Raw genomic sequence first — 57,671 nt, forward strand, 5'->3', positions numbered from 1 at the left:
CAGATCGAGAACGCGGTCGTATTCCTCCTGAGTAATCTTACGGCTCAGATGGAGATCCTCATAGGCTCGATGAAGCGGCGCATATTGGGCCAAGAGAGACACGGTAACAGACCGAGGAAGACTGTCTCGTATCCAGGTCAAAGTTTCTCTTGTTCCGGAAATGTCTCCAGGCAGGATGAGGTGTCTCAGAATCATTCCTCGGATCGCCCGACCGTCCGAATCCAATTGCAAATCGCCTACCTGAGCGTACATCTTGAGTATCGCTTCGCGAGCAACACGAGGATATTCCGATGCATCGGAATACCTTCCGGCCAATTTCTCGGAAGCATACTTCAGGTCGGGCAGGTACACGTCGATGACTCCTTCGAGCAAGTCGAGAATATCCGGGGCTTCATACCCGTTGGTATTGTACACAATGGGCAGGTCAAGGCCTCGGTCGAATGCTATGGACAGTGCTTCCAGCAGTCCGGGCAGGTGATGGTTCGGTGAGACGAATTCAATATTCGCACAGCCCTGTTCCTGTAAATGGAGCATTGCGGTCGCAAGCGCTTCAGGATGGATCGGCGATCCGATATTACCCTGGCTGATTTGAAAATTCTGACAATACATGCATCTGAGATTGCATCTGGAGAAAAAGACCGTTCCCGCTCCACCGTTGACAACGAGCGGCGGCTCCTCGCCGAAATGCGGGACAATGGAAGCCACTTCGGGTATCGGGCCTGCACCGCAATACCCGCGCTGCCCCCCGACACGATCCACTCCGCACGCGCGCGGACACAATCGGCAGGGGGACAATAATCGGTATACCTCCGGAACGCGAGTTCGACAGAGATTTCCTTTATGTTGGGTCATGTGATCGATCTATTCAGGGTGAAATATCAGAACAGTGTAGCGCACGACCTGACATTTGCAATCTCTTCGAACGAACGCCAGATTTTGTGCGAGATCAACACCAAGCCCTTCAAAGCTAACATACAATAAAGTCCTGCTGTTATTGCTCGAGAGATACCAAAATAACGAGTTCCCATCGTTAAAGCCGCCTCTATTCCTCAAAATGCTTCGGCTTCTTGACTCTTCCTGTTCCCTCAAGCACAGATGTAGTATAAACCTTACTTATGGAGATCAAATCGAACAGTGCTCCATGCAAGAGCATCGAACAATAGAGGTGAAATCGTTTATGAGAATGTCACAGCTTTTTGTGCCGACCCTGAAAGAAGATCCCGCGGACGCGGAGGTCATCAGCCATCGTTTGATGCTCAGGGCGGGCATGATACGGAAACTTACTGCCGGTATATATTCATACCTCCCTCTGGGATATCGTTCGCTGAGGAAGCTCGAACAGATCGTACGGGAAGAAATGGACGCTGCGGGTGCTCAGGAGGTCTTCCTTCCCATGGTGCAGCCGGCGGAACTCTGGATCGAATCAGGCAGATGGAACCTGTACGGAACCGAGCTCCTGAGATTCAGTGACAGACATAAGCGGGAATTTTGCCTCGGGCCCACACACGAAGAAGTGATAACAGACCTCGTGAGACGCGATGTTCGCTCCTATCGCGATCTCCCCCTGAATCTTTATCAGATCCAGACCAAGTTTCGAGATGAGATCCGTCCGCGCTTCGGCCTAATGCGAGGCCGCGAATTCATGATGAAAGACGGGTACTCCTTTGATGCCACAGAGCAAGGGGCTGAAGAATCATATAGACGCATGCAGGAAGCGTATTCCCGGATCTTCTCACGATGCGGACTCCGTTTCAGAGCCGTAGAAGCTGACAGTGGCCCTATCGGCGGCAGTTTTTCCCATGAATTCATGGTGCTGGCTGATACCGGTGAGGATACCGTGGTTTCTTGCGATTCCTGTCAATATGCGGCAAATATGGAAAAAGCGGAAGTGCGACCCTGCGAACCCGTGACACCTGCAGTAAAGGGATCTTTGACGAAAGTATCGACTCCCGGCATGAGGACGATAGAGGAAGTGTCGCAATTTCTCAAAGTGCGCCCGGAAGAGTTGATCAAAACACTCATTCTGAAGACCGAGAAAAGCGTGGTAGCAGTTCTGATCCGAGGCGATCACGAACTGAATGATGTGAAAGTGAAGAATTTTCTGAATGTGGCGGAACTGGAGCTTGCTGACGAGCGGACAATTCAGGAGGTTACAGGCGGTCCACTGGGATTTTCCGGTCCGGTGAATCTGCGAGGAATCACTATTCTTGCGGACAACGATATCCGTTGCATGGGCTCGGCAGTTGTTGGAGCAAACGAAAAAGATGCTCACCTCATCAACGTGAATCCGCAAGCTGATTTTCATGTGGACAATTTCGGTGATTTTCGCGCTGCCCAGGCAGGAGATGCGTGTCCCCGATGTGACGGCACGTTGGTTTTGTCACGAGGAATCGAAGTCGGTCACGTTTTCAAGCTTGGAACCAAGTATTCAGATGCAATGGCAGCGACATTTCTGGATGCCGACGGCAAAGAGCGGCCTATGATCATGGGATGCTACGGTATCGGCGTGAGCAGGACAGTTGCAGCAGCAATCGAACAGAACCATGACGAGAACGGTATTATCTTTCCTCCCCCTATTGCTCCTTTTACCGTTCTTATTACTCCTGTGGGCGCAAAGAGCTCTGACATCGAATCCGCCGCAGAACAAGTTTATCAGGCACTCTGGGAAAACGGCATAGATGTGCTCCTGGACGATCGCGACGAGCGGCCCGGAGTCAAATTCAAAGATGCAGACCTTATGGGCATTCCCTTCAGGGTTACCATCGGGAAAAAAGCGCTTGGCGAGAGGAAGGTCGAGCTGAAAAACAGACGCACCGGAGATGTCACACTCGTCGCACTGGAAGAAATTGTGGACGCGGTAAAACGCGGACTCATGAGCTGGTCTGAAGAGAACTGAGAAATTCTCAATATCCGTAATAACCGTGATACGGATTTCCCGAAAATCCCTGGTAACCTGACGGATACTGTCCCCATGTTCCATAACCGTATCCATATCCCGCAGGGTACTGGTATCCGTACGGATTCTGCTGAGGAGGCGGTGCCGTGGGATACCATTGCGTGGGGTATTCGTTCATAGGCGCTGACCACCTGATGGGGTCGGCATTCGAAACGACTACGGATGACAGCAGCACCAGCAGGATGACTGTATAACGAACGACTCTATCCATGGCTTCTCCTCAAGAATGCAGTACTGAGTATCCCCGCAGCCGGAGGCAACTCGTCTGCGAATTCGTTCTTGTATCAATTTGCATTCAAAATCCCCCCATTCCCCCCTTTAATAAAGGGGGGGTAGAGGGGATTTACGTCTGACTTTGAAAGCAAATTGGTATTGCACAACATTATTGTCCTAATAGCGTCCTATTATTACTGAATCCAAACAAAAATTCAAGATTATGGTGAAGCTGAAATCCCCGGAGGAAACGTGGCGGTAAAGTAATTCTTTGAAGCTGAAAGGCAGCATCACCCAAAAACTTCTGAAAAGTTTCTCCTCGATTTTCTTTCTCTGATTTTGAAAATTGTATTACAACGGATATTAGTTGATCGGGGAGTCGCTCCTATGGAAAATAAACAGAAAATCAATGCAAAGAAGTTTGTAGCGGACGTACGAGCGGGAAAAACCGATGTGGAGCTCATGCATCTCCATGATTTAAGCCCCAAAACGTTGAAGAAAGTCTTCAGTGTTCTCGTGCAAAAAAAGATTCTTGAACAATCTGAGCTGGACCTGCGCTCCAGTCCGTCCGATCCTGAGCCTGGTCCGCAACCGCCTCTTGAAACTTCTCATTTCGAGAAACTTAATGCGTGGGGAAATGCCCAGATAACCCAATCCCTTTGTGCGCAATGCGGAGCGCAGGTATCCAAGAACATGCTTACCTGTCCTGAGTGCGGTCATGCCCTTGCAGGTGAGGAGCGCTGGGAAAAAGCCGAACCTGAAAGAGGAATCCTGGATCGTCTGTCTCCGAAGACCATCGGATGCATCCTCGCAATACCTGTCGCAATTGCCTTATACCTTTTCTTTACCCACATCATAATTCCCATGGCTGACGTAACGGGGAAGAAACGAGCCGATGCAGTCCGGAAGGAGCTACCTCGAGGCAAAACTCCAATGGAAGCTGCAAAAGACCTGCGGAAAGAACTCCAAAATCGAACTATCAATGCAGAAGTCAATCGCTTTGTAGGCGAAGAAGTATTGTCTGGAGTCAAAGCCGATTATTCCACATTCACTGTAGGTCCGCGCTGGGAGATGCTTTCCCTGGAGGATAAACAGATCTGTATTCAGGAGTTGTCGCTGGCCCTGGAAGGATCGGGTTTGCCCAGGAGCTTTCGTCTTGCCAATTCCGCGGGTCAAACCCTGGCCAAGGTCGTCGATGGCTCAGTCATTTGGCACGAACGGTCCGGCGTCAGTGTTCCTTTCGTGCCACCACCGCCCAGAGAAGAAGCTTCGGACGTAGAACGATCGGTAGCTCCGAACCAGATTGAACGCGCTTTAGAAGGATTGCCCGGCGGCCGGGACATCATGAGGAATCTTCCTCGTTAACGGCTTATGGAGAAAAGGGATTTTTTAGAGCGATTGCCAAAAACTCTGACGTTTATCTCATGCTCCAATACAAGATACTGGTGGGGACCGGCGTCCCTGCCGGTCCATTCCATCGATATCATTGATCATATTGAAGATGTGCCGGCACGGAGGCATGGCACCCACCAATATTCCTATTTTGAATCGGACACTAATGTTGACAATTGTCAGAGATCTGATGGTCAGCCAAGACAAAATCGGTCTACTGTTCGGACCTGAACTGTTCGAAGGGTTCCAGTCTTACATCGGGAGAATCGGAGAGTCCCCGTACTCGAAATGTGGTGGTAAGGATCTTTCCATTCTTCGTGATTAAATTGCCAAATAATCCTGAAACGATTGTGTCAAATCCCACGAGAGGGGAAACATCCACTTTGAAGTCAACTCGGCCCTGATCGCCGAAATACATGCCGGAAGACTCGATGCGAGCCGCGTCCGATCGCAGCTTGAGGTCCTTTATTTTCCACTTGCTGTCGAAGACTTCCATGTTCCAGGTCATACGCTGAAACGGCAATCCCTCAGAGATCAAGTCCGGAAAACGGCCCCTCACGAGAGAACCCAAATTGATGAGGGAGAAGATTTTTGAGAGCACCTGAAATCTGTGAATTGTTCCGTCCAGGACACGAACTTCCGTGCTTCCGGTCTTGTAAACACCGCCGTTTTCCCGTTTCGGCCCCAATGTCCAGGCCAATTTTCCTTCCAGGCTTGTTTCTCCTTCGATCCGAAGCCCCTCACCCTCTGCCGGCATGAGTCGTTCAGCTCTGAGTCGGTCTCCCTGAAACTCCAGACGAAAAGGAACCTGTGCCGATTCCCGTAAATCAAAAATCGCGGTTCCTCTGAGAGTACCCTCTCCGAAATTGGTCGACCAACTCGTTGCCCGGATAATCGCCCCATTTCCTTCCAGGGAAGCGCTAAAATCTGAAAAAACTTGGCTCGACGTTTTTCCTTTCGCGATCTTAACTACTGCAGAGCCTCTGCTGCGCGCCAGAAAGCGTATGAAACGGTTTGTTTTCAGCCATTCACCCCACGTACTCCGGACTATGTATCCGGGTGGAGCAGTGAAATCAGTTGTATCAAAAAACGAGCTTTCGAGGTTTACATCGAGCTTGGGAGTATCCAAGTCATTTATGGCGAAAGTACCTGAAATGGCAGAATTGCCGATCTTCACGCGTTCTATAGCAAAACTGGTACTTTTCCCTTTTCGTCGAATAGTAGCTGTCAACCCCTCAGTGCGTTTATAGAAGAAAGGCAGGTGCAAAGAAACATGATTTAAAACCAGATTGCCTTCAACAGCATAGTCCTTTGCCCTATCCGGGCTCCGGACGGTCAAATCGCCTTCTATCCTGCCACCGGGTTGGAGTTCCAATGAAGGATGGACCACCGTCATCAAAGCATTCGTGGGAACCCCTTTTGGCGGGAGATTCAGAGATGCTGAAAAACTTCCGTCTTCGCGAAAAAAGCCTTTGCCTGAAATACGGCAATTTTCCAGGATGAGATAGAACTCTTCAGCACTGATTCCCTCTGAATTCCAAACACCGGAAGCTTCAAGATTCATGGGTATGCCGGAGCGCTTCTTGATCTGTGTGCCTATGACGACAACATTCTGTTTGAGATCTACCTGGCCGGAATAGTTGATCGCTGCGGCCTTTCCCTTTAGGGACATGCTCAGGGGAACGGTTCCGCTCACCGACCATTCCGAAGGTAGAAGATTGAGTTTTTTCAGGTCTGATTGAGCAAGTTTGCAATCGCCGTTGACCGCCATACCTTCCGGAGAGAGGTTGCCAGTGAGATCGACAGGACTGTCGCCGATGGAACCCTTGAGAGACGTGAAGCTCGCTCCCGTGCTCCTGAAACGTACTGCCCCCGTCACTTTGCGAACAGGCAGGTTGAATCCGGGAACACGGAACTGGAAATCATCAAGATTGAGCCTTCCCTGTAATTCAGGTTTACTGAGTTTTCCCTTCACATCCAAATCGATCTTGATGCCGCCCCGAATATCGGAAACACGGGAAAGCCACTGAGGTAGGCGGGAAACCACCGGTCTGCATTCCAGGAGGGGCTTGAGATCGTCTCCTTGAGCAATCATGGACAAAAAGAGATCGCTTCTGGGAGACCCGCGCAAATCGGTCACAAATCCGTTGAGCACAATAGGCGAAGCGCCGAGGGTCAGGCTGATTCCTTCAAATCGCATTTCATCATTGCTGATCTTGACACGACCCGTTGCGTCGGAGAGAGGGAGACTCAGCCCTGGAACAAAACCCGAAATGTTATCCATGTATGCATCCAGGAGAAGTCCGCTTTCGATTGCGCGCCAATCGCGTAAATCAGAGAGTCGACCCGACCATGCTCCGCTGAGGACAGCGAGATGACCCGAGAGTCCTGCTTCCTTAAGACGATCCCGATCTTCCTCCTGTAACAGGCCCTGAGGAAGAAACGGAAACAACTTCTGAAGGTCCAAGTCAGCTTTTTTCAAGGAAATGCTGATGGACGGCTTCTCTGAAGAGAGATCGCCGATTTTGATCTCTATTCCGACATTCATCCCAGGAATACTGATGTCAGAGAGATCCACTGTCAGGTTTTCACCTTCTCTTATAGCCGTTAACTTTGCTGAAGCTTTCATAATGGGGGCGGGTTGTCTGTAGAGATGACCAGGTAGAATCATCCCATTCAAAAGGACCACTTCCCCGTTCGCATAAAAATCCGTCGTCCTACCGTTTATCTCAACAGATAAGTTTATGCTCCCTTCGGCTATCGGGAGATCCAGTTGGAGATCTGACAGTACGCCGACCACGGCCGAAACAGGCAGGTCTCTTATGTCGGCATTTACTTTTCCTTTGAATTCACCACCAAATGCGGGTGTTTCATCCACCTGTCCGGATACGGTAAACGTACCGGTCTTGTTCTGGGCAGGAATTTTACCTACCGCGGCAAAAGTCTTCACTCCACGAGGAGAGGCATCCAATGCGGAGATCTGTATGTCCGATAAGACAGTTCTCTCCGAGCCGGCCATGTCCGCACGTGCATCTTTAATTTCCAGCCGTTTTACTACGGGATAAAGCATTGGTGCGTGAAGCTCGGCCGGAGTCTGTTTTTGCTCCGGCTGCGGAGAAGGGGGTGTCGATTTGTCTTTGCCACCGAACAACCTCGGGGGCTCGATCATAATGACCGGTTTATCTACGAGAATTTCATCGAAATAAAGCCTGCCCGACAGGACCGGTAAGAGCGACACGGACACATGAAGATCGCCGACATGCCCCAGAGGTTTGTTTTCGACCTTGTCTCGAATATCCAGGTTTGAAACGCGAATCCGTGCGGAATCCCATGAAGTCCATACCAAATCTGCGGAAGAGAAGGTGATGTGCTTTCCCGTAGCAATTTCTATCCTGTGATTGACAAATGCTACGAGTTGGCTCCCTTCGAGGCCGAATCGTACAAAAAGCAGGATCCCCGTAACAGCCAGTACAAGAAGCACTACAAGAGAAATTACTGCTATTACAACCCGCCTCGGCAGCCTTGATTTGTTTGCAGGGGATCGAGCGATATGATTATCCATGAAGAAGCCAAAATAAAGAACGGTCGCGCGGCAGCGACCGGCCTGTATTATTCAGTGGATGTCTGGTTGATACGTGATGAGATCTTTTGCTTAATTCAGCAATCGATACACCCGCGAATAACGTATTTAGCTTGTCCTCGTCTGTCTTTTTACTTTCGCTATTTTCTTTCTCAACACGTTAAGCCTGGATCTCGATGCGCCCTCTTCCCGTTCCTGATCCCGCTTGCTTCTCATTTCTTGAACTTTAGCTTTCAACTCCCGAATGCCTTCTGATTTCTTGGTTTCCGGTTCGGGAATTCCCTTTATCTCTCGAACTGCACTCAAGAGTTCCTCTTTGTTCATTCCGTGAGCGCCTCGGATTTCACCGCTCTTGAGTGCTTCCTCTCGGAGCTCTTTGACTGTCCATGTTTCCAAGGGACGATCTTTTTTTTCTTTTTGTTCTTTCTTTCCAGCCATTTTTCCTCCTGCTGGAGCATCGTATTTCTATTCGAGGATTATCGCCAAAATAAGCCTAAACTTCAACCCGTTTTTGGCGGGAGGTGACATCGGTCTATTCATCTGAGATGGTATCGGAAGTCATCTCTGCCAACATCTGCAGATCGAAGCCCTCTTTCCGATTTCTCACGTCATAATAGAATACAACCATGCAAACAGCAGCGAACACTGTGGCAATCAGACTACCGATAGTGCCGAGCAGTTGTGTGAGCACAGTTTTCGCAAACTCAGGCAGAGGTAGGAATGCCGTGAGCAAGGCGGCTGGAGTTTGAAATACCCAACTGATAGTTGCAGCTATCAACATGAATAAAAGAGTAAGCAGAAAAAGTCGCAGAGCGTACCCTCGCGGCCATGAACCGGCAGCTTTTCCGGAGAGCAAATTCCAGCTACGTGAAAGAGCACCCATGTAAGCAACGTTTTCAACAATGACGATCTTGTCGAACAGCAATAATTTCAGAATCACATAGAACGGAATTATCATAAGTGGCAGCCAGCTAAATGCAGACCACCAACCGGAGGATGTGAATGCTTGAAATACGAAAAACAAAACGATGCCAATCGTTACCGCTAAGGCCAATGAGAGGAGGATCATTATTGTGAATAGTAAAGACGTTAGGATAAATTTAGCCAATCTCGCGAAAACGAAATTGTACGATTCTCGCACGCTGATTTGCTTTCCAAGATAACTGACGGAGACTGCGAAAATTAAGGCGCCTTGAGACGAATAAAACAGAGCGATAAAAAGCACCAGAGCAGTGGGAATCAGGAAAATCCCGGCTATCAGGAGAGCAGGCGTGAAATCGTCAATGAAGCTCATATCCGTTAATCCAAAGATCAAAGCTATAATTCCCGCAAGAATAATCAGAGCTATCATAATGCAATATGGTATCGCCGCAATTGCAAGGAGCTTCCAAAAACGATTTCTGCAGATCTGAAACGTTTGATCCAGTATTCCGGCGAGAGAAAGCGGTTCCAGGACAGTGGTCGGTTTTTCGTCCTGTTTTGGCGGTTCCGTAGGCGGAGGTGGAGGAGGAGTCTCCTCGGAAGTGGCTTCAGCTCGTTCTGTTTGTTCCGGTACGGGTACGAACTGAGTCGAGGAGATCACCTGACTCTCGGTCAACAGGGACGTCTGGGGTAATATCTGCGTCTCGCCCACGTCATCTGAGATGGGAATTTCGAGAGGGGGAACTACTTGTACATCACATCCGATCTTCTGAAGATACTTCGAGAGTCTTTCGGCATTTTTCCGAGAGGCTTTTCGCGTCATTGTCCAGGGTAAGGCATCCAGTTTCCTGAGCACTCTCGCCGCGTCCATATTCTTCACGATGCGAGCAATTCCGTCTGCAATGGACGCTTTGTTTGCACCCGATCTCAATCCGGTTATGATGACCGTGTACAGGGTTGGGGAACTTTCAGAATTCATAGAATCTCCTTATGAAACACACAATCATGCTAGAGCTCTCTCGTACGTTCTCTGTACATCACTTCGATTTTTTCGAGAAAAGCTTCATGATCGAAATCCTCTCCAAAAGCCATGGTTCGCTTGAGAATTCTTCTGGAAATATTCATTGCCAATTGGGTTCTGTGCCGAACATCCAATTCATCCCTTCGGGAAAGGAATCTCGCAACAAGAACGTAGTCTTCAGCGTTCATACGTGCAACAAGAGAATTCACTTCAAAGATTTCCAAGGTCTCCGCGGGTATTTTCGACACGGGCAGAGCAGATGTTCCGTCATCGTCTATAACGAGAGTCCCTGCCGCCAAATCACCCAACCGCCTGTTTCGGAAATCGCAAAACATCACAATGAGACCTACCGGATACAGTTCACCAATAATATCAACTATTCTTAGGGCATTCCTTACTACAGAATCTCCAAAGGACATCGGGCGTCCGTCTTTTCGAATGACTCTGGTCTTCTGAAACTTTTTCCCGGGGGTGGCACCGTTCCAGAAATACTCGAAGAACAAGAAATATCCGATCGTCACCATCTCGTAGAAGAGAATTGCTATCGCGATCGACCATAAGCCCAAGGATTGTCCCGCCTCAGAAAGAAGTTCGACAAACCGGTCCATTTGTCCGACCAAAAATAGCACTATGGCCAGAATCAAGACGATTCCCAGGAGGGCACCGATTTGGATAAACTTATCTACGAGATACGCGATCATTCGCGTACCGATGCCTGCCAACTGAAATCGAAGCTCCCCACGATCGGGAGTATCGATCACTACTGTTTTGACCTTTTCTTTCACAGCCGATTCCGAGCGTGATATGATTGTTTGAACATGTTGCGCAGACCCGGCTGCTGACCGCAATTGATCGGATGACGTCTCAGGGAGACTTGATTGACTATAAATGAGTTCGTAAACGAACGCAAAACGGAATAGGAAAATCCTGCTGAATTGAAGGCGCAAACACTCATTTCCAGATCGACTATAACCGATTATAACCTTGACCCCGGGAATTACGGGTATGAAATTCCTGCCGAACGATGCAGGGAAGCAGGTGACCCAATCGTAAAGCGTATCCTATTCTCATTTCTCAACGGAATCATCATATTTTTGTTATTGTTTCTACAGCTATGCAGTCGAGTTGTAGACGCTGTTCTCAGCAATTGTCTTATCTTCTTGCGCCATACATTAATGGTAGGAGCCAAAGCAACCGGCTTCCGAAGATGTGTCGAGGACGGGTATGAATTATGGAAAACCGATGTGACTATTCAGTGCTGACTATTCCCAACGAGCTTCCGTACGTAACTGTTGCCGCAACATATGTGGACGCTGTAGCCCGAAAAATGGGGTATGGGAAAAAATACAGAGACGACATCGGTACTGCAGTGCGCGAGACCGTGTCAAACGTGATCAATTACGCATTCGATCCGGACGAGCGGGCCACCTTCACAATAAGCTGCGAACGGGTACCTCTTGGGTTGAAAATCACTGTCAACGATCGAGGCATTCCTTTCTTCCCGAAAACCGATGAGCGGGGAGTGGGAACGCCGCTCATGCGAGAATTGATGGATGAGGTAGCATTTCACAATTTGGGCCGGAAAGGAAAAGAGACCGTTCTTATCAAGTATGCTCCGGAAAACGCGATTACCGATTTTTCGGAAGCCTGCAATCTCGAACCGTACAGTCATCCGAAAAGTCCCAAAACCGCGCCTTCAAGACATATCGGATATACCGTTCGGAAAATGAAGCCGGAAGAGGCCATCGAAATATCCCGGACAGTGTACCGGGCGTATGGCTATTCGTATCCGGTCCCTCACGTGTACTATCCGGAAAGAATGGCAAAACTCATAACCAGTGGCGTCATGTACTCCGCGGTAGCAGAGACTGACACGGGCGATCTGGCCGGACACTGCGCTCTATTCAGGTGGGAGCGAGATTTGCCGTTGGGAGAACTCGGATTGGGGGTAGTGAAACCCGAATACCGGGGTCAAGGAATGTTTCTTGACCTTACGTCTCATCTTATCGAGGTTGCGAAATCCGAAAAGCTCATGGGTATATTCGGTCAAGCCGTGACGAATCATACGTTTTCTCAACAGGTCGGCCATAAATGTGGATTAAAAGATTGTGGCATCATTCTGGGACTGCTTCCTGAAACAGAACAATTCCGAGGAATCACCGAACGATTACCCCAGCGTGAGAGCCTGGTGATCCATTTCTCATATCTGAACAAACCTGATGAAGGAGAAATTTACCCACCCTTGCATCATCACGATGTTATCAGGAAATTGTATCGTAACATAGGAGCAGAACCCTCGTTCGGACCGCTACCAGTACTGTCGCACCTGACGGAAGAAGCCGTTGTCCGAATGGAGTCAATCGGACCGAAAGGAGCCGCTCGAATAAGCATCGATCGATACGGAAAGAACGTTGTGGCAGAAGTAAAGAAACGATTGAAGGACCTGTGCTTGAACCACTTCAGCGCAATCCAATTGTACCTGGACCTCAGTGACCCATTGACAGGTGTCTACACCGAACTGTTCGAGAGACTCGGATTCTTCTTTGCAGGAATACTCCCGGGAGCATGCCGCGGTGACGGACTCATCCTCCAATATCTGAATAACGTCCCCCTCGACTACGACAAAATTAAAGTCGAATCCAATATCGCCAAAGAATTACTCCAATACATTCGACACCACGATCCTTCTGAAACCATTTCGCAATGAAGAGAGGAGAATCGGGGAGGAACTTCTTGTAAGAAGTTCCTCCCCGAACCCCACCTCAAGAACTTCTAACACTCGCCGGAAACTGCAATTTCTCACAGGAAATTGCAGTTTCCGGCGAATACTAAAAGTTTCTTGGAGGGGGCTTGGGGGGACATTCTTTACAAAGAAGGTCCCCCAATGCTCATCTGCACTAACTCAAAGTATTTTTTGGCTTGTTGTTCCAGAGGAACAACTGGAAATAGACCGGCGATTCATCGCCGGTTAAGGAAAGATGTAATGATTCTCGAGTCCCGGAGGGACGGCTGATGCATATACTCCCGGCAATGAATTACCGGGCTATTTTCTTTAGTCCCTTTGGGACAAAGAATTGGAACAAAGTTAGCGCCTATGCCCCCCAATGCTACTCTCTCGCTTGCGAAATGGTTCCAGAAGGGGGGGGCGATATAGGTGGAATCGCTCAGTGTTTCTGGAGTGGAGCTTGTATTGTCACCAGGTATTTTCTTGTCTTGGCAGGATTCTTCTCCCATCTTCTGGCATATTGGAGTTCTATCATTGTTCTACCTGCTTTGACGGGACGGAACACATATGTCTGCTTGCCTCCCCTGCCGGGGATTTGTTGCTCCGGCCTGGTATACGCGGACTTTTCGAGCTTTAACATCTTCTTGTCAAAAACAGGTTGCCACGTGTAGCCAGTGGAAGGATTCGAGTCTAATACAATCTTGAAGGTTTCGTTAAGTCGGGCTTCGATCTTCTCTTCGACAGTATCCCGAGGTACCTGAGTATCCTCGGCGAATGCAATTGGAACGGTGAACAGGATCCAAATCAGAAAGATGAGTCCCTTTCTCATAGACGTAAGGAATCCCATTCCCGTTCTCTCCTGTGACTGCAGGAACAAGAGGATCGAACAAATTTTCCCGGTCGCCAGGTTTTCGACCCTCTCATTGAAGTATATTTTGTCGGATCGTCACATCCGTGATGCTTTTAGAGTTAAAAAATACTCATGTATTCGAGCGGTTATCTCGACTAGCGTCTCAGAATCAGGCTTCATCGGCAATAGCCACGAGACTGTCACAAATCTTTCCAAGATATTCATTTGTTCCTGTGAGTGAGTCCAGAATATCAAGATAAAGCGACGAGGCTTGAGGAGCGCAAAAACCTGCTTCGAGGCGCTCCCAGTGTGCAAAGCGAGCTTCCAGGAGCATGTGCGAAAGTTTATCTCTCTGACTTTTTACATGTCCCAGAAGGGTCTTATTCCGGATCATAAGAGCATCTCGCACATTCGTCAGCATTTCCAGAACGATGGCAAAGATTGCCGACAGCTCTTCCAGGCCTTTGTCACTAAAGGGAATGCCGTCTCTGGCTTTCAGCCTTGCACAGGTCAGGATATTCTGAAACATATCTCCGATTCGTTCGAGTCTGACCGGAAAACGCACTACAAGTCTGAAAAGGTTTTGGCCGATCGTGGATTGGGCAGCCATAAGATTCTTTGTGACCGCACCTTCCCATTTGTGGACCTCTTCAGCTAGACGGTCGCATTGAGCGAGCTTTTCCTCGTCCGGAGCAGCAAAACTGGGGGATAATATCTTGCACATTTCCACCAGCTTGCTGATCATGATCAGCATTCCTTCCTCAGGTGTATGGTCTTCCGAAACCGAAACTTCATGAAGATCCTTGAAGCGATCCGCTTCAGCATCCAATCTTGGGCTCATCATCCGAAATGGGCTCGCGAAAATGCGTTGATCTTTCATTGTGTATCACCTCCAACTATTTGTTCTCTTGAGGAGCAAAACATGTGCCAGTCACTGATGCTCTGACGGTGCTTCGCAAAGTACCAGTGGCCGGTACGAAATTGCTCCCGATACTCGCTCTGAATATGAAACAAAAACAAGCATTCTGCAATCTTGGTTATTGCCGGGGAGGACCTTCCTGCCTATAAGAGTTAATTGTCAGCATTTTTGACAGAATGTAAAGGAAGAAACGCAGGCCGCTCGTCTATTTCAGTGTAAGGAGAAGTTTAACTCACCGTGAAGATTGTCCCCGCACAAAGTGCCACATGATTCTTCAGTTATTCAGGGGTAAACAGCCATCAGTCTGATACCGATCCGTTTTTCTTCTCATGATCTGGGGGCTAGCGGGTAACCTTCGTTCCGGACGACGCAAAGCCGTCTGGTCACTCCGCTCATACCGATTTGCTTTCAAAGTTAGACGAAAATCCCCTCTTACCCCCCTTTATTAAAGGGGGGAATGGGGGGATTTTGATGCACATTCCCATGAAAGTCCCGAGCGCGGAGTGACCAGACGGCTTTGCGTCGTCCGGAACGAAGGTTACCCGCTAGCAAACAGATCATGAGAAGAAAAACGGCTCGGTATCAGCTTGAAGGCTGTCCAACACTGTGTTGTGGCAGACTGCTGTTGGTCATGTTGGTATTCGAGCTCACGGCTTCAGTTTGCGTTTCGACTTTGATGCGCTTCTAAGTGAATATAGGTGCTTGGGCTGTTGCTGCCGGTTGATCCAGGGGTACGAGTTCGTACCCAATGAGAGACGCTTGCCAGGTAAGGTATTTTATCTTGGCCTCTCGGTTTCTTTCGAGCAGGTAAGTCTCTCCGAGATCTTTGAAATGTACTCCGTATTTGAGTACATGGTAAATGGTTTTAAGGATTTTGTGGGCTACTGCGATTATGGCCTTTTTGGCCCCCAAGCGCGCTTTCAGGGCGTAATATTTGGCCCGGTAGTAGGATCCTCGTGCCTTGATTGCCGGCCAGGCTACTTCAACCATGATGGTTTTTAGGTGGTTCTTTTTGACAGGGCTCTTGCCACTGAATCGCTTGCCACCGCTTTGGTTGTTTCCGGGAGAGAGGCCACACCAGGAAGCGAGGGCATGGGCGGTGGGGAACTCAGTCAGGGTTGGGCCTATCTCGGCCAATATGGCATGGGAGGAAACCGCGCCTACACCGGGAATCTCTTCGAGCCGCCGGATCGCTTCCTGAGCGTCTCTCATTACTTCCTTGATACGGGATTCAAGGATAGAGATTTGGGTCTCTAGGTTTTCGATCGTGTTGAGCAAAAGAGACAACAGGAACCGGTGATGGGCCTCGAAGAAGCCTTGGACAGAGCGATGGAGCTCCGCTGCCTTGTCTTGCAGCGATCCTCTCAGACAATTTTCAACCTCGGAAATCGTAGGGGAATTGTCGCCTGAGATTAAGAGTTTCATGAGGTTGCGGCCCGTTGCGCCGAACAGGTCGGATACCACGGAATCGATTTTAATGTTTGACTGTTGAAAGAGCTTGTGAACGCGGCGTTGGAAATCCCCGAGGTCTTCTTTGTAGTTTCTTCTCATTCGGGTCAAATCACGCCACTGTCTTTGATGTTTCGGAGGAATAAAGGCGGCCTTGAGCAGGCCGTGACGCAAGAGTCCGGCTAGCCATCTGCTGTCGCTGATGTCGGTCTTATGGCCTGGAACATTTCTCATGTGTCGGGCATTCACCAAGATAACCTTGACGGAATCTTCAAGGACGTTATGAACAGGAGTCCAATATGGTCCTGTACTCTCCATCGCAATTACAGGACACTCTCGTTCCAGGAGCCATTCCTTGAGTTTGATAAGGTCATCTGTGAATGTTTGGAACTCACGCATTTCGGATTGCTCTGTACCGGAACTGTCTGAATACAACAGACACGCTGACACGGAATTTTTGTGGACGTCCAATCCGCACGATATCTCGTGCACGACTGATATGGTAGTGTTATTCTGGTTTCTTGAGGGCATGACACGCCTCCTAGTGTTGTTTGATTTCATCTCATACTAGGCAGGTAGCCATGCTCTCATCTCAGTTCAAGGGACTTTCATCCTTCGTTGTGGCGCTCTTCGCCATGGGAGTTGGTATAATGACTCCGCTCAGAACACCTCAGTCTTCGCCATCTTATATGCACAATTGCGAAATGGTATAAGTTGGGAAATACGTAAACCTCCTTGCCTTGGGCTGAAAAAACTGAGATATTTTGCCGTGCCTAACTGATTCCTTTCTTCTTATATCCCTTGAATTTCTAGGAGCGTTAGATATGACCGAACAGCAGAGCAGTAACCTCGTCATCTATGAACGAGACGGATACGTTGGGATGATTACTCTCAGTAGACCCGAACGACGAAATGCATTAAACCTGCAACTCTGGAACGATCTCGGCCGTGCTGTTGCCGCTGCCGAGGAAGATACCGAGGTTAGAGTCATCCTGCTGCGCGGGGCAGGCAAATCGTTCTGCGCGGGGCTCGATTTGAGTCCCGATAACGAGATTATTTCCATCATCACAGGCGTGCCCAATGCTGCGCAAAAAACGAGGTTCTACAAGACTGTAAGGCGCATCCAGCAAATCCATAACCGGTTTGAAAATATTCCCGTTCCGGTCATTGGAGTCCTTCACGGACACTGCCTTGGAGCCGGTCTTGAATTGGCCCTGTGCTGTGATTTTCGGCTCTGTTCCGCTGATACCGTGTTTTCCCTTCCTGAAGCCACACTGGCGATCATCACCGACGTGGGGGGGTTGCAGCGTTTGCCGCGAGTTGTGGGGCAGGGGCCTGCGCGCGAAATAGCGTACAGGGGCAATCGATTCGGGGCAGATTATGCGCTGCGTATCAATCTCGTAAACGAATCATACCCCGATCAGGAAACCCTGAACCGCAAAGCTATGGAGATTGCACTGGAAATAGCCGGAAATCCACCGCTCGCAGTTCAGGGAGCGAAAAATGTGCTGCTCTATTCGGATACTCTTCCCGTTGATTGTGCTCAGGACTACACAGCCGCACGATCTGCCATGCTCATGCCGTCTGACGATCTCATGGAAGCAATGGCAGCGTACATGCAGAAACGAAAGGGTGAGTTTAAGGGAGCTTAGACGAATCGTCTGAAGCTCTCCAAATTGTTTGTACGCAATACATATTTATCTGGAAATTTGGGCTCGAAATAGTTAGCATACTAACTACGTCGGGAAGTGACGCCATATTGTTCCTGACCTGATTTCGCCTTCACTGGAGTAATGTCATGGATCAACAGGAAAGACAAAGAGCTGCGGAATTCCTTAGCAACGATCTCCGTTTAAGGACCCAACCGGTGGAGGTCAAATTTCTCGCTGAAGCTGTATTTCCGGATAAAACCAGGAGGCCGTCCGAAGTACTCGGAAAAAAAGTGACGATCTGCCAGGGAGTTACCATGGCTCGTTCTTATGGGTGGACCGTGGGGCTCACCAAACAGGATTTGACTTGTGTTCCGGGCATGATTTCCTTCGGAATGACGGGAACCTCACATCCAGCGAAAGTCATAGGCAAGCTCTTCTGTGAAGTAACCCTGGCAAAGGACGCAGATTCGGTTCAGAAGGAAACGGATTCCATGTCCTTCCTGGGGAAAGACGAATATCCAGGCATACTGCTTGCGCCCTTGGGTAAGCTTGCCTCCGATCCGGATACCGTGGCAGTTTACGGGAATCCGGCTCAGGTCATGCGCATGATCCAGGGATGGACGTATATTCACGGAGAACGGGTTACAGGTAATTTCGGCGGTAAGGTCGAATGTACCGAATACTTGATCGCTCCCTTCAATTCCGGTACTGCTCGAGTAGCCATTCCGGGTAATGGAGACAGGATCTTCTCCATGACTCAGGATGATGAAATGGTATTTTCGCTTCCAGCCGGAGGCCTCGCCGATCTGGTGGAAGGACTGAAACAGGCAGGCAAGAAATTGGGAGCACGGTACCCAATAACATTCTATCAGAACTTTCAACCTGAATTTCCGAAGTACTATAAAGTGCTCGGCAAAGAAGTGGGCATCAGTAACGAGTGATTCCAAAGCGATAAGGGTTTCCCCGGCAAAAAACAGTACGACATGCCTCAATGGCGGTCATAAACGGGAGGTGGCTGTGATAACGAAATTGTTTGAACCTATTACCATCAATACCATGCATTTGGCTAACCGCGTGGTCATGACTGCCATGCACCTCAACTACACCCCGGGAGGCGTGATTAACGATCGGTTCATAGATTTTTACGTCGCGAGAGCGCGGGGTGGGGCAGGACTCATCATCATCGGTGGGGCGGAAATTGACGACCAGGCGTGCGGAATAGATTTCATGGTATCCATCAAGGATGACAAGTACATACCCGGGCTGAAACGATATACTGACGCCATTCACGCCGTGGGTGGAAAAACCGCAGTCCAGTTGTACATGGCAGGGGCATACTCGTTCTGCGGATTGAAGGGATTGCCGATTTTGGCACCCTCCGAGATTAAGAGCTATTTTACCCGCCAGACCACGGTGGCCATGACCGTCGAAGATATTCAACGCGTTCAACAGGATTACGTAAGTGCCACCCGGCGAGCAAAAGAAGCCGGGTTCGATGCTGTTGAAGTGATTGCATCTGCCGGATATCTCATATCTCAATTTCTCTCACCCAAGACGAACAAGAGAACTGACGAATACGGAGGTTCCCTGGAAAATCGTATGCGTTTCGGTGTGGAGACGATCCGTCTCGTACGTCGGGAAGCTGGTTCCGATATGGCGCTAATCGTTCGAGTTGCCGGCAATGACTTTGTACCAGGCAGTCACACGAACGTGGAAGCTCGCCAATTTGCGGCTGAAGTCGAAAAAGCCGGGGCGGATCTCATAAATGTCACCGGTGGATGGCACGAGAGCCGAGTGCCCCAGATTACCATGGATTTGCCCCAGGCAGGATTCGTGTATCTTGCCAAAGGCATCAAGGAGGCTGTTTCGGTTCCGGTAGTCGGATGTAACCGCATCAACGACCCGTTCATTGCGGAAGAGGTCCTCAGAGAAGGCGTTGCAGATCTCGTGGGAGTCGCACGGGGACTCATTACAGATCCTGAATTCGTGAATAAGGCCAAGCAGGGGAGATCCTCGGAAATCCGACGATGTGTAGCCTGTAATCAGCGATGCTTCGATCACGTGTTTGCGCTCAAACCGGTGGGATGCATGGTGAATCCTCGGGCCGGTCGAGAGGCTCAGACGGAAATCTCTCCCACGACAAATCCCAAGAACATCATGGTCATCGGAGCCGGTCCTGCCGGGTGCGAATTCGCGTTGATCGCTGCTCAACGGGGTCACAAAGTAACCGTATATGAGAAAGAGAACGAAATCGGCGGTCAGGTGCGTTGGGCTGCAGATCCGACCCACAAGCACGATTTCCACTACATTTTTGATTACTACAGAGTTGCACTTCCTAAAGCCGGAGTCGATGTGAAGCTCGGCATCGAAGTAACTAAAGATCTGGCCGCAAAAGAAAAACCCGATCTGATCGTTGCCGCAACAGGAGCTGCTCCTTTCAAACCACCCATTGATGCGCTCAACGCACCTCACGTCTGCCAGGCATGGGATGTGCTCCAGGGGAAAGTCACCACCGGGGCAAACGTAGTCGTAGTGGGAGGGGGGTCCGTGGGACTCGAGACCGCAATCTTGCTCGCCTCGAAAGGAACCATTTCTCCGCAGCAGCTCTATTTTCTTACATTACATAATGCTGAAGATCCCGCGGTACTGAGGCAGTTAATGGTAAAAGGCGTTAAGAAAGTCACAGTAATCGAAATGATGCCCCGCATTGCACAGGACGTCGGGCCTTCTACACGCTGGGTGCTCCTGAAGGAAATAGAACTGCGCGGCATAGACGTAATTACCGAAGCAAAAATGGAGGACCTGACCCCGGGGAAGATCGTGTACAGCAATGCCAATGGTGATAACGTGACTATTCCGGCGGATACTGTGGTGCTTGCCATGGGTGCACGGCCGGAAAATTCTCTCGCGATTGCGTTGGAGCAAGCGGGATTCAATGTGAAAACTCTTGGCGATGCGAACAAAGTGGGCCGCATCGGGAATGCGATAGAAGACGCTTTTATGTTGGCAAGGGAAATCTAACAATCCAGTTTTTGGTTTTGGTATAGTCTTCACCAACAGCACTGGCCCGTAAAACGGGTCAGTGCGACAGATCATAGCCCCCTTTCTCCCAACTCTATTGTCTTGACATGACCTAAAACTTCGGTCAAAGAAGGGGTAAATGTGTGAAAATTCGCAAAATTTGTTTGACTACAGTTCTGATGTTAAGTAAGCTGTAAGTTAGTAAAATAGACCTAACTGGTTCAGTAAAGCAATCACAGGTTTTCAACGTTATCTTAACTCATGTGAGGAGGCCACATTGAGGCATTTCGGGAACAAGGGGGAGTTGCCCGGCAAAAGTGCCGTCAGCCCCGAAAATGGCAAGATCTCACCATAATTCAGGAAGATAGCGTTTCGTAGAAGCATAAGCTGAATTCTGTTGACGGGGAGGCGAGGTTTTCATACAAGGCTGAAAACAGAGAGCCTGTTGTTGTCACCTGAGGCATTGCGCGGGGAGACTCCTTGTCAGGATCGGAAGCGGGGGTGAAGCCGGCAACGAGCAGATCGCGAACAATCTGAAAGCCTTGTAATCTGTTTTAATCCGTCTTGACAATACAAGTCCAGGGGAGGCAGAGAAATGTATTGCCGCGAATTCGCTTTAGAGCAATTAGAGGAGAGGATCGTTCTGGACGCTGCAGTAGTTGACACTCATGATGTTCAGGACAATGCATCTGATGGCACTCAAGTGGACAGTCTAGGCTGGGTTTATGTAAGTAACGGGTGGTGGTACAACAACGATGGAGGAGGCTGGTGGTACAACCAGTATAGCACTTGGTGGTGGAACGAATATACCGACTGGTGGTATATGAACGCGAGCGGATTCGATTGGTGGTATCACGGGACATACGAATATTTTGCAAACGAGCATAGCACCGGAGCGTGGTTTTGGTACGACGCCGCCGATGACTATACATGGGAGCCGGTAGGAAGGTGGTTTTATTCCTCCGACGGTTACTGGGAGTGGAGTGATTTCAGTAATCACGTCTATTTATCCTATTATGATTACACTTATTTGTCCGACGACTACTACCTGTACAATGAACTCACCTATTCCAACCTGGCAACATGGTACATGTATCCGGGAAGCGACAACTGGTGGAGCGGTGGCGCATTGTGCGTGGCCGTTGCAGATAATTCGGACGACTGGATGGTGCAAGCGCTGGACTATGCCAACCTGGACGTCGTATGCATGGAATTCGATTTTGAATATGACTCTTTTAGTGAGATTGTGAGCTCTATCGGTTGGGTCTCCTGGTTCTACGGGACTACGATTGATTATTTGGCCATTCTGGGCCATGGGTATACTTCAGGAGACGGAATGTGCATAGGAGATTGGATTACTACCGATAATTATTGGTATTTCTATTCCGATTTCGTGGAGTTGAGCTCGTATATGGACTATTACGGGCAAATTCAGCTCTATCACTGTTATGTCGGACAAGCATGGGACATGCTCGATGATATTGCCGATTGGACCGATACTTACATCTTCGCCAATACCGATAGCACCGTATATCACTATCCCACCGGTTCATTCTGGATATCAGATGGAGATGACAGCACATTAACATTTGAGTACAAAAGCTATTATTACGCTAACTACGTCAACCTTTTCACATGGGATTATTACTAATCACTCACATTCTTCAACGCGATGGGGCTGCTGAAAAGCAGCCCCAGGTTTGAAGAATGGTACTTGCTTGTATTAATCGGCATAATGTTCGGTTTTCTGCACGCCCTCGGCTTTGACACGTTCCAACGTTTCTCGCAAAACCGTGAATACATTCTCCCGGATGTCTCCGGCTACGACAATGTAAAGCAGATCGTCACCCACGCGTAACTCACCTTCCATAGCCTGTATTGCCACAGCCACAATCCCCGGCTGCGACTCTGCCCATTTTCGGATATTTTCGATAGAGGTATAATTCGGCGCGACTTCCATGCCGGTCACGGTTCGCCCATCGGAACGGGCAAATTCCCGTACAATTCCATTATGGCATAGGATCATGCCCGCACGACCGATATGAGGATGCGCTTTCACTTCAGCGATCAAATGCTCCAGGGATTTACGATCAGGCACAATTCCACCTCTCTTGTTGGTTCTTGGTTGAGGATTTGCAGCGCGTATTCAGGGCGTAACCGTGTCCAGGGTTTTCATGAGGAGCCGTCCATTGTCCGATAGCACCCCCATGTTCTCGTAAAAGACATCCTGGACCGAGACGCCGGCTCCATGATACGTCTCGTTTGCCTGCTTGTCAGGCACCAGTGATGCGCCATTCAGCGACAGACCGGCAAAAAGTCCTTTGGATTGCGAATAAGAGAGGATTCCCGATTCGAAGCGCACGTTCGTTTCCGCGGACGCTTCCCTTCCAACAGGACCTGCAGCAACGGAGATATCCGCACCGAGGATGAACCCTTCTTCCAGGAGTCGCTGCACGCTCGCTTCCGTCATGAGCAGAAGGATCAGGTCCGTTGATTGTGCACCAAGCTGAAAACCGAGACTGCCTCCCTTGATGTAGAAGAAAGCAGGTCTGCTCCAAAGGCCGGTGTTTTCATCGCGTCGCAGGACTACACCTTGGCCGTAACTTGCGCCGACCAACAGTCCTACCTTGATGAGTCCGGGAAAGACCGCAATTCCTCTGCTTCGCTGCAGGAGATCTCGCGGGATCCCCCGATCGGGCATCTCCAGCGCATTCTTGAGCGCCAGATTGCATACTGCAATGCGCTCATCCAATTCCTGGAAAGAAGCAGCCGACGTTTCGGTGCCCAGGAAGAGCAACAGCGTACCTGCAAGTATCCAATTCCCGATGGTCTTCATGAATAATCCCAAATCTCTGACTTTAATGCTTGAAAGCCCTCTGATTGGTAAACATCATCGTAACCTTGGGGTTTGCCTGATTGCATGCCTCGATGGATTCAAAGTCACGGTCCGATCCTCCGGGATGCACAATTGCGGAAACACCCTGTCTGATTCCCACGTCTACGCCATCTCTGAACGGGAAGAACGCGTCGGAAACCATGACCGAACCCGTAAGCCCGGCCTTGTGTTCGTTCGTTTCAGCATCCAATTCAGCTCGAATGTTCGCATCTGCCATTTCATTGTACGGTACTCCGTGCCGCTCGAAACAGAGTCGATCACGGTATTTGACATAGGCTTTGAAGACCGCTATTTCAGCAACTCCGACACGGTCCTGTTCGCCGGTTCCAATGCCCACCGTACAGCCGTCCTTTACGTATAATACTGAATTGGAAGTTACTCCCTGTTCCACTGCCCAGCCGAATACCATGTCATCGAGCTCGCGTTGTGTGGGGGGGCGCTCTATGGTGTAGTCCGTGCCTTTGTATGTGGTCCTGGCAGGAATCAGGTCTTTTGACGAGCGAATCGCGTTTACGGCAGACTGCTGAACAATTATGCCGCCGTCCATGAGCGATTTGAATTCCACGAAACGTCGTGAGACATAATCGTGCAGTCTGTCCATGCGAGGAACTGTCATGATGCGGAGGTTCTTTCGTTTGGCTAGAATCTCCACAATTCCTTCTTCATAATCCGGAGCCGCCACCACTTCGAGATAATTTGCTGCCACAAGCTGTGCAGTTTCTTTATCAACAGGACGGTTGAAGACCGCGGCCCCTCCGAATGCTGCGATCCTGTCAGCAACATCAGCTTTGTGATACGCAGCGGCCAAACGCGTATCAATGGCAACTCCTGATGGATTGTTGTGCTTCATTATGGAGCAGGCCGGAGTGGCCATCAAGAATTTCAGGATATTCAGAGCATTGTCCACATCGGTGAGATTAGTTTTGCCCGGATGTTTTCCAGCCTGGAGCATCTCTTTTTCCGTTATGGCACTGACCAGGCCGCCTCCCGGTTCTATGAACTTGCAGTCGCCGAGAAGAAGGTTGCCGCTGACCAACTCATACAAAGCCGCCTCTTGACCGGGATTCTCTCCGTAACGCAATCCTTTCTCGACAAGATCGCCGGAGGAATCGGGGATTTTCCAGGTTTGCTTTCGATATTCGAGTTGCTGATCTCCGAAGATGATTTTCATAGTATCCGGAAAATGGTCATCCATCACGGTCCGATATTTGCTCTTCATATCTTCCATGTACTGTCCTCCTTCAGCACTGCGGAGCATTTATGCATTTATACGCAACTCTATTGTCAGGCGAGTGCAGGGGAATCTAGCACGATTTTTGTCGAGGCACAAATGAATCGAACCTTCAGAAACCGTGGCGTTCGTCATCTTCCGTGACAGAAGGCAATGTGATAATCTCATTTAACAGGGATTAATTTACACCAATGCGCTATCATACGAGTAATATCCCGAAGCCGATCGATTGCCGACTCCGGCGGATCTCCTCCGCTACGGACGGCGCAGCCTGACTTCGCTTCGGAGACCCACCGGAGCCGGCTTCAGCATTGTCACTTCATAGCGCATCGGCATTAAATGTACCATCCCGCAGTCCCGACAACTATTTCTTGGAGCATCACGTGACTTCCCGTACCCTTGTTTCCTGGTTGGCTGTGTTTGTAGTCGGTTTCATTGCAGGTGTCGTTTTTTCCGCTTGGAAACTCGATGTTGCTACTCCCCCAACCCGACAACCTCCTCATGCGACCGAGCAGCCTGGCGGTGCAGAATCCGAACTGAAAGCCAGAATTTCAGGTCTGGAAAAGATGCTCGCCGTCCGACCAAACGATGCCGATGTGCTCGTGCAATTGGGGAACGACTATTTTGATCTGGGGAACCACGAGAAAGCGGTGGATTACTACCGGAGATCGCTCGAAGTGAACCCTGGCAATGCCGACGTGTGGACGGATATGGGAATAAGCCTAAGAAAGCTTGGCAAGCCGCAGGAATCGGCAGATGCCTTCAGGAAGGCACTTGAAGTCGACCCGAACCATCCCATGGCGTTGTTCAATCTCGGCATAATCCTGAGAGACGACCTCAAAGATTATCCGGGAGCACTAAAAGCCTGGGAAACCTTTCTGGAAAAGGCAGGCGACAGTCCCCATGCCGTCATGGTTCGACCCTGGGTGAACCAACTTAAAGAACGCCTGAAATCCCAAGGGCAGCAATAGCTTAAGGAGTTTTGAAAAAGAAAGCCGCAACTCTTCAATGTTGTACCAGTAAATGGTTGTATCATTCGCTTCTAAGTGTGATACCACTGAGCCTTCATGCGAGTAATATCGGGAAGCCGATCGGTTGCCGGCTCCGGTGGATCTCCTCCGCTACGGACGGCGCAGCCTGACTTCGCTTCGGAGACCCACCGGAGCCGGCTTCAGAATTGTCACTTCTTTGATAGCGCATTGGGACGGAAATCAGATCGGGACGGAGCTTTCGCTCGTACAGTCAGCTTGGACGAACGAACGGACACTCAATTCTCGACGAGACGGAAAATAAGAAATTCTGTGAGAGCGGCCAATCCGTGAGTCGGCATGTAATTGCTCGCGGACACATCGTATAGGATCTTGCTGAAAGGAGGAAATTCGGAGTCTTCCCTCCAATGGACCAGCGCAATCGGTAATTTGGGGAAGAATCGAAAAAAGAAAGCCTCGTCACCGAGATCTGCCGAGATTCCAGCCCATTTCATAGACCGCGCAATCTTCTCATCCCTGGGGAGTGCAAAGAAACGGCTCAGCATTTCGTCAGTAGATTTCGCAAAATGGGCTCCCATGACCGCGCCGTGCCTCAAGGTCCTGCAATCGATCCATTCGCCCACGACGCGGACCGTTGTACCGAGATTTTTCGCGGCAGCTATCAAGTGCTGCAGTACAAGCACCTTCATGGGCAATGTGTCGAAAATCTTGTGCTGTGCCCTGATGCGATACGGAAGAAGATCCAGGACAAACCAGCTCTGGAGAAAAGGAATGACGATTTTCGGGACGCCTTCTCCGACGTACTGAGCTTCAGATTGTTCGGCAATCGTTAAGGGATCTATACTCTTTATTTTCTGCATTAACAGCTCGTAAGCCTTATTCAACTCCTCCACATTCTTGCCGGAGACTTCTCGCTCCAACCACATGGTGTATTCATCAGGAGCCATTCCATCCTCATCAAGAAACAAATCGGCGAGATATTGGAGACCGGATTGCCTGTTTGCACATATCCGTGAAAACGGATACTTCCGGAGCGCAACGCAACCCCGATTTTTATATCGAAAATATCACCAAAAGAAAAGCCCTCCGTAGAGGGCTCATCCGATCAGTTGCGAAAGTGCAGACTATAGGAAAAGAAGCGGAGGATTCTGTCCGCCGCGTATTATCTTACATGTAGGGTATGGCGAAATTCAGTGACATTTTGCCACCAAGGGTCCATGAGGATCGATGCACTGAGACATTGTAGTCAGCCTCCAATCCACCGGGATTTGTGGTGAGGTCCAACTGGGATTTTCCCTGAGCCAAGTTGTAGCGTCCAAATACGCCGAAATCGGCCATTCCACCGACCTTCCATCCATATTCGCCAAAAAACTCGAGGAAATATCCGCCTCTCCAGTTGGAAGTGGCTTCAAGACTGGTTCCAGCGACGTTTTCTCGGTACTTGAGAGTGCCGACGAGTGTGGGAATTCCCACAATACGGAACACCAGGTTACTGCTGACGTATTGGAGACCTACGAGCGGAATCACGTTGTAAGTAGTAACATTGGCGGTATCTGTGGGTAAAAAGAATCCCAAGCTTCTGTCATCGAACTTGGTAGTAAACTCATCGTATCGAACACCAGCCAACAATTGTCCATTGCCGCTTCCAAAAGCGAGTAGTCCGTCAACAAACCACCACTGGGTTTTGGTTCCCCAATTCGTATCGGCGGCAGTGGTCCCAAGCCTATACTCTTCCTGTGCGCGCTCGTTTGAGGGTATCAAATACCATCCCGAGGCCACAAGGGAGCAGTATTCACTGAAAGGAACAGTCTGAGTGAGGCCCAGCCAAAGCCCCTTCAGCGGGTACCTGTGATTTATCTCAGTAACACCCAACAGCACATTTGCAGGATTATCTGCTGTTACATTGATCCTCGCACCGTTATGGTCTTCCATCCAGCCCACATAAAACGCGGTCCCTGCAGCTAGTGCAGGAGGATCACACACGGGCCCGCAGGACGACGGGGCCCCGCTTCCGAAAAATCCGGTAAAAGGTGCAGGCAATCCCGCCCCGAGGAACGCCTCGGCGTTTATTGCGGATAGCCCCATAATCAGTGATAAAGCAATGAAGAGAACAGCGACACGTTTCATATTCATATCCTCCTGAAAACCAAGACAGAGAAGCCATCCTCCGTCTTCCAGAGAGAAGGCTCATCCTTTAACCAAAAAATATGCGAATGTACGGTTTGTAGGATAAAAATTTCTCTCTGTCAAGTAATTAAGGCTGGAAGGCATTGTTTTTACAGAATATTGCAGCATATTAACCGCTACGCTACGCGCGTCATAGTGATGGATGGACTATTGCAGCTAACATTAGAATATAATGTAATAAAATGGACTGTATTTGAGTGCAAAAGTGAAATTCTCTCCTGACAGAAACGTCCTGTTCCGGTGTTCGGGAAAGCAACGCGGTACCAGCGCGCACCCCATTCCTGTGGACATTTTTTCGCATTTTGATTGGATAGACTTGTGATTGCTGTCTAAAGAGTAGCTATATAAAATTGATATGTTGTAGATAAAACTTAAAGCAATTATGACAAAATTACTATAATTTTCATTGTTTGACAGTGATATCATCTTTATGTTACAGTCTATTTCACGCAAGCAATACTTTTGAGTCTCGTAAAGAAAGGCGTATATCGTTCAGGCCTTTCTCTTGAAGCTCGGGCTGCTTTCGTCAGCCATCGAGCTTTTATGTCTCCGGATTCATCCGGTTATTAAGGATGGGGTATGTTTAAACAGCGAGTCGTTCTCGTCTCTCTGACACTGTACGTGTGTCTTCTGGGTTCCGTAGCGTCATCTCAGGAAATCTATCCTCAGCCTGGCTTTTCGAGCCGTTTTGGGCTGGCCAAGCTTCTGAATAGTTTTACTTCGTATCAGTTTCCGAATCCTTTTCCGCCACAGCAGGATCCTCTGAGCAGACTGGAATTTCCTATCGATCAGTGGTTTGCGGGATTGACCAGTGTGTATGTGGCTCCATCCTGGGAATTAAAAGGTCAGATTTGGACCAATCTCAATCGTGAAAGCAGCCTCATGATGCAGGACAGCGATTGGGATGATGATGCGGCTCCGAATCAGAAAACGATTTTCAGCGAATCGAAGTGTCGCTTGAATCGCGGTATGTTGGTAGATATATCCTGTTCACTGGGCATCTTACCGAATTCTTTTTTAGTAAGACCGATCGGTGGATACAGGTATCAACATTTCTTCTTCACGACACATGACGGGTTTCAAGCCGCGCTTTCCGGTGACGCCTTCGAGCTTCCCGGTGATGGAATCGACTTCCGACAATCTTTCCATCATGGGTACATAGGAGGCATATACCGGACAAATCTTGGTATGGTTTCTCCTTTATTGGCTCAAACGTATGCGGAATTTCAGGCGGATTATGCGCTCGTAGTTGCCAAGAACGAAGACTTGCACCTGCTCCGATCTGGTGACCACGTGACTATGGACAATACCCGCGGTCATTGTTGGCACATCTCTGCAGCATGGGAATTCCTGTTTACCAACGACGTTCGAGGTCGTGTCACAGGGGATTTCAAAAGGCTCGTGACGGATGGAGACCATCGTCTCAAAAACAGTCTGTTTGCTCTCGATTTCTCTTTCGGTGGCTCCCACGTGTGGTCGGATCAGTTTTCACTTCTCGGTGAAGTGGTGTGCTCTTTCTGATGCCGATTCGCTTTTCTTCTCATAATCTGGGAGGCTTGAGGCATCCTTCGCTCCGGACGACGCAAAGCCGTCTGATCACTCCGCTCAGAACACCTCAAGCCTGCGCTATCTTATATGCATAATTTCGAAATGGTATGAGGCCACTTTCCACAGATCGACAGGGACCGCAGCTCCATCGCCACTACCGTTGGGATTTCCGGCTAACGTCTGGCACCCACCCTGATTTCGCTTTTGATAGCAGGGCTGTGCTGTTCCACAACATTTGCGGAAGACGTTCCTCGCTTCGATCTCAACGACAATGTATGTTGATCCAATAACTATACCGATTCTCGAAAGTAATCACGGATTGTGAAGAGCAGTTCCCAGCAATTGGTAGCGCCGGCCTCCGTGCCGGCGAACAATTCACCAAACAAAGCAATAAGTTATCGCCGGCAGGGACGCCGGCGCTACTGATTCTTCCCATTGCAGGCATTGGATTCCGTCAAGACTTTCGATAACAGCTATAATATCAATTTGCCTCCTTTGCCCCAACTTGGCCGGCACGGAGAGACTGTCTCAAAGTTCCTAAACGTTTAGGATGTGGGCAAGCAGAAAAGATCGCACCAGAACGACTCGACAGTGAACAACGAGAATCCTTTTGGTCCTCATGGTTAATGGGATCTTAACACATGTCATTGCGAGCGAAGCGAAGCAATCGCCTGAAATTAGGCGCCTGAGTCCCAGGCGATTGCCACGTCGCTGCGCTCCTCGCAATGACAACAATGAAACTGCTGAATGTACAATCCCCATACTCTTCGCGCTCACGTGCTTACGCCTATGCGCTTGCCCAAACTATCCAAGATATAACCGTTTAGGGCGCTGCTTTCTTGCGAAGGACCCTTGATCTTGTTTATCTGTAGGTAATATCAATGAGCGTCCAAAGAAGTGACATTGGATGAAGCCGCCCTGGCAAATCTCCTCCGCTACAAACGGCGCAGCCTGACTTCGCTTCGGAGACCTGCCAAGGCCGGCAAATGAACCAGCTTCTTCTCATTGGTATAACAAGAGGCGCGATTCGAAAGACGAAAAGTGTATGAAGAACGCCACATAGAAGCTATTCTGTTGTTGCGAGAGGAGAACTTGGAACTGACGAGAAACTAGAAATATATTGCTACGTCAACACTGAACAATTTCCAGACGGAATTGAATTCCCAATTCTGGAATGTTTCCGGATTGGCCGTATCTATGCTCGAAACGCCTGAGAATTTCAGGTAAGCCTTTTCAAAAGAGAGTTTTGCAGAAACATCGAATCTGTAGATCTGAGGACGAAAAACGAGTGATGCCCCCAGGGAACTGTAAGAAGAGGCTTTTCGGTACGGGAGTCGGAAAAATGCTTCCACATGCATGGGGAAGCCGAGAATGTCCGGAGGCATATAGCGAAAATACGCACCCCAGTTGATCGGTCGCTCTCCCTTTATGTCGATCAACTCTATATTCGGTGGAACATATGGATGCAGTATGGCTCCACGGAAATATGGATCGATAAAGTAAAAATCGCCGCCTAACCCGATTGAAAGCCAGTTGAACTGAACAAGGTCGAAATCTGCACCAAGATTGAGACCTGTAAAATCGAATTTACCTGATTTAGCGAGATACGTGCGAGCATCGAAATTTTCATACGCGGCGCGTAGCCCGAGTCGCCAGAGCCTTAGTATCGCTTTTACCTGGTATTTCAGCGGGCTACCATCCAGAGTATCTTGTCCTTGGGACGCATCGGGATCGTATCTGATCAGGTCAAAGGTACCCAGGGAACTATTCAGGGTGGCTTTGTCAAATTTAGCAACCCCTACTCCAGCGCCAATCTCACTCCGAAACGAATTGCACCAACCGCCCACAGGAAAGATCGGACCTACGACACTCTCAAGGGAATTAAGAGAGAATAGACCATTCGCCCCCCAAGTTTGGGCATGGCTCGTCGTCGAGTTCGTGCAGGCCACGAAAGCAAAGAGCAATATCAGGATTGCTTTACCAAGCAGACGAGTGCGGAGTTGGATCATGCAGCCCTTCAAATACAGTCAATAAAAAATCCAGCAGTGCGTATTTAATCACAGAAAAGGTGCTAGCGTCAAGCTCTTTCCGTTATAGGAGAAAATGCATAAAACGCGGTCAAATTGAAAGCTATACTCATCATACCGCTTTGTATGCAACGCAATATGTATTGTTTATTCTCTTATTGCCTTACCGCGGGTTATAAATGATATGCCGAGACCAGATCTGGTTGTTATCATGACACATTCTATCATGGGAATATTCACATCTTGTGCAGCATTCCAGCGCACTATGAAGTTGGCACCCGATCCCCCTTCCGTATTCATTTCCGGCACGATATGCTCCCACGTGGCGAGAGGCCCGAGATCGAAGGGTTTCTTAAGCGCCTTGTTGATCAGCTTTCCCTGAGAATCGAAATAATCGACGCTCGCTATGGTTACTGCTTTGTGGGGGTCGGTATTCCTCACGCTGAGTAGAGCGGTCAGGTTAATAGGTATGCTCTGGGGAGTTCCGTAGATATGTGAATACACAGGAACGTACACGGATTGTCCCGAGGACATTTCAGGCTCAGCCATCACGGGACAGGCAAAACACATTACCGCGATCGATAACACGATCAGATATGAGGCACTTTTCATCGTGAACTCCATCTCCTTCAATTATAGCGATTACCAAAAATTTTGACGTTTATCCCATGCTCCAACACAAGATACTGGTGGGGACCGGCGTCCCTGCCGGTCCATTCTATCGATATCATTGATCATATAGATGTGCCGGCACGGAGGCACGGCACCCATTGATTTTCAAGAATCGGTTTTCGCAATTGGACAAAAATTCTGACATTTACTATAAGCTTCAGATACCATTTCTGTACCTGAAAACAAAAAATCCCGGATTCTACCCGGGATTCTTTGATGAGTCTTCATGGACAGCAATCAGATCAAGCCTTTCTTGGCCAATGCTGCTTCAGGAGAAACAATATGCCGTTTGAACCATTCTCTGACTCTGGGATGCTGCAAGGCAACCCCAATGAGTTCCGTCACGTACAGGATGGGAACATGGTAGACCTGACCGGTTTCTTTCGTGATATCCGCCTGTCTGGTGTCCAGGTTCGCCTGGCACATGGGACACATGGTCACCAGCGCATCCGCTTCCAATAGCTTTGCCATGTCCAGAAGTTTACGAGAAAGCTTCAGCACGAGATCCGTACGAGTCAGCGCCAGAGAACCTCCGCAGCAGTCGGTTTTGTACGGCCAGGAAAGCACTTCCGCTCCCAGGGCCTCTAAGATGTGGTCCATCTGCATGGGATTCTCGGGGTCCTCGGGTTCCACCACTTCCACCGGCCGTACAGCTAGGCATCCGTAATAGGGTACCACGCGTAGCCCTTCCAGAGGCTTGCTTACCCTCTCTTTTAATCGGGAAAGGACTGCATCCATATGGAACAAATCCAGACCTGCGAGAATCTTGATCTCTCCCTTGAACGGGAACCGGTTCCGCAGCGCTGTTTCTTCCATCATGCGCTGGGATGCGGCTTTCATCCGAACATGGCATCCCGCGCACGGTGCCACCACATCATTGCCGAGCCGCTCGGCTGTCATGAGGTCACGCGCTGGAAGAGCCGCTTCAAGATAATGATCGACCATGTGAGCAGAAGATGCTCCGCAGCAGGTCCAATCCGGGATCTCGCGAAGCGTTACGCCCAGGCGCTCTGCGGAACTGCGGAAGGACTCGTCCAATTCCTTCGCGGACCCTGTGAGCGTGCATCCGGGATAATAGCTGAATTCCATTGTCCGTCCTCTGGATAAGTTGACCGGGCAGTGAGTACCCGGAGAGATTTCCAATTCGATCCTGACCCTTATTTAAAGGAAGAAGCCTTGAACACTTCTTTTACTTCGCTCTGATGGCCTGACCGATGGGGCAGGATATGCATCTTGCCCTTGCGGAACATCTGCCACCCAAGTTCCATATCATTGAAGTACGTTTTGGTCTTCATCTTGTACATGCCGATGAGGGTAAGCTCGTGAACTCGGCCGAACATACGGATAGTCTTCATGAATATCTGGTGGAATATCGGAACCTGGGGTTCACGGGTGCTGATCTTCTTGCGAATAACTTCATGCCTGATCGGATCCAGAAGGGACGGGTACGTCGATGCCGTTGGGACATCTCGCGCCGCAGGTGTGGCAGGACAGGCACAGCCATATGCTCTTGGAATCCACAATGCGATCATGATTCCCCAAAACCGCAAGCCTCACCAGTTGATGGGGAAGAATATCCATTTCCGGAGCCATAGGACATCCGGCAGAACATTTCCCGCACTGATAACACTGATTGATTACCGACAGCAGATCTCCAGCGGGACTCGATACTCGCCCCGATTGATAGGTGCCACCTTGCTGCATATTTATCTCCTGTGAACGCTTTGCTTCCGGAGAAATCCTGCGGGCCGCCGTTCGACCTGCAGGAAATCTGAAGCACTATTGCACGCTATTTTATGAGGCAGAATCCAGAAGAGCGTCGATCTCCTGGAATACCTGATCGTCTCTGAAATGCTGAAGTTCGATTGCCTTACCCGGACATACCGAGGAGCAAATTCCGCATCCCTGACAAAGTGCGGGAACAATTTCCGCCACATGGTCTTCATTGATGCGCGGAGCCCCATACGGACACAATCTCACGCATGTGAGGCACACAGCGCATTTTGTGCCGTCCACCTTGGAGATAACGCCGGGGAAGGTCATCTCGTCCTTGCTCAGAAGGATTGCCGCCCTCTGTGCTGCGGCTGTGGCCTGGGCGATGGATTCGTCAATCGGCTTCGGATAGTGCGAAAGTCCGGCAAGAAATACGCCTTCAGTGGTAAAGTCGACCGGTCGCAGTTTCATGTGAGCTTCAACAAAATAGCCGTACGAGTTTACCGTGACTTTGAACAACTGTCCGAGCTGCTTATTGCTTTCACCAGGATCTATCGCCGCTGCGAGGACCAGGAGATCCGCGGGAACTTTGATATCTTCATCGAGCACGGGGTCGTGGATCGTGATCTTCACGGAATCGCCCGCAGCTTCGGCTGCAGGTTTATTCTCCGGATCGTATCTCACGAAGATGGTTCCGGCTTTGCGGGATTCTGCGTAGTACTTTTCCAGCAGTCCGTATGTGCGGAGATCGCGATACAGTATGTACGTTTTGGCATTCGGGTTTATCTCTTTGAGCCGTTCTGCCAACCGTACCGAGCCTGCACAGCATATCTTCGAGCAATACGGGCGTTCATCGCAGCGCGAACCGACACATTGGATAAAGACAGCATTCTTGACGTCCTTGAGCTTCGGATCGCCTGCCAGAATGCGCTCTTCCAACGTATGCTGAGTCACTACTGCCGGATGTTCGCCGAACAGATATTCCGTCGGTTTGGACTCCCTTGCGCCGGTTGCGATGATTGCGGCACCGAATTCCACATCCTGGGCCTGACTTCCGTTATTCACTTTCCCTTTGAAGTGGCCGACGTGACCGGACAAATCCGAGAAGTCCGAGTTCGTGAAAACCTTGATCTTGGAATGTGACTGCACCTTGGTGGCCAGTTCGTTGACGAACGGCTGCACGGGCTCGCCGTGAATGGTCTTTTCAATCGACAGTGCGTTGCCGCCCAGCTTATCGGATTTTTCCACAAGGAAAACCTCGAAGCCCTGGTCGGCCAGATTGAGAGCCGATGTCATACCCGATACACCGCCGCCGAGGACCAGTGCATTGTGGCAGACTTCCATTTTTCCCTTTTCCAGGGGAGCAAGGAGTCGAGCACGGGCAATAGCCATTCTGGCAAGGTCCATTGCTTTGAGGGTTGCCTCTTCTTTGTGCGATGCATGCACCCAGGAACACTGGTCCCGAATGTTCGTCATGGTAAAGAGATAGGGATTCAGGCCGGACTTTTCCATGGTGAGCTGGAACATCGGTTCATGGGTCCTCGGACTGCACGCGGCAACCACGAGGCGATTCAAACGGTTTTCTTCTATGATCTTAAGGAACTGTTCCTGAGTATCCTGAGAGCAGGTAAACAGACGCTCTTCCGCGACGACTACGTTGGGTAGATTCTTGACGTGCTCCACGACTCTGGGAACATCCACGGTATTAGCGATGTTGATTCCGCAACGACAGATGAATACGCCGATGCGAGGCTCTTCTTCAGAAATGTCTCGTTGCGGCGGGAATTGAATCTTCGTGGTCATGGTGTTCCGGGCTGACGCCAGGAGTTTTGAAGACGCTCCTGCAGCAGCAGAGGCTTCCATGACGGTCTGCGGAATATCTTTCGGACCCTGGAGCATACCGGCAACGAAAACACCCGGTCTGGTGCTCTGCACGGGATCGAATGAGGTGGTCGCGCAGAATTTGGACTCGTTCAACTCCACACCAAGTTTCTCGGCAATGATTCGGGATTTGTCGGATGTCTTGAGCCCCACTGCGAGAACTACCATGTCGAAGTTTTCCGTGTGCAGCTTCTGATTGTCGTCCAGGTACGTGATATTCAGGTTATGAGTGATGGGGTCTTCGACAACCCGGCTTATCATTGAGCGGATGAATCGGACACCACCCTCGTTCTTTGCTCTTTCGTAATAGGCATCGAAATCCTTGCCGTATGCACGGATATCCATATAGAAGATGGTCGGTTCGATGTTGGAATCGTGCTCTTTGGCTATGACGGCTTCTTTGATGGATGCCATGCAGCAGATAGAGCTGCAGTGCGGCATACCTTTTTGAGCATCTCTCGATCCGACACACTGAATCCATGCAACTTTATTTGGGTGATGACCGTCTGAAGGCCTCTTCACCTCACCGGCATTGGGACCGGAAGCCGATAGCATCCGCTCGAATTCCATATTGGTGAGCACATTCGGTGCAGTCCCGTATGAATATTCACCCCGGATCTTGTCGGGATTGATCATGTCGTAACCGGTGGAAAGAATGATCGTTCCCACATTCACTTGGAGGAGCTGATCTTCCATTGTGTGGTCAATAGCCTCTGCAGGGCAGGCTTTCACGCATTCCATACACTCCGAACAGACGCCGCAGTTGAGGCAGCGGTTGGCCTCGCGAAGTGCTTCTTCTTCAGGGAATGCGAGTTCGACTTCGCGAAAACCCTTGCGCTCGGAAACATGGATTTCCGGGTTCTTGGCTCGGGCTTCGGGTCGGATATTCGGAATGGGAGGATACTCGGGATTTTCCACGCCGGTCCAAGGGCGGCCTTCGAACATGTCCTTGCCCTGAATAAACCGAGCTATGGATTCCGCAGCCTGTTTGCCGGCGGCAACCGCTTCCACCACCGTTGCAGGGCCGGTTCCGGCGTCACCGCCTGAGAACACGCCTTCCATTGAAGTGGCGTAGGAGATAGGATCCACGGCAATGGTGTTTCTCCTGGTGGTCTTGAGATCCTTCACGCTATCCCACAGTGCCGGATCGATGATCTGACCGATCGCAGGAATTATGGCATCCACGTCTATGACAAACTCTGATCCCTGGATGGGGACAGGTCTTCTTCGACCGGAATCATCTGGCGGGCCCAGCTCCATTTTGATGCATTTGATACCGGTCACTTTCCCTCCGGCCGAAACCACTTCGACCGGCGCACAAAGGAACTGTATCTTCACGCCTTCTTCAATGGCTGCATCCACTTCTTCCTTGAAAGCAGGCATCTCCTGCCTGGAACGTCTGTACAGGATGTGGACGTCGGCTCCGAATCGTGAAAGAGTGCGGGCTGCATCTATGGCAACGTTACCGCCGCCGATGACCGCAGCCTTCTTGATACCGTTATACGAGGTGCCAAGCGCTGCATTTCTCAGAAAATCGACTCCCTGAATTACGCCATCAGATTCTTCGCCCGGTATGGCAAGATTTGCGCCTTTCTGGCAGCCGACCGCCAGGTAAACGGCCTTGTAACCCTGGTTTTTCAGATCCTCAACGGAAAAATCTTTGCCCAGAGCGTTGTTTGTTTTGGCTTCAACACCGAGGCTCAGGATATGATTGATTTCTTTTTCGAGAACATCTCTGGGAAGTCTATACTCGGGAATGCCGACTCTCAGCCAACCACCAAGGACGGGCGCGGCTTCGAATATTGTCGTTTTATACCCTTCCAGAGCAAGATAGTACGCTGCTGAGAGACCGGCAGGTCCTGAACCGACGATTGCAACCTTTTCATCACGAGGCGTGATCTCCGGAACGGTCAACTGTCCGTAATCGATCTGATCCGATGCAAATCGTTTCAGTTTACAGACGGAGACAGGCTGATCTTTTTCAGCCCGGCGGCAAACACTTTCGCAGGGATGCGGGCAGACTCTGCCCAGGACTCCCGGAAGAGGGAGCTGATTATAAATGAGCTCAATCGCTTGCTTGTATTTGCCCTGGCTTATAAGCTGGACATAACCCTGCACATTGATATGAGCCGGGCAAGCCATTACGCACGGTGCGCGGTCTCCCTTATCAATGACGAAGGTCTGAGGAATGGTCTGAGGAAACAGTCGGTATGTCGCCGATCTCTTGCTCAGTTCCTGGTCAAATTCGTTGGGTACCTTCACGGGGCATACGGACGCGCAGTCTCCGCAGGCTTTACATCGATCTTTTCGGATGTACCGGGATTTCTGGCGCAAGGTTACAGAAAAGTTTCCCTCACTCCCTTGCACATCTTCCAGTTCACTATAGGAGAGAAGTTCTATATTGGGGTTCTGTCCGACTGTAACGAGCTTGGGAGAAAAAATACAGGTAGAGCAATCATTCGTGGGAAACGTTTTATCGAGCTGGGCCATTCGGCCGCCGATTCCGGTCTCAGTCTCAACCAGATACACCTTGTAACCCGATTCCGCGAGGTCTAATGAGGCCTGCACTCCGGCTATTCCGCCTCCTACGACGAGGGCGGCGCCTACCACGTCCTTCGCTTGGGCCATAGGAAATTCACCTTCCGAGAGATTTTTGAAATGCGATGGAATAGTATCTATATTTAGCAGTATCAGCGCGCTGTGTCAATGACTGCAGCAAGTATGTTTGAGCTCGGGTTGTGAGGAAGACGATTTGTCTTGATTCAAGTGGAGAAATGAGGAGATCTGTTTTCTTAAATCACCGATAAATTGCACACTTACGTCGGGTTCCGCCGCGGCCAGCAACGTACAGTTATGAAACAACGGCTCTTCTTCAAGAGGATATCGACTGTTTCCAAGAGCCTGTCCCCACATAAGCGTGCCGGGAATAGGCGAAAATTCGGCCAATTTCGGATACGCTCCTGCAGTTAGGACAATCTCGACATCTTCTTCAATCTGTGCGCTTGATTGGCCGGGAACCCCAACCAGCAGGTACACTCCAATTTGTTCCCTGGAAAAACCGGCATCCCTGAGATTGGTTACTGAGGAAAAAAACGATTGGAGATCGGTTTTTTTTCCCGTTCTGGAGTGAAATTCATCAGACGAACTCTCAAGCCCTATACGAATTGTCTCAAAACCCGCTTTTTTCATTGCCACGGCAACCCGTGAATCGATCCGCGTTGCATGCAATCCATTGGGAGCGTGAATTCTCAGTCCCGGAAGACGTTCGGCAATTTCGTCAAGAATCGGCAGCGCATGACGTTCGGCATTGATGAGAAACGCATCATCGTACAAAGCGATGTCGAGAACATCGTACTTGAGACAGGCGTCTTGGAGTTCGCTGATCACGTCTTCTACGGGACGTTGCAAGTAATTCGAATTCAATGTTCGTGAAGCGCAGTACGTGCATCGGAGCGGACATCCGCGGGACGTGAGCAGCGGAATAAAAGTGACTTTCCTCAGAAGATCCAGTGCTGGCGTGAATTCCAGGCCAGTTGAATCAGATCCGATCTCGGGACGGATTCCGGTACATCGCTGAAGATGTTCGGCGATGGAATGCTCGGCAGGTCCGGGGAGTATCGCATCTGCTCGGATATGCATTTTCGCATGTTCCGGTAGCAGAGATGCGTATATGCCCCCCAGCAAAATAGGCACCTTGGGAAAAACTTCCCGGAGAAGTTGCACAGTCTCGCGCACTCCTGTGTACCAGTAGGTCATGAGGCTCGTCACCAGGATTGCCGCAGGAACCGGAAGGGATTCGAGATCGCGTTTCACAATCTGCGGATCTACGCCATAGCGGGCATAGGTTCTTGGAATGGTTTCGAGGCATGACGGTTTGGCAATCAGTGTCCTGTGGAACGGGCCCCGGCCGAGGGATCGGGATTTCAGAGTGACCATTTCAGGGTGATGCCGATCGAGGCAGTCCAGGAGAGACACGTTCCATCCGAGTTTCCGAAGCCTCGTGGCGAACACGAGCAATCCCATGGGCCGAGCCCACAGATCGAAAGCCGCGAAATCATGTATCCAGGGATTCACCAGGAGGAGCGTGGGGTGTTTCATGTTCGTTTGCGTCCGGTCCATGCATCTGCTAGTGTGAACCGGGTCGATCCCGGAATCAAGTCCCGAACGTCATGCGCTTCCAAGAAATTGTTTGAATTCGGGAATAACTATATTCAGAATAAGAGAGAGCAGAGAACCGAACAGGAGATGGAGGGACCGGAACGTGTTTGGCATGAAAGATCTCATACAGCAGGCTCAGGGATTGCAGGCAAAGCTCAAGGACATACAGGACGATCTGGCTCAGAAGACCGTTACCGGGTCCGCCGGCGGAGACATGGTAATTGTCGAGGTCAGTGGGTCTCAGGAAATCATATCGATTAAGATAGAAAAAGAACTGATAGACCCGAATGAAATGGAGTTTCTCCAGGATCTGATCGTGGCCGCCACAAACGATGCTCTGAAAAAATCCCGTGACCTTCTTGCAGAAGAAATGGCCAAAGCGACGGGCGGACTCAAAATTCCGGGACTCTTCTAAGGCTCCTGCCGAGGATAAGGTGATCTTTCCGTGCGACCTCTCGAAGATTTGATCGAAGTTTTGAAACGATTCCCGGGGGTAGGCGAGAAAACTGCCACTCGGTATGCGTTTTACGTTATGCATGCCGGTGACGCCGATATCCAGCAACTGATTCGAGCGATAAAATCCGTCAAAGAAAAGTTGCGGCTCTGTTCGAGGTGCTTTCATCTCACCGATGTGGACCCGTGTCAGATTTGCACGGATAAACGTCGAGACCCCACGCGGCTCTGTGTCGTGGAAACTCCAATGGATCTGCTTGCAATTGAAAAGGCAGGTCAGTTCCGTGGTTTGTACCACGTCTTGCACGGGGTTCTCTCCCCTCTGGACGGGATAGGACCTGGAGACATCCGTTTCTCGGAACTCCTGGATAGGGTCCGAGATGAAGGAGTTCGGGAAGTGATCCTCGCATTCAACCCCACCGTGGAAGGCGAATCAACGTCCTCGTTTATCGCTGAACGGATCAAGAGCATGGACGTCTCGGTTTCGCGTATTGCGTACGGAATACCCGTGGGCGGTTCGCTGGAATACTCCGATCCGTTGACTTTGTCACGAGCTCTCGATAACAGAAAACCCATGTAACGGTTGAAAGACAGGGACACAGGGGCTGCCGTTCCTACCGGTTGGTTTGTCTTGAAAAATGTGCCGGCACGGAGGCACGGCACCCACCGGTATTCGAGAAGCACTTTTTCGAATCGGACAAACTGATATCTGCCATACGACTGTCATTGCGGACACGTTCTATGGTTTCATTGAGGACGCTAAATTACCGACGCGTCTCACAGCATCTTCAATTTCAGCAGACCAGAATCCTGCATTGAGACGAAGACAGTTCAGGTTCTTTCTTTTACTGGAAAAAACCGGGCCGGGTGCAATAGAGATTCCTGCCTCGAGCAACATCTCGTAAAGCTTTAATGTATTGACATAATCCGGACATTCCACCCAGAGGACGAATCCTCCGGAAGGTCGCGTTACGGTCGTGCCCTCCGGAAAACAGGTTTCTACAGTTCGAGCCATTGCTGCGGTTTGCGTTGCGTACACTTTCCGGATTCTTCGGAGAAGATGATCGTAACCTCCATTCGTGAGAAATTCGGCAATTGCGAGCTGAGTAGGCATTGGAGTTCCTACGGTACTCAACGTTTTGAGACGTTCGACCTGACTCTGAAATCGCCCCGGAGCAACCCAACCCACCCGATAACCCGCGGCAACGGTTTTGGAAAAAGAGGAACAGAGCAACACGAGACCTTTTCTGTCGAAGGCTTTTGCCACTGTCGGACGTTCATGGCTGAAACAGATATCACCATAGATGTCGTCTTCAATAAGAGGAATATCGCGGGATGCCAATAGTTCAACCAGTTCTTTTTTTCTGTCATCGGTCATGCAACTCCCGATGGGATTGCTGAAATTGGAAATTACCACGCACGCGCTTATCCGATGATGGTCCATGGCGTAACGAAGTGCCGAAAGACTAATTCCATCTTCTCGGTGTGTCGGTATTTCAAGGGCCTGAAGACCGAGCACCTGGATAACCTGGTGAAAACCGAAAAAAACCGGCGATTCAATGGCTACTGTATCTCCGGGATGACAGATCGCTCGCAAACACAGATGAACCGCTTCCAGGCAGCCGTTTGTCGTAACAATTTCGTCAGGCGTCAACAAGCAACCGGCAGTCATCGCGCGTCGGGCAATCTGCGTTCTCAGAGGTTTGTATCCTGGAAGAAAATCATACGATATGCTCTGATACTTGTGGCGGCGTGTTGCCACAGAAAGCGCCCTCGTCAAGCGATCCACCGGAAGGAGCTCCGGGTTCGGCAAAGCTCCACCTAAGGGCACAAGATCCCGGTTCCGCGGCGATCCCATGAGCATTACGCAAATTTCGCCGACACTGAGACTTTTGGGGACAGCCGCCCGTGAGGGAATTCGAGAATTTTCCGGACCGGAAGTGTTTTTCAATTGAGCCCGCACATAGTACCCCGACTGGGGCCTCGCTTCTATTACTCCCTGATTTTCAAGGTGAGCGTACGCGGCCATTACCGTGCTCAGACTGACTCCAAGTTGACGGCTCAATCCTCGTACTGAAGGTATTCGTTCCCCTGTTCTAAAAGTACCTTCCTCGATGAGTCGGGCGACTCGCGCTGCTACTTTTTCGTAGAGATTGATTCGTTCCCATTCCATTTCAAATCACTTTTCCTCTGGTTACGAGCTTGTATGAACCCTCTCAAACAGCGGCTTTCATATTGTATAAGTCATTGCCAAATAAATGACTGAAACTCAGCGCAGATGTTAGTCGAAAAATCCCCGTATTCCTATAGGCGCTAACTTATGGCGTTTTCGGTCGTTTGTTCCGGAGGAACAACTGACAATAGGCCGGCGATTCATCGCCGGATAAGGAAAAACCTAATGATTTTAGAGTCCCGGAGGGACGGCTGATACACAAAATCCCGGCAATGAATTACCGGGCTATTTTCTTTGGTCCCTGCGGGACAAAGAATTGAAGAAAAGTTAGCGCCTCTGCTCCCTATCCCCCTTTAATAAAGGGGGAATTAAGACGTTGCTCTTTCCCCCTTTTTGTAAAAGGGGGCTGGGGGATTTGAATCGGACAGGACATTTGACAAACACTATACACATATTCTGATTGCAGCCATCCATCTATTTGAAACGTCCAGCATAACAGATGAGCGTATTTGCATCCGGTACAGTCGAGGAATTCATGCAACTGTTACGGTTACAGAAGTGCAGGACTGAGTCTACGATTCTTCCGAGCTACGTTCCATAATGAAATTGCGGTCGGTAATGCCAATTTGCATTCAAAATCCCCCCATTCCCCCCTTTATAAAGGGGGGGTAGAGGCATAGGCGTTAAAATAACGTGCTTGATTCACCAAAATCCCCCTAACCCCCTTTAGAAAAGGGGGCGGAAAGCCAACTTCTGCTCCCCCCTTTGGTAAAGGGGGGCGAGGGGGGATTTTTCTAACCCATTGATTTTGATATGGCTCCATTCTTATTTTAACGCCTATGGGGTTAGAGGGGATTTTCGTCCAACTTTGAAAGCAAATTGGTATAACGCACGATCCTCTCCTGGCGCGATCTGGAATTCCTCTGAAAGGAGGCGAAGAGTATGAGAATCTTTCTTTCAGCATTGACAATTTGTTTGATGGTTGCATGCCGGGTATCGACTCTCGAGAGTATTTCTATAGGGATTTGCTTGCCGATAACCGGTCATTTCAGCACGAGGGGACAGTCAGCCTGGGAAGGCATCAAGGTTGCTCACGCTATGGAACCGCATGTCCTGGGAAAACCAGTGCAATTGAGACTGATAAATACAGGCTCCGATCCCGCGGGAGCTACGAATACCGCTCTCGCGGCCATTGAGAAAAATGCCGCTGTCGCACTTATCGGAGACATTTTTTCAGTCAACAGGGTTTCGATTTCACACTGCACGGAAAAGCGCGGAATTCCCGTTGTCACGATTCCCGACCCGCGGATGCCTCAGTCAACAGGAAATCATGCATTGAAGCCGTGCTCGAGCGATATGGAGCAAGCTAGTGTTGCTGCAAACCTTGCGATTCGTCATTTCAGTGTACGAACCGCTGCGGTTATCTATGACATATCTCAGGAGCACAGTATTTGCCTTGCTGCTCATTTTGCCAAAGAATTCCGGCAGGCCGGAGGCCGAATAGTCGCTGAGATCAGGTGCAGAATCGGAGACAGAGATTTCGCGGGACAGATAAATCGCATCAAGCTTGCAAACCCTGACATTCTGTATCTGCCCATCTATCATGTTGAATGTGCGCTTCTCATCAGACAGGCGAGAGAGAGCGCGATAAGCGTACCCGTAATGGCTACGGATGCAGTACAGGTTCCTGAATTTCTGGAATTGGGCGGTAAAGCAATGGAAAGTGTTGTTTTCACGCCTTATTTTCGTGAGGATTTCTTCAAAACGGAATCAGGGAAGCGATTTCCCGTTTGTTACGAAAACAGGAAAGGGAATAAACCTCAGCCTTGTGAGGCTCTGGCGGCGGAATCGTATTTTCTCGTACTTGATGCAATCAAAAGAGCACGTTCGTGCGATCCGCGGAACATTCGTGAGGCACTGGCAACCGGACCGAATGATAAGCCCTGCGTGTCAGAAAATGGGCAGTCTTCGAAACCCGCGCACCCATTGGTGGGCATAGTAAGGCGGGGAACATTCACTCATTTTTCAAACGCTCATGCTTGGGTTGGAACTGCAAAAGACACCCGGAATCCGGAGTCCATAACGGAAAGCAGCAGATTGCAGGATGGAAGTCGAGTATCAACTGATTGACAGCGAGTTCCGATGGTTCTTTGGAAGAGGGCACGACACACCATTTTGCATTCAAAAAGTGAATATTGTGGGAGCCTTCTTGTGAAGAATGTCCTCCCGAACCATCTCCAAGAAACTTTATCATTCGCCGGAACCTGGATTTCCTGGAAGGAAATTCGGGTTCTGGCGAGTGCCAAAAGTTCTTGAGGTGGGGTTCGGGGAGGAACTTCTTACAAGAAGTTCCTCCCCGATTTTGCTTCTTTGACTGCGAATCGATGTCAGTCCTGGCGCAGGGAATCCACGATTTTCAGTCGAGCGGCTCTCCATGCGGGGAACAGGCCGCCCATGAACCCCATGATCAATGCAAAAGCCAGAGTATATCCGGCGATTGCAGGAGTTAATCTGAATCCGAATGCCAACTCTGAAAAGGTTTCCCAGTTCACGGTGGAAATCGTCAAGAATTGAAGTACCGAACTGCAGACGATCCCCACCAGTCCGCCGATGAGCCCAAGTAAAAGGGATTCCGCCAGGAATGCCACAAGAATACTCGCCCGGCTGAAACCAATGGCTCGCAAAGTGCCGATCTCACGAATCCTGTTGGCGACCGCGGAGTACATAGTCACCATCGCGCCGAGAATTGCCCCGAAACTGAAAAACGTTGTCATGGCGATCCCGAGTATCCGGATGAATTTTGACATGACTTCGGACTGTTCTTTGTAGAAATCCATTTCACGTTTGACTTGGACCGTCAGACGAGGATCGTTTTCCAGCCGCTGTTTTAGTGATTCGAAGGCATGTCTACCGGGAACTCTTGCGATAAGGCTGGAATACGCATCTCGTCGAAAAGCTTGCATCAATTGATCCGCATCTGTCCATACTTCAGAACTGAAAGCAGTCTGCCCCGCGTCAAAGGTCCCAACTACAACCCAGTCCGACATGGCAAAATGGAGCGACCCTCCCAGGTGAGCGCCCTTCATGTTCTCAGCGAGCCCCTTACCTACAATAATCTCCCGCGACCCCGGTCTGAAAAGCCGACCGGCAATCAACTTCACTTGGGGACGCAGTTCCAGGGAATGCGGACCTACACCGCGCACGATGACGTTCGTCGGCTTACCTGTGGATCTCTTGGGAAGAGTTACGAGAACCAGGGCCTCCTTTGCAGCGATAGTTTCTCCAAGACCGTTTTGAGCAATTTCAGGCTGCACCTCGATAATAGATCCGGAAGATCGCTCTATGACACTGGCTACCTCAGTTTCCGCAGCGCCTCGCAGTACGATTGCATTTTCGGGCGAGCCGGTCTCCACAAGGGTTTGCTCGAGTCCTTCAGCAAGCATTAAAACCGCGGCGAAGACAAACGCGACTAAAGCCATTCCACCCGCTGTGAGCATAGTGGTGAGTTTTCTTGTCCAGAGATTTCGCACGCTGTAGGAAAAAGGTACAGGCATGAGTCAGCAACACACTCGCTCGAGGAATTCCCGGCCTGGACACGGCTCAAGCCGAACCTGGAATTCTGTTGAAAAAGATTCGGCCAATGAGGCTCTTACAGATTCCATGGAAACGGTGTCGGATAAAACGTCACTGATGCTTACCATTCGAGCCTGAGGCATCCCGCAGGAAACCATGAATTCGGACGGATCAAGCTCGAGATCCACATTGAGGCTGAATCCGTGGTACGTGACGCGGCGCATGATCCTGATGCCGATTGACGCTATCTTCCGGTCAGGGCCGGTCCAGACCCCTGTCTTGCGATCTTCTTTGAACGCGTGAACCCCCAATCGTGCGAGACCGCCGATGATAGTCCGTTCAAGCCGTCTGACGTAGTCCTTCACTGTTATCCGTAACGAGCGCAAATCCATAATGGGATAGCATACCACCTGGCCCGGTCCGTGATACGTTGCTTCTCCGCCCCGGTCCGAGTAGTAGAGCGCAATTCCTTTATTCAAGAGACATCGATCGGAAACAAGGATGTCCGAAGGGTTACCTCGTACTCCCAGAGTGATGGTGTGCGGATGCTCCAGGATGAGAATGACATCCGGGCAAGATTGTGACAGTCGCGCGGCTACAACGGCTTTCTGCAATTCAAGCGCACGGCCGTAATCCAATGTGGGAAGATTTACCAGCAACATCGGTGCACCGCATGTCTTATACGGACTTGCAGTTAAAATAGTTCCTTTCGATGCGGTAACACGGACCTACAGGGCAGGTCCGTGGCACCCAAGATTGAGATTGGGTCCGGATACAGGGGGTGCCACTGACCTGGCTTCGCAGGTCAGTGCGGTTAGCATCTTGAATGCAGCATCGTATTATCACATCAGGCCGGTGCCCTGATTTGGATTCACGCGCGGACCGTCTTGTATCCAATCGGTCCACGCGGCTTAAAATCATCACACTTTTTCTACAATAAGCGCGGCACCCATGCCGCCGCCCACACACAAAGTGGCAAGACCTCGCTTCACGTTCTCTCTTTTCATCATTTCGTGGAGAAGCGAGGTGAAAATGCGAGCCCCGGAAGCTCCAATGGGATGTCCGAGAGCAACCGCTCCACCGTTTACGTTCACTTTCTCGGAATCGAATCCGAGGTCCGCGGCAACTGCCAGAGTCTGCGCTGCAAAGGCTTCATTCGCTTCGATAAGGTCGATATCCTCAAGCTTGAGACCGGCTTTCTCGAGTGCTTTCCGGGTGGCCGGCACCGGCCCGATTCCCATGATCTTAGGATCTACTCCTGCCGACGCGTAGGATACGACTTTCACTTTTGGTTTTAGCCCCAATTCTTTCGCCTTCTCCGCGGACATAACGAGCACTGCCGCCGCGCCGTCATTTATTCCTGACGCATTACCGGCTGTTACGGTTCCCTGTTTTGTAAAAGCCGGTTTCAGTTTGCTTAAAGCTTCTTTCGTCGTTCCGAAACGCGGATGTTCGTCGGTATCGAATACTTTGGGATCGCCCTTTCGCTGAGGAATGACCACGGGGACGATTTCATCCTTGAATCGTCCTTCTTTAATCGCGCGTTCCGCACGTTGCTGACTCCCGGCACTGAACTCATCCTGTTGTTCGCGGGTAATTCCGTATTTCTCCGCCACGTTCTCCGCGGTCATGCCCATGTGGTAATTATTAAAGGCTTCCCAGAGACCGTCATGGATCATGAGGTCCACCATGGAGTCATCATTCATGCGTGCACCCCACCGGGCCTTGGTAAGAGCGTACGGCGCATTGGACATGTTTTCGGTGCCGCCTGCAATAACCACATCGGCATCACCTGCCTTGATCATCTGAGCGGCGAGAGAGACAGACCTCAAACCCGAGGCACATACTTTGTTGATTGTCAGAGCCGGGACATTCTCTGGAATCCCAGATCGAATCAAGACTTGCCGGGCCACATTCTGGCCCTGGCCTCCCTGAAGTACGCAGCCAAACACCATCTCGTCAATCTGAGCCGGGTCTATACCTGTTCTCTTTATAAGTTCCTTTACAACTATCGTTCCGAGTTCCACCGCAGGCACGCCTGTTAGGGCCCCACCGAAAGACGCTACGGGAGTGCGCACGGCATCTATAATGACAACTTCCTTCATAAAAACCTCCTGGTATCGTATACGCGAAGTCTGGCGCTCGGCTTTTTGGTATGCTCGATTGCCGATACGTTTACGGGCGGGTAGCACTCATGGAATATAAGCTCTCAGGTTCATTGGATCAAGCGTTCCGGCACTTTGATCTTTTTTTCCTTGTAATATCGAACCGAGCCTCTGTGCAATGGAACGTTTACTCCGTCAAGAGCTTTCTCCAGGGACATAGTCCTGCATGCAGGATGAACCTTCATAAGATATTCCAAATTCTCGTACAGAGTTTTCGTGAGAAGATACACGATTTCAGGACTCAAAGAGGCGGTTACGGCGAGCAGGTTGGCATGTCCGACGGTGTGTATCGCTTTATCCTGTCCGGGATAGGATCCTGCAGGGACGACTGTTGGGAAAACATTCTTCCAGCCTTCCTCTCTGGCTGCCTCCATCTGTGCCCCGGATATTTCAAGGAATCCCAGAGAGATTTTGCCGTCCTGAAGCAAAGAAGATAAAAGGGGGACGGGAACGCCTCCTGTAACATCTATTCCATCTACCAACCCCTTCTTGAGCGCTTCTACCGCCGCCTGGTTACTCATAGGACGAAATCTGACTTTGGGTTTTTCGTTTTTCATGGATTTCAGGAGCAATTCCAGAATGTATTTGTTTCCACTGTCCGGCAACCCTGTGGCAAGTGCAATGCCATCCAGATCTTGAAGAGTGCCCTTGTGCATTTTGTCGGATCGAATCACTATCTGAAGAACGTCCGGCCACAATGCTGTGATGCTGCGCAATTCCGGTAGTGGCTTTCCTTTGAAAAGCCCGTTTCCTGCCGCTGCCATCGAACAGAACAAATCTTCGGCAATGATCATGTCTGCATCTGCTATTCGAATGGCTTCTATGTTTTCCATGGAGCCTTCTGAAGAAGCCGCGGAAACCCGTATCCCTGCATCACGAAGCCGCGTGGTCCAGAGCGAAGCCATTGCGAGACCCACATGATAGTACGTGCTTCCATGCATTCCAGTGGCCAAGAGTATAGACACCCGCGCACGGTTCTTATCCTGACAAACCGCGTCGGTAATCCAAATGCATGCTGCACAGGCGAGTACAACAAACCAGAGCAATTTTCCGATCCCCAACAAGACGATCTTTCCTGTAACATGCCTATATGTCTTCATTCTGTAGTCACTGTCTCACAGTCCGCGTATGCTGCTGTTGCACTTTGCGATTTGTACTATTCCACTGACACGCTTTCTTGAACGCAAATCACGAGAGGAACTGCAAAGTTTTCGAAACGACTCGGGATTATAGACTTGACTTTACCGGTCCGCAACGGAATCTTTGACTGAGTCTTACTCGAGCAATGTCTCTTTCAAGAGAGAAGACCCTCAGTGAGTGTCAATATCCGTACTCGTCTCGTTATCGAGAAAACCGGCCATGGGGGCATGGTTTGATTTTCCGGAAGGAAATTGATGGATGATACGAATTCCTAAAGAAGAGATTCTGTTTATCGTTACAGTCGTTATCATATCTTCATTCGTAAATCTTCTTGAATGTTCCGGTCAGGCAGCCCGGAAAAGTGCTCCACAAAAGAAGAACGAGCCGAAATCGTGGTCTGCGCGCCAGATGGAACAGATCGAGAAGAGTATCGTGCACTACACAAATCGAGAGCGTGTGAAGAAGGGTCTAAAACCACTGCAACCCAGCGATGCTCTAAAATATACAGCCGGTAAGCACACGGAACACATGTGCGAGGCACAACTCCTGGCCCATGAGGACGAGGCTTTTCCGCAAGAATGGCGTACACTCTCTCAACGGTTGAAGATTGCGAACGTTCGGGCTGGGGCCGAAAACGTAGCTTACAGAACTATTGAAGCAAAGGGGGACACATGGGCTGAAGAGGTCGTGAAGGGATGGATGAAGAGCCCCCCTCATCGAAAAAACATTCTCGACAAATCTCAGAAATATATCGGCGTCACTGTTCTTCCGTGTAAGAACGAGATAGGCTACACAACTCAAGTATTTTCTCCAAACCCCGGCAGCATGCCTTGATATTGAGCAGCAAGGTATGTTACAGCAGCTATGTGCTTATAAAGACGGGACTCCGGATCGAGAAGAAAAATCAACAGCGGGCCCAGGGGAATTTTACATGTTTTGGAAATATGTACGGCTCGGGATAATTTGTGCAGTGCTCGCTGGAATTGCGTCATGTGCCGGTCCGAAGCCTCAAACCAGAACACCCGAAGAAAGTTCAAGAATTAAGGAAGAGGACCTGACCACTCCGCGAACTCAGCCGGAACAGTATCCTGCCGACCCGTCTCAAGTGACTCCAGTTCCTCAGGGAGGTTCGCCCCCTGCTATAGACCCCGGCTCAAGGCAGCCGCGTAAGTTCATCTTTCGTGATCGAAAAGGCGGCTGAAACGAGGGTGACCTTCGGTAAATTCCGCAAGGGGAACATTGAAGGTTTGAGGCTGTCAGTATTGATAATTATACCTTGATGTACATGAGGCAAATTTTGTTTTATTGGGCTGACCGGAAAATTGTGAAAATTGTTTGTAAGATTACGTCAGATTTTACGATTTCTTCCAATTATGTACTGAGATACTGACGGAGTTTTTCCTTCTAATGGCGAATTTATTATGTAATACTCAATTCTTGTTGATTGCCGCGACTAATCTGTGTTTGTTCCTCGTGGTTTCCACCTGGAGTTTTCTTCCCATAGTTATTGTGGAATTAGGAGGAAACAGTATCGACGTGGGCCTTGTGATGGGCTCAATCGGCGTCACCTCGCTTGCAGCTTTACCCTTTATTGCTCCACTTATCGATTCCTGGGGACGAAAGACTTTCATTGTTGGCGGTATCCTGGTCATCGGATTGACCAATGCGCTTTTCATGCTCTTCGATTCCTATTCACCGCTCATGATTTTCATTCGATTGCTGCAAGGAGCAGCCTTTGCGGCATGCTTCAACGGGTGCGCAACAGCCGTGGTGGACATTGTGCCCCCTGACCGGCGAGCACAAGGGATAGGACTCTTTGGCATTTCCGGGTCTCTTGCCGTATCGGTAGGACCGTACTTGGGTGAGTTGTTCCTGATCCACTGGGGTCGAACAGCGTATTTTTCACTTCTGATCGCTTTCGGACTTACAGGGTTTTTTACCGCTCTGCTGATGAGGAGCACGGAAAAACGTACGAGTCAGAAGAAGATCCAAGGATTTTTCCTGACAGCTTTGAATGACGGTCACATCGGCCCGATGCTCATGGCCGCTGTATTTGGGTCGGGATTTGCGGCAATGAATACATTTTTTCCGCTCCTGGCCAAGTCATTGGGAATACAGGCAGGTTTGTTTTTCGTTTTTTACGGCATAAGCCTGCTGAGCGTGCGAATCTTCGCAGGCCAACTCGTCGATAAAGTGAACAGAGACCGGCTCATTCTCGCCTGTCTCGTGGGGTTCGGTGTTCTGCTCGTTTCCACATCTCAACTTGCGGTGCGATATGAGACGATCCTTCTCGGTAGTTTCTTCGGCATACTCCAGGGGCTGTCATATCCTTCCATGATGGCGAGGATGGTGGATCGCGCGGGCGAACACAATAGAGCAGTAGTTGTGTCGCTGTTCACCGGTTCTTTTGGGGTAGGACTCAACGTATCCGTTCTTGCCTGGGGAGTGATAGCGGACAGCAACGGCCTGCAGTTTATGTTCTTAATGGGTGGACTTGCAGTGTTCGCATACGCATTCATAGCTCTTTGTGCTTATATGGTATCGCCTGCGGCGGAATCGGCACTCCCGGAAAGAGCTATTCTGGAAACCGAGCGCGATTAACCAAGAATCGCTCGTGCTAAAAGAGAGTATCCACTCCGTATCGCTGCAATAGATCTATGAGGTCGTCCATATCTCTTTCCTGGGCGATGGCGAGCGGAGTCTTTCCCGACGCATCGGCAGCTTCCGCATTTGCACCCCATGCGAGAAGCAGTTCCACGATATCCAGGTGTCCTTTCTCACAGGCCCAGAGCAAAGCAGTCTTTCCTTCCTTATCCGTTAGCTCCAGATCGGGACCAGCCGCAACAATGCATTTTACAATTTCCGGCTTGCCGCTGAGGCATGCCCACATAAGTGTGGTATGCCCATAATTGTCAGTTATGTCGATCTCTACATGCTCGTCTATCAGGAATTCGACCAAATCGGGATCTCCGTAAAGCACTGCCCAGACCAGAGCGGTTCTTCCTCCTTTGTCCTGAAGGTTCGGATTCGCGCCTCGTGACAAAAGAAGTTGCACCACAGACAGCTTATTTTTGTAAGCTGCCCACATGAGCGGAGTCCGGCCGGCTTTATCCCGGGAGTTCACGGCAAGACCTGCCTCGATAAGCAACTCCACATCTCCGACACTGCCGTTCACGCACGCCTCTATTAGTGCCTCGGCATCAGTTTCGCGACGTTCCGTGATCACAGTAGCCGTATTGAGAGAAGGCTCAGGATCTGATTGCGGTTCCTGAATTGGGGCCGGCTCAGGGTTCCGAATGAACGTTGAGGCCCCCGAGTTGGCCAGGAGTTGGACCACTGAGGCGTGTCCCTTGACGGAAGCCCAGGCGACGGCGGTGAGACCTGCATTGTCTTTCAACTCGGGGTTGGCTCCCCGTTCCAGAAGCAGTTGTACAATGGGTTCATTTCCCTTATAAGCCGCCCTCATGAGAGCTGTCAAACCGTGAGTATTCCTGGCATCGATTTCGGCTCCGCGATCCACCAGATAATTCACCGTCTCGATTTGACCTGACGAGCAGGCCTTCATGAGGGCTGATTTGCCATCCTTATCCTGTTCCTGGAGGTCGGCACCACTCTCAACCAGGAGCCGTACTACAGGCATATGGCCTCGATAGGCCGCTCGCATAAGTGCAGTTAATCCATAGCGATTCTTGGCATCGACCCGAGCCCCGGATGCGATGAGAGATCGGACAGCCTCGAGGTTCCCCTGACCGGCTGCCTCGATCAAAGACTCGTTGTCCGGTTTACCAACTGGCGCCTCTACCAGGAAGCCTCTGTCTAATGTCAACTCCAGTGCTTCCGTTCGACCCTGATCGGTAGTATTCAGCATAGCCTCGATGGTTTTTTCCGCCTCTGCGGTAATGTTTGCTCCCCGTTCCAGGAGCAGTTCGACTACCTCTTCATGTGATTCCTGAGATGCCCAAATAAGAGCCGTAAGACCCGCTCGGTCTTCGATATCGAAATCGGCCCCAGTATCCAGAAGAAGGTTCACAATGTTAATCTTACCTGCTCTGGCTGCCCACATAAGGGCCGTCCGGCCCGCTCTGTCCTGAACATTTATTTCCGATCCGCCGTCGAGGAGACATTTGACTATAGGCAAATCTCCACGATCGCACGCCACCATCAATGCAGTCCAACCCGCATGGTCCTGAATGTTGAGATCCGCGCCTTTTTCGAGAAGCAATTCCACAGTCTCTCGCGTACCCCTTTGGACAGCTTTCATCAGTGCTGTTCGTCCTGCCTTATCGCTCAGATTCACGTTTGCGCCGCGCTTGAGCAGGAGATTGAGCATTCCCAGATGACCGTCGGAGACGGCCCGCATAAGAGGAGTCCAACCTCTGTCATCCTGAGTGTCGATATCAGCCCCTTTGTCCAAGAGCCGCGTCATGGCCATTATCTGGCCGGTCATCATTGCCGCGAACAGTGCAGTTCGTTCTTCTTTATTCTTTATTTCGGTTCGAGCGCCCTGAGCCAAAAGCAATTCAAGGAATTTCAAACGGCCTAGCTGGGCTGCCATCATCAGGGGAGTCCGACCTTCGCCGTCCTGGCAATCCAGATTGAGTTTTCTGGTCATCAACAATCGTGCGCTCAGCAGTTGATCGGCAACACAGGCTGCCATCAAGCACGATGTACCCTTCTCGTCTTTTGCATTTACATCGGCTCGCGAATCGATCAAGAGCTTCACTATACGAGCAGTGCCTGACCCACATGCCCGCAACAGGGGCGTGGCACCGGTTTCGTCTCTCGGGTCCGGATCCACACCTTTCTTCAAAAGCTGAGCAACTCCGTCCGTGCTCCCTTTCTGGATAGCCTCAAACAAGAGTTTTGATTTGTCCCTCATGAACAAAGCCATAACATTCCTCGGTCAACCGAATCTCGGTGTTAAACTGAAAACAAATGTTGCAGCAAGCGCCCGAGCCGATTCAAGTCATTGTCGATCCAGTGCTTGTGTCAACCATTTGTGAATAGGATCCATGCGCTTATAATAGGAATAGCAGTAATCGAGCAACGATTCCGAAAAGAACTCACCGGGAATCTCGGACTGGAAAACTGCAAATAATCCATTATATAGCAGAAACTCCGAACTTCTTCCTTCTGTAGGGTAACCTCTGGGAAGCTTCTTGAAATGCCTGCCGCCTACAGAGATGCCCGATCCGGTCACCAGTTCCACTGCTTGAAGCAACTCTGGACCGAGTGCCTGGTCGATAACAGCTTCTCGATACGCTTCCATTTGCCTTTTTTGAAAACAATGCATTCCGGCGGCAAGCATTACAATTGGAGGCTCCAGGTGGAAATAATACCCCGAACACTCCATTTTCGGCCTGGTTCCCTCCCAGAAGAAGATTCCCAGATGAGTTTTGTACGGGGATTTATCCCGACTGAAGCGCGTGTCCCGGTAAGGTCGAAAGATCGACTTGTTTACGCGGGGATCGGCTATTATACGAGGTGAAATTTCTTTCAGACGAATTCCCAGAGCATAGACGAACCCTCGAGCGGGCTCCATGACGAAGTTCTCGTACTCGTTCTTATGAGAATCGAACCAAGCTTTACTATTATTGGCAGCCAACTCGGAATAAAAGCCAACGGCCTGCTTCGGAAACCCTCTGAAAGGGCTCATTCCTTCACTCCTTTTGTCACGCTTGCAAGACCGACAGGGAGATCACGCGAGTCTCGCAAGTTCCTGCATCATGCACTTGTCTTGGACCACCGTGACACCTGCTTTTCGGGCTTCTTCGGCGGCCTCGTCGTTCACCACACCCAGTTGCAGCCACAGGACCTTTGCTCCAACGGCAATCGCCTCCCTGACTACTTCGGGGACATGCTCGGAACGCCTGAAAACATCCACCACATCGATTTTCTCAGGTATGGAGGATAGATTCGGATAGCTCTTTTCGCCGAGCACTTCCTCAATACCGGGGTTTACCGGAATAATTTTGTAACCATGGCGCTGCAGGTACGCCGCCACTCTATAGCTGTCCTTTTCAGGATTCGAAGATAACCCGACGACAGCTATAACCTTGTGACTTCTCAATATCTCTTTTATCATGTTTTGGTCGATAATATCATGCATTTCTTCGTTTTTCTCCTCTTGAACTACTTATAGCTCAGTTTAAGCCGTAATTCTTGAACGGCCAAAAAAAAACCCCCAGCTTGAGTCATGGGGGCAGAGAAAATGGTTATGAGAGGCTTATATGTTGCACCGGGATCCTCTAAAGCGAGGCTCGTACCGAGGCACTCACAGTTAGAGCAATAATGGTGCCACGTCATTTCTCGGATACCGGTACATGAAAATTTAACACGTTATGAACATCCCCCGCGGGCTCAGCCCCTCGTTAATAGCATTCTTGCGCCTGTTTTTTGGACGAAAATCGCCCAACACCATAATAGTCTATTAAATTAATGGCTTGCAACTCTCTTGTTTGGGCGAGATTCGCCCGATAAATTGGGTTTGTCCAATTTACCGACAAGTAGCTAAATCCTTAGTCATAATCTGCCTATTGGAATCACTGTTCAAAAAAGATTTCTAAATTAGAAATAAGTTACTTTATGAGGCTCTTATGACCTTATTGAGAATGTCGCTCAGTTCACCTGCGTCGTATGGTTTGGCCACCACTCCCAGAAAACCGTATTTTCGAAAGTCAGCCATAACAGGATCGTCTGAGTATCCACTAGAAACCACCGCTTTCACCTGTGGATCTATCTCCAGCAATTTTTGAATGGTTTCTTTCCCGCCCATGCCTCCGGGTATTGTCAAATCCATCAAAACGCAATCGAACGGCGAACCGGATTCGCAGGCATTGCGGTATTTTTCTATGGTTTCATGACCGTCGGCAGCGAACATTACGTCGTATCCCAGCATGTCCAGCAATTCGCCTACAAAAGCCCTCAACATTTCTTCATCGTCCATGACGAGAATCCTGCCGTTTCCATATATCGGAGTCTCTCGTACCAGCTTCTTCTCGGATTCTCCTCTCATTGAGACCGGCAGATGAATGAAGAAGGTCGTTCCTCTTCCGATTTCAGATTCCACGGTAAGTAGCCCGTCATGATTTTTGAGGATGGAATAGGAAGTGGCGAGTCCCAATCCGCTGCCTCGTTTCTTGGTCGTAAAATAGGGATCGAAAATCTTCGTCAATATGTCCGAAGGTATCCCGTGACCTTCATCCCGCACGGATAGCTTTACGTACTTGCCTTCGGCCAAGGGACTGCCGATATCTTGATCCGGCCAGACGGTTGTGTTCTCGGCCTGTACTAGTATGGTTCCGCCGGACGGCATAGCCTGGCATGCATTAATGATCAAATTGTGCACTACCTGACTGATCTGACCTTCATCTATTTCGACAGGCCACAAAGATTTGGCGACGTCGAATACACACCGAACGTTTGAACCCCGCAAAGCAAACTTAACTGAATCTTTGAGCACGTCCGCAATTGAAGCCGTCTTTTTAACCGGAGCTCCGCCTTTGGCGAATGTCAGCAATTGTTGCGTAAGATCTTTTGCCCTGAGTGATGCTTTTTCTGCCTCATCCAGGCGCGGTATCACTTTTTCCTGATGATCGGCATACATTTTGGCCAGGCTGACGTTTCCAAGAATTGCCGTGAGAAGATTGTTAAAATCATGAGCAATGCCGCCTGCCAAAACGCCCAGAGATTCCAGTTTCTGTGCCTTGATCAGCTCTTCTTCGATCCTCTTGTTTTCGGTGACATCGCGCAGAACAAGGACCACTCCGATTATCTTATTCGTCTTATCGAGTATCGGCGTTCCATTAACATCAACAATTTTCTCTGTGCCTCCTTTAGAAATAAGTGTTATCTGGTCTCCCACCCCAAAGAGACCTCCGCTCTTGAGAATGTTAGCCACAACGGTCTCACCGGTTTCACGGGTCTCCGTCTTTATGAGATTGCACACCCCGGTAATAGGTCTGCCGATTGCTTCTTCCTGGGTCCATCCCGTCAATTCCTCCGCCGCGCGGTTCATGAGGATTACTTTGCCCCGCGTATCGGTGGTAATGACTCCGTCATTGATAGTCCGAAGAGTGACCCAGAGGCGTTCTTTTTCAGATGCAAGAGCTTCCTCTATTTGCTTGCGTTCTTCGATTTCCCGTTTCAATGCCTCTGTTCGCTCGG

At 50.1% G+C, this 57,671-nt stretch carries 45 protein-coding genes (2 of these 45 only partly in view); 15 read left to right on the forward strand and 30 right to left on the reverse strand.

The window, feature by feature from the left end:
• Positions 1-852, reverse strand: the 5' portion of a protein-coding gene (locus tag DESTI_RS24805) for a radical SAM protein (protein ID WP_157212267.1). Its footprint begins 105 nt before the window's first position; only the first 852 of its 957 coding nucleotides appear in the window; it begins with the start codon at positions 850-852; the stop codon falls past the left edge of the window.
• Between the two features lie 325 nt (positions 853-1,177).
• Here DESTI_RS24805 and DESTI_RS24810 point away from each other — a divergent pair, with 325 nt between their 5' ends.
• On the forward strand, positions 1,178-2,896 hold the full coding sequence (locus tag DESTI_RS24810; RefSeq protein ID WP_014812721.1) for a proline--tRNA ligase: 1,719 nt from the start codon (positions 1,178-1,180) through the stop codon (positions 2,894-2,896).
• 7 nt (positions 2,897-2,903) lie between these two features.
• On the opposite strand, the gene DESTI_RS24815 is transcribed toward DESTI_RS24810, so the two are convergent.
• Positions 2,904-3,167: a hypothetical protein gene (locus DESTI_RS24815; protein ID WP_014812722.1), complete on the reverse strand. Its 264-nt coding sequence runs from the start codon at positions 3,165-3,167 to the stop codon at positions 2,904-2,906.
• A gap of 389 nt (positions 3,168-3,556) precedes the next feature.
• Here DESTI_RS24815 and DESTI_RS24820 point away from each other — a divergent pair, with 389 nt between their 5' ends.
• Positions 3,557-4,534: a TGS domain-containing protein gene (locus DESTI_RS24820; RefSeq protein WP_014812723.1), complete on the forward strand. Its 978-nt coding sequence runs from the start codon at positions 3,557-3,559 to the stop codon at positions 4,532-4,534.
• 241 nt (positions 4,535-4,775) lie between these two features.
• Here the strand turns inward: DESTI_RS24820 and DESTI_RS24825 are convergent, their stop codons facing one another.
• From DESTI_RS24825 to DESTI_RS24840, 4 genes are all read right to left on the reverse strand, one after another.
• Positions 4,776-8,123: a DUF3971 domain-containing protein gene (locus DESTI_RS24825; protein ID WP_014812724.1), complete on the reverse strand. Its 3,348-nt coding sequence runs from the start codon at positions 8,121-8,123 to the stop codon at positions 4,776-4,778.
• Positions 8,124-8,249: 126 nt separating this feature from the next.
• Positions 8,250-8,579, reverse strand: coding sequence for a hypothetical protein (locus DESTI_RS24830; RefSeq protein ID WP_014812725.1), 330 nt, complete (start codon positions 8,577-8,579; stop codon positions 8,250-8,252).
• A gap of 94 nt (positions 8,580-8,673) precedes the next feature.
• Entirely contained in the window at positions 8,674-10,041 is a 1,368-nt protein-coding gene (locus DESTI_RS24835) for a hypothetical protein (RefSeq protein WP_014812726.1), read from the reverse strand.
• Positions 10,042-10,070: 29 nt separating this feature from the next.
• Positions 10,071-10,868, reverse strand: a complete 798-nt coding sequence (locus tag DESTI_RS24840; RefSeq protein WP_014812727.1) for an RDD family protein — start codon at positions 10,866-10,868, stop codon at positions 10,071-10,073.
• 446 nt (positions 10,869-11,314) lie between these two features.
• Between DESTI_RS24840 and DESTI_RS24850 the strand changes: the two genes are divergently transcribed.
• A complete protein-coding gene (locus DESTI_RS24850) occupies positions 11,315-12,790 on the forward strand; it encodes an ATP-binding protein (protein ID WP_014812728.1) in 1,476 nt (491 codons plus the stop codon).
• 457 nt (positions 12,791-13,247) lie between these two features.
• Here the strand turns inward: DESTI_RS24850 and DESTI_RS29450 are convergent, their stop codons facing one another.
• From DESTI_RS29450 to DESTI_RS24865, 3 genes are all read right to left on the reverse strand, one after another.
• Positions 13,248-13,655: a protease inhibitor I42 family protein gene (locus DESTI_RS29450; protein WP_014812729.1), complete on the reverse strand. Its 408-nt coding sequence runs from the start codon at positions 13,653-13,655 to the stop codon at positions 13,248-13,250.
• Between the two features lie 172 nt (positions 13,656-13,827).
• Positions 13,828-14,538, reverse strand: a complete 711-nt coding sequence (locus DESTI_RS24860; protein WP_041286474.1) for a Na/Pi cotransporter family protein — start codon at positions 14,536-14,538, stop codon at positions 13,828-13,830.
• A gap of 723 nt (positions 14,539-15,261) precedes the next feature.
• Entirely contained in the window at positions 15,262-16,557 is a 1,296-nt protein-coding gene (locus DESTI_RS24865; protein ID WP_014808525.1) for an IS110 family RNA-guided transposase, read from the reverse strand.
• A gap of 293 nt (positions 16,558-16,850) precedes the next feature.
• Here DESTI_RS24865 and DESTI_RS24870 point away from each other — a divergent pair, with 293 nt between their 5' ends.
• From DESTI_RS24870 to DESTI_RS24885, 4 genes are all read left to right on the forward strand, one after another.
• Complete coding sequence (locus DESTI_RS24870; RefSeq protein ID WP_014812730.1) at positions 16,851-17,678, forward strand: enoyl-CoA hydratase-related protein; 828 nt, start codon at positions 16,851-16,853, stop codon at positions 17,676-17,678.
• Positions 17,679-17,824: 146 nt separating this feature from the next.
• The gene (locus DESTI_RS24875) at positions 17,825-18,619 is read left to right on the forward strand and encodes a DUF169 domain-containing protein (RefSeq protein WP_014812731.1); all 795 of its coding nucleotides are present in this window, start codon (positions 17,825-17,827) and stop codon (positions 18,617-18,619) included.
• Positions 18,620-18,695: 76 nt separating this feature from the next.
• Positions 18,696-20,699: an oxidoreductase gene (locus tag DESTI_RS24880; protein WP_014812732.1), complete on the forward strand. Its 2,004-nt coding sequence runs from the start codon at positions 18,696-18,698 to the stop codon at positions 20,697-20,699.
• 595 nt (positions 20,700-21,294) lie between these two features.
• On the forward strand, positions 21,295-22,350 hold the full coding sequence (locus tag DESTI_RS24885) for a hypothetical protein (protein WP_014812733.1): 1,056 nt from the start codon (positions 21,295-21,297) through the stop codon (positions 22,348-22,350).
• Between the two features lie 72 nt (positions 22,351-22,422).
• Here DESTI_RS24885 and DESTI_RS24890 read toward each other — a convergent pair whose 3' ends face one another.
• The 3 genes from DESTI_RS24890 to DESTI_RS24900 are packed head-to-tail and all read right to left on the reverse strand — an operon-like array spanning position 22,423 to position 24,823.
• On the reverse strand, positions 22,423-22,797 hold the full coding sequence (locus DESTI_RS24890; protein ID WP_014812734.1) for a molybdenum cofactor biosynthesis protein MoaE: 375 nt from the start codon (positions 22,795-22,797) through the stop codon (positions 22,423-22,425).
• 48 nt (positions 22,798-22,845) lie between these two features.
• Entirely contained in the window at positions 22,846-23,535 is a 690-nt protein-coding gene (locus DESTI_RS24895) for a lipid-binding SYLF domain-containing protein (RefSeq protein WP_014812735.1), read from the reverse strand.
• Positions 23,536-23,557: 22 nt separating this feature from the next.
• Positions 23,558-24,823 carry an AICAR transformylase/IMP cyclohydrolase PurH gene (locus tag DESTI_RS24900; protein WP_014812736.1) on the reverse strand — a complete coding sequence of 422 codons (1,266 nt, stop codon included), beginning with the start codon at positions 24,821-24,823 and terminating at the stop codon, positions 23,558-23,560.
• Between the two features lie 386 nt (positions 24,824-25,209).
• Here DESTI_RS24900 and DESTI_RS24905 point away from each other — a divergent pair, with 386 nt between their 5' ends.
• Positions 25,210-25,797, forward strand: a complete 588-nt coding sequence (locus DESTI_RS24905) for a tetratricopeptide repeat protein (RefSeq protein WP_014812737.1) — start codon at positions 25,210-25,212, stop codon at positions 25,795-25,797.
• A 296-nt stretch (positions 25,798-26,093) separates the two neighbouring features.
• Here the strand turns inward: DESTI_RS24905 and DESTI_RS29455 are convergent, their stop codons facing one another.
• Together DESTI_RS29455 and DESTI_RS24920 are read right to left on the reverse strand one after the other, a co-directional pair.
• Positions 26,094-26,762 carry a DUF3786 domain-containing protein gene (locus tag DESTI_RS29455; RefSeq protein WP_014812738.1) on the reverse strand — a complete coding sequence of 223 codons (669 nt, stop codon included), beginning with the start codon at positions 26,760-26,762 and terminating at the stop codon, positions 26,094-26,096.
• A gap of 220 nt (positions 26,763-26,982) precedes the next feature.
• A complete protein-coding gene (locus tag DESTI_RS24920; RefSeq protein WP_014812739.1) occupies positions 26,983-27,942 on the reverse strand; it encodes a hypothetical protein in 960 nt (319 codons plus the stop codon).
• Positions 27,943-28,581: 639 nt separating this feature from the next.
• Between DESTI_RS24920 and DESTI_RS24925 the strand changes: the two genes are divergently transcribed.
• On the forward strand, positions 28,582-29,523 hold the full coding sequence (locus tag DESTI_RS24925) for an omptin family outer membrane protease (protein ID WP_014812740.1): 942 nt from the start codon (positions 28,582-28,584) through the stop codon (positions 29,521-29,523).
• A 1,136-nt stretch (positions 29,524-30,659) separates the two neighbouring features.
• Here DESTI_RS24925 and DESTI_RS24930 read toward each other — a convergent pair.
• From DESTI_RS24930 to DESTI_RS24955, 7 genes are all read right to left on the reverse strand, one after another.
• The gene (locus tag DESTI_RS24930; protein WP_014812741.1) at positions 30,660-31,559 is read right to left on the reverse strand and encodes a hypothetical protein; all 900 of its coding nucleotides are present in this window, start codon (positions 31,557-31,559) and stop codon (positions 30,660-30,662) included.
• A gap of 165 nt (positions 31,560-31,724) precedes the next feature.
• Positions 31,725-32,189, reverse strand: a complete 465-nt coding sequence (locus DESTI_RS24935; protein WP_014812742.1) for a DUF3124 domain-containing protein — start codon at positions 32,187-32,189, stop codon at positions 31,725-31,727.
• A 297-nt stretch (positions 32,190-32,486) separates the two neighbouring features.
• Complete coding sequence (locus DESTI_RS24940) at positions 32,487-33,338, reverse strand: CoB--CoM heterodisulfide reductase iron-sulfur subunit B family protein (protein ID WP_014812743.1); 852 nt, start codon at positions 33,336-33,338, stop codon at positions 32,487-32,489.
• Positions 33,339-33,406: 68 nt separating this feature from the next.
• Positions 33,407-33,604, reverse strand: a complete 198-nt coding sequence (locus DESTI_RS29460; protein WP_157212268.1) for a hypothetical protein — start codon at positions 33,602-33,604, stop codon at positions 33,407-33,409.
• A 61-nt stretch (positions 33,605-33,665) separates the two neighbouring features.
• Positions 33,666-33,953: a 4Fe-4S dicluster domain-containing protein gene (locus tag DESTI_RS29465; RefSeq protein WP_052316104.1), complete on the reverse strand. Its 288-nt coding sequence runs from the start codon at positions 33,951-33,953 to the stop codon at positions 33,666-33,668.
• 90 nt (positions 33,954-34,043) lie between these two features.
• On the reverse strand, positions 34,044-38,471 hold the full coding sequence (locus DESTI_RS24950; RefSeq protein WP_014812744.1) for an FAD-dependent oxidoreductase: 4,428 nt from the start codon (positions 38,469-38,471) through the stop codon (positions 34,044-34,046).
• A 75-nt stretch (positions 38,472-38,546) separates the two neighbouring features.
• Entirely contained in the window at positions 38,547-39,941 is a 1,395-nt protein-coding gene (locus DESTI_RS24955) for a B12-binding domain-containing radical SAM protein (protein ID WP_169316398.1), read from the reverse strand.
• Between the two features lie 172 nt (positions 39,942-40,113).
• On the opposite strand from DESTI_RS24955, the gene DESTI_RS24960 reads away from it, so the two are divergent.
• Together DESTI_RS24960 and recR are read left to right on the forward strand one after the other, a co-directional pair.
• A complete protein-coding gene (locus DESTI_RS24960) occupies positions 40,114-40,416 on the forward strand; it encodes a YbaB/EbfC family nucleoid-associated protein (protein ID WP_211213843.1) in 303 nt (100 codons plus the stop codon).
• Positions 40,417-40,446: 30 nt separating this feature from the next.
• Positions 40,447-41,034 carry a recombination mediator RecR gene (recR, locus tag DESTI_RS24965; protein WP_014812747.1) on the forward strand — a complete coding sequence of 196 codons (588 nt, stop codon included), beginning with the start codon at positions 40,447-40,449 and terminating at the stop codon, positions 41,032-41,034.
• A 159-nt stretch (positions 41,035-41,193) separates the two neighbouring features.
• On the opposite strand, the gene DESTI_RS24970 is transcribed toward recR, so the two are convergent.
• Positions 41,194-42,627, reverse strand: a complete 1,434-nt coding sequence (locus DESTI_RS24970; protein WP_014812748.1) for an aminotransferase-like domain-containing protein — start codon at positions 42,625-42,627, stop codon at positions 41,194-41,196.
• Between the two features lie 942 nt (positions 42,628-43,569).
• On the opposite strand from DESTI_RS24970, the gene DESTI_RS24975 reads away from it, so the two are divergent.
• Positions 43,570-44,757, forward strand: coding sequence for an ABC transporter substrate-binding protein (locus tag DESTI_RS24975; protein WP_014812749.1), 1,188 nt, complete (start codon positions 43,570-43,572; stop codon positions 44,755-44,757).
• A 257-nt stretch (positions 44,758-45,014) separates the two neighbouring features.
• Here the strand turns inward: DESTI_RS24975 and DESTI_RS24980 are convergent, their stop codons facing one another.
• The 4 genes from DESTI_RS24980 to DESTI_RS24995 all read right to left on the reverse strand — a co-directional run bounded on the left by DESTI_RS24980 (position 45,015) and on the right by DESTI_RS24995 (position 49,465).
• Positions 45,015-46,181, reverse strand: a complete 1,167-nt coding sequence (locus DESTI_RS24980; protein ID WP_014812750.1) for an ABC transporter permease — start codon at positions 46,179-46,181, stop codon at positions 45,015-45,017.
• 3 nt (positions 46,182-46,184) lie between these two features.
• A complete protein-coding gene (gene lipB, locus DESTI_RS24985) occupies positions 46,185-46,862 on the reverse strand; it encodes a lipoyl(octanoyl) transferase LipB (RefSeq protein WP_014812751.1) in 678 nt (225 codons plus the stop codon).
• Positions 46,863-47,120: 258 nt separating this feature from the next.
• Positions 47,121-48,305 carry an acetyl-CoA C-acetyltransferase gene (locus DESTI_RS24990; protein WP_014812752.1) on the reverse strand — a complete coding sequence of 395 codons (1,185 nt, stop codon included), beginning with the start codon at positions 48,303-48,305 and terminating at the stop codon, positions 47,121-47,123.
• Between the two features lie 110 nt (positions 48,306-48,415).
• The gene (locus tag DESTI_RS24995; protein WP_083846884.1) at positions 48,416-49,465 is read right to left on the reverse strand and encodes a TAXI family TRAP transporter solute-binding subunit; all 1,050 of its coding nucleotides are present in this window, start codon (positions 49,463-49,465) and stop codon (positions 48,416-48,418) included.
• A gap of 298 nt (positions 49,466-49,763) precedes the next feature.
• Here DESTI_RS24995 and DESTI_RS25000 point away from each other — a divergent pair, with 298 nt between their 5' ends.
• From DESTI_RS25000 to DESTI_RS25010, 3 genes are all read left to right on the forward strand, one after another.
• On the forward strand, positions 49,764-50,339 hold the full coding sequence (locus tag DESTI_RS25000) for a CAP domain-containing protein (RefSeq protein ID WP_014812754.1): 576 nt from the start codon (positions 49,764-49,766) through the stop codon (positions 50,337-50,339).
• Between the two features lie 97 nt (positions 50,340-50,436).
• Positions 50,437-50,706: a hypothetical protein gene (locus tag DESTI_RS25005; protein ID WP_157212269.1), complete on the forward strand. Its 270-nt coding sequence runs from the start codon at positions 50,437-50,439 to the stop codon at positions 50,704-50,706.
• A 206-nt stretch (positions 50,707-50,912) separates the two neighbouring features.
• The gene (locus tag DESTI_RS25010; protein WP_014812756.1) at positions 50,913-52,106 is read left to right on the forward strand and encodes an MFS transporter; all 1,194 of its coding nucleotides are present in this window, start codon (positions 50,913-50,915) and stop codon (positions 52,104-52,106) included.
• A gap of 16 nt (positions 52,107-52,122) precedes the next feature.
• On the opposite strand, the gene DESTI_RS25015 is transcribed toward DESTI_RS25010, so the two are convergent.
• The 4 genes from DESTI_RS25015 to DESTI_RS25030 form a co-directional block, all read right to left on the reverse strand.
• On the reverse strand, positions 52,123-54,396 hold the full coding sequence (locus DESTI_RS25015) for an ankyrin repeat domain-containing protein (RefSeq protein WP_014812757.1): 2,274 nt from the start codon (positions 54,394-54,396) through the stop codon (positions 52,123-52,125).
• Between the two features lie 75 nt (positions 54,397-54,471).
• Positions 54,472-55,161 carry a DUF2461 domain-containing protein gene (locus DESTI_RS25020; RefSeq protein WP_014812758.1) on the reverse strand — a complete coding sequence of 230 codons (690 nt, stop codon included), beginning with the start codon at positions 55,159-55,161 and terminating at the stop codon, positions 54,472-54,474.
• Positions 55,162-55,203: 42 nt separating this feature from the next.
• Positions 55,204-55,614, reverse strand: a complete 411-nt coding sequence (locus DESTI_RS25025; protein ID WP_014812759.1) for a CoA-binding protein — start codon at positions 55,612-55,614, stop codon at positions 55,204-55,206.
• Between the two features lie 474 nt (positions 55,615-56,088).
• Positions 56,089-57,671, reverse strand: partial view of a response regulator gene (locus DESTI_RS25030; protein ID WP_014812760.1) — the 3' portion only. It continues 628 nt past the right edge of the window; only the last 1,583 of its 2,211 coding nucleotides appear in the window; its start codon lies beyond the right edge, outside the window; it ends in the stop codon at positions 56,089-56,091.

This window comes from Desulfomonile tiedjei DSM 6799, from assembly GCF_000266945.1.
GTDB classification, from domain to species: Bacteria; Desulfobacterota; Desulfomonilia; order Desulfomonilales; family Desulfomonilaceae; genus Desulfomonile; species Desulfomonile tiedjei.

Coding starts and splice junctions, on each gene's coding strand:
- DESTI_RS25010 (WP_014812756.1), top strand. CDS start 50,913: ATGGCGAATTTATTATGTAATACTCAATTCTTGTTGATTGCCGCGACT.
- DESTI_RS24885 (WP_014812733.1), top strand. CDS start 21,295: ATGTATTGCCGCGAATTCGCTTTAGAGCAATTAGAGGAGAGGATCGTT.
- DESTI_RS24975 (WP_014812749.1), top strand. CDS start 43,570: ATGAGAATCTTTCTTTCAGCATTGACAATTTGTTTGATGGTTGCATGC.
- DESTI_RS24900 (WP_014812736.1), bottom strand. CDS start 24,823: ATGGAAGATATGAAGAGCAAATATCGGACCGTGATGGATGACCATTTT.
- DESTI_RS24935 (WP_014812742.1), bottom strand. CDS start 32,189: ATGAAAAGTGCCTCATATCTGATCGTGTTATCGATCGCGGTAATGTGT.
- DESTI_RS24995 (WP_083846884.1), bottom strand. CDS start 49,465: ATGAAGACATATAGGCATGTTACAGGAAAGATCGTCTTGTTGGGGATC.
- DESTI_RS29450 (WP_014812729.1), bottom strand. CDS start 13,655: ATGGGATTCCTTACGTCTATGAGAAAGGGACTCATCTTTCTGATTTGG.
- DESTI_RS24925 (WP_014812740.1), top strand. CDS start 28,582: ATGTTTAAACAGCGAGTCGTTCTCGTCTCTCTGACACTGTACGTGTGT.
- DESTI_RS24920 (WP_014812739.1), bottom strand. CDS start 27,942: ATGAAACGTGTCGCTGTTCTCTTCATTGCTTTATCACTGATTATGGGG.
- DESTI_RS24960 (WP_211213843.1), top strand. CDS start 40,114: ATGAAAGATCTCATACAGCAGGCTCAGGGATTGCAGGCAAAGCTCAAG.
- DESTI_RS24815 (WP_014812722.1), bottom strand. CDS start 3,167: ATGGATAGAGTCGTTCGTTATACAGTCATCCTGCTGGTGCTGCTGTCA.
- DESTI_RS24835 (WP_014812726.1), bottom strand. CDS start 10,041: ATGAATTCTGAAAGTTCCCCAACCCTGTACACGGTCATCATAACCGGA.
- DESTI_RS25015 (WP_014812757.1), bottom strand. CDS start 54,396: ATGGCTTTGTTCATGAGGGACAAATCAAAACTCTTGTTTGAGGCTATC.
- DESTI_RS24875 (WP_014812731.1), top strand. CDS start 17,825: ATGGATCAACAGGAAAGACAAAGAGCTGCGGAATTCCTTAGCAACGAT.
- DESTI_RS24950 (WP_014812744.1), bottom strand. CDS start 38,471: ATGGCCCAAGCGAAGGACGTGGTAGGCGCCGCCCTCGTCGTAGGAGGC.
- DESTI_RS24850 (WP_014812728.1), top strand. CDS start 11,315: ATGGAAAACCGATGTGACTATTCAGTGCTGACTATTCCCAACGAGCTT.
- DESTI_RS24870 (WP_014812730.1), top strand. CDS start 16,851: ATGACCGAACAGCAGAGCAGTAACCTCGTCATCTATGAACGAGACGGA.
- DESTI_RS25005 (WP_157212269.1), top strand. CDS start 50,437: ATGTTTTGGAAATATGTACGGCTCGGGATAATTTGTGCAGTGCTCGCT.
- DESTI_RS29460 (WP_157212268.1), bottom strand. CDS start 33,604: ATGAAGACTATCCGTATGTTCGGCCGAGTTCACGAGCTTACCCTCATC.
- DESTI_RS25025 (WP_014812759.1), bottom strand. CDS start 55,614: ATGCATGATATTATCGACCAAAACATGATAAAAGAGATATTGAGAAGT.
- DESTI_RS24980 (WP_014812750.1), bottom strand. CDS start 46,181: ATGCCTGTACCTTTTTCCTACAGCGTGCGAAATCTCTGGACAAGAAAA.
- DESTI_RS24970 (WP_014812748.1), bottom strand. CDS start 42,627: ATGGAATGGGAACGAATCAATCTCTACGAAAAAGTAGCAGCGCGAGTC.
- DESTI_RS29455 (WP_014812738.1), bottom strand. CDS start 26,762: ATGGCTCCTGATGAATACACCATGTGGTTGGAGCGAGAAGTCTCCGGC.
- DESTI_RS24830 (WP_014812725.1), bottom strand. CDS start 8,579: ATGGCTGGAAAGAAAGAACAAAAAGAAAAAAAAGATCGTCCCTTGGAA.
- DESTI_RS29465 (WP_052316104.1), bottom strand. CDS start 33,953: ATGCAGCAAGGTGGCACCTATCAATCGGGGCGAGTATCGAGTCCCGCT.
- DESTI_RS24810 (WP_014812721.1), top strand. CDS start 1,178: ATGAGAATGTCACAGCTTTTTGTGCCGACCCTGAAAGAAGATCCCGCG.
- DESTI_RS25000 (WP_014812754.1), top strand. CDS start 49,764: ATGATACGAATTCCTAAAGAAGAGATTCTGTTTATCGTTACAGTCGTT.
- DESTI_RS24860 (WP_041286474.1), bottom strand. CDS start 14,538: ATGAAAGATCAACGCATTTTCGCGAGCCCATTTCGGATGATGAGCCCA.
- DESTI_RS24930 (WP_014812741.1), bottom strand. CDS start 31,559: ATGATCCAACTCCGCACTCGTCTGCTTGGTAAAGCAATCCTGATATTG.
- DESTI_RS24955 (WP_169316398.1), bottom strand. CDS start 39,941: ATGAAACACCCCACGCTCCTCCTGGTGAATCCCTGGATACATGATTTC.
- DESTI_RS24940 (WP_014812743.1), bottom strand. CDS start 33,338: ATGGAATTCAGCTATTATCCCGGATGCACGCTCACAGGGTCCGCGAAG.
- lipB (WP_014812751.1), bottom strand. CDS start 46,862: ATGTTGCTGGTAAATCTTCCCACATTGGATTACGGCCGTGCGCTTGAA.
- DESTI_RS24895 (WP_014812735.1), bottom strand. CDS start 23,535: ATGAAGACCATCGGGAATTGGATACTTGCAGGTACGCTGTTGCTCTTC.
- DESTI_RS24865 (WP_014808525.1), bottom strand. CDS start 16,557: ATGCCCTCAAGAAACCAGAATAACACTACCATATCAGTCGTGCACGAG.
- DESTI_RS24820 (WP_014812723.1), top strand. CDS start 3,557: ATGGAAAATAAACAGAAAATCAATGCAAAGAAGTTTGTAGCGGACGTA.
- DESTI_RS24825 (WP_014812724.1), bottom strand. CDS start 8,123: ATGGATAATCATATCGCTCGATCCCCTGCAAACAAATCAAGGCTGCCG.
- DESTI_RS25020 (WP_014812758.1), bottom strand. CDS start 55,161: ATGAGCCCTTTCAGAGGGTTTCCGAAGCAGGCCGTTGGCTTTTATTCC.
- DESTI_RS24990 (WP_014812752.1), bottom strand. CDS start 48,305: ATGAAGGAAGTTGTCATTATAGATGCCGTGCGCACTCCCGTAGCGTCT.